Raw genomic sequence first — 57,512 nt, 5'->3', positions numbered from 1 at the left:
TGCCCGTCGCCGACCCGGCCTCGCAGCCCCAATGGACGTCGACGACCCTGCCGTACAAGGCGATTGTGGCCGCCGACACCGGGCGGTTCCCCGTCTACGACCACACCGAGGTGACCGAGATTCCGGCGGGCGCGACCGCTCCTGTCGTACGGCCGGACGGGCCCACCACGGGCTCCACGGCCCGTTCCGGGGGCGGCGGGAACTATCTCTCCAACGAGATCGCCTACCGCGCCACCCTGCTACGGGACCGGCTCGGGCTGCACAACTCACTGCCGGGCGGCCATATCCACACGCCGGTACTGCAGTTCGGGGCGGGGAACACGGACCCGGCGACCGGGACGATCACCGATCCGGAGTTCGTACGCAACCGGGTGGACATCATCGCGCAGGTGAGGGCGATGGTGACGGTGGCTATGGACGCGGAAGCCGGTTCATAGGGTCGTAGAAGACGACTCGCCCTCGCCCTCCGCGTCGTCCCCCTCGGTCTCCTCCCCCAACAGCTCCCGCGCCATCATCGTCGCCCCCGCCACCGCCCCCGGCATCAGGAACACCGCGACGAACGGGACCAGGAAGGAGAGGCCGAGGGGGGTGCCGAAGCCCCAGATCAGGGTCTTGCGGGAGCGGAGGAGGGTGAGGCGGGCGCGGAGGTCGACGCCCCGGCGCTGGAGGGCGACCGCCGTCAGCTCCTCCGTGAGGAAGAAGCCCGTGACGAAGAACCCGATCACCGGTATCACCGTCTGGCCGATGAACGGGACGAAGCCCAGGGCGAAGAGCAGGATCCCCCACAGCACCGCGCGGACCAGGATGCGGAGGCTGTCGCGGGCCGAGATCCACAGTTCGCGCCAGAGCGGGAGGCCCGATTCGGGGGCCGTGCCGTCCGGGGAGACGTCCCGGTCGACCTTCTCGGAGAGGGTCTCGTAGAACGGCTGGCCTATGAGGAGCGTGACGGCCGTGAAGGTCAACACCGAGAGCAGCAGGGCCAGTACGAACAGCACCGCCGTGAGGAAGCCGCGGAACAGGCCCTGCCACGGGCTCGACCAGTCGTCCGCGAAGGGCGTCGCCCAGGAGACGAAGTCCTGGCCCCAGAGCGCCAGCGCGACCAGCGCCGCCACGTACAGGACCAGCGTGATCAGACCGGGGATCAGCCCGAAACCGTAGTGCCTCCCGTGCCGCGCCATCCAGCGCTGGCCCTTCAGGAGATAGCCGAACCCCGCGCCAAGATCATGCATGGGGCGAACTTTACGGTGCGCCTCACGCTCGGTCGACACCGCTACGCACCCGCGTTCGACACCGCCACCACAACCCCCCGCTCCGCCGCCGGCGACACCGCCGCCGTCACCCGTACCGCCGTCGCCCGGGCCACCCGCCCCGCGCGGGAGGTCGCCGAGAGGAGGGCCGGCTGGAGACGTTCCAGGGCGGAGACGAGGAGTTCCTCGCCCGCGACCAGCACAGGTCCAGCCACCTTCGTGGTCGCCGCCGCGGCCTCCGTCAAGTCGGCCAGGGGCGGGAGCGCGGCCCGGACCACGTTCACGCCCGCGGTCGCCGCCCGTTGCGCGAGGGCCACCTGGAACGGCAGCAGCGGAGCCAGCGCCGCCGTCAACGCCTCGGCCACGCGCCGGAGTTCGGGGGACGATTCGGCCAGGGTGTCGGCCAGCGCGCGGATCAGCGGGGTGAGGGCCAGCAGGACGCCCGCGGCCACGCCCGCCGCCGCGGGCAACAACGGGGACGCCGCCTCGACCAGGTCACCGAGTGCCGTGGCGAACTCCTCGACCGCCGGTTCCACCGCGTCCAGGATCGGCAGCAGGCTGTCGCCGATCACCGTCAGCAGCGCCTGCGCCGGTGCGCTCACCGGGTGCACGGCCAGCGGGGCGCCGGTCGTGCCGAGCCGGGTCAGGGTGTCGACGATGCGGTAGAACGCCTCCTGGGCCTGCGGCGACGCGCTCGCCTCGGCCAGTTCGGCGGTGGTCTCGCGCAGCACCCGTAGCGCCTCCGCGCCCGAACCGTCCCGTGGATCAAGGGTGTTGATCGCGATCCTGGTGATGTTCCCCGCCGTGTCCAGGAGTTGGCCGGTGATGTCGGTGGTGCTGCGGGCCATGCGCAGCACCTCGTCCCTGCTGGGGAGCGAAGGAATCGTTGCCATGGGAACTCCTCGCCGTGCGCACCCGCTGCTCGGTACCTGTGCTCAGCATGCCCCTTCCCCGGCCCCCCGAATGCGCCATCCGGGGCATCGACGACACCAACAACTTCCTGTTCACCGTTGAGTCGAACAGGTGCGGCTCGCCGTACCGATCTCTGGAACCAAAGAGGAGGTACGCGTGCGCACCATTGCCCGAGCCGTCCCCCCGAGACCCGTTCTGATCACCGCCGTCGCCCTGACCACCGCCGCCGGTTCGCTCCTGCTCCAGCCCCGCCCGGCGGACGCCACGCCCCGGCCCGTCCCCCGCCGGGGTTCCGCGCCCGACCCCACCATTCGCGAGGGCTCCGGCCCCGACCGGTCCGCCGCCCGCGCGCCCGTCACCGCCGCCCGCCGCGCCCTCACCGCCACCGTCCCGCGCACCGACCCCCGCCTCGGCTACCCCCGCCGCCAACTCCTCTCCCCCGACCCGACGAACCCCGCCGACAAGTCACTGAAGCTCGGCCTCACCCCGTACCACGCCCTCGCCCCGCGCCTGAACTCCCTCCAGCAACTGGGCGATCGGGTGAGTGTCGAGGTCGCGGGCGTCTCGTCCGCCGGCCACCGGCTCTACCTCGTCACGGTCACCGCCCCGGAGACCACCACCCAGGCCACCGCCCAGGAACGGATGCGCGACCTCATCGAGAACGCACCCGCCACCGCCGCCAACTCCCCCGAGATCAAGGCCGGTTACAAGACCCCGGTCCTCATCGACAACAACATCCACGGCGACGAACGCGAGGGCACGGACGCCTCCCTCGACCTCATCCAGCAGCTAGCCACCGCCAACGACACCAACACAAAAGACCTGTTGGCGCACAGCCGCCTCTACTTCAACATCACCGCGAACCCCGACGGCCGTATCGCCGGCACCCGCGCAAACGCCAACGGCTTCGATCTGAACCGGGACTTGATCACCGCCTCACAGCCCGAGGCCCGCGCGATCCGCGCGCTCACGATCGACAAACAGCCCGCCGTCCTGCTCGACCTGCACGGCTACGTCAACGGCACCCTCATCGAGCCGACCACTCCCCCGCACGGCGAGAACTACGAGTACGACCTCTTCCTCAAGAACACCTACGCCAACGCCCTGGGCATGGAGACCGCCGTCAACGCCCTCGGCTACACACCGGCGAAGGACGGCGTCGAGCCCGCCCAAATCCCCTTCCGCGACCAGGCGGAGGGCTGGGACGACTGGCCCCCGGTCTTCACCCCGCAGTACGCCGCCTTCCAGGGCGCGGTCGCCGCCCACACGGTCGAGATCCCGCTCCAGGTCGACAACTCGGCCTACGACACCCTCCCCACCGCCGAGCTGCACCGCCGCGCCGCGATCAACGTGGCCGTCGCGGGCGCGGCCATGCGCGCCACCCTCAACTTCGCCCGTTCCCATCGCAGTTCACTCATCGCCGACCAGATCGAGATGTTCCGGCGGGGCGCGACAGGCGCCGAACAAGTACCCGTATCCCCGCTGACCGTCCCGGGCGTCCCGGGCATCGGCCCCGAGGACGTCTACACAACCAACTTCCCCCGCGCCTACACCATTGCGCCCGACACCGCGGGCACGCGCCTCGTCGAGCACCTCATCGCCAACGACGTCCGCGTGCTACGCGCGGCGACCGGCCCGTACGTAGTCGACATGCACCAGCCCAAACGGGGCCTGGCGAACGCCCTGTTGGCCGACGGCCGGGACATCAGCGACAAGGTGACGGCGATGTACGACATCTCGGCCTGGAGCCTGGGCCGCCTATGGGGCGCCACGGTCAAGCCCGTCCCCACCCTCCCCACCACACCCCTCACCACCATCGCCGCCCCCTCCCCCGTGGCGCACGTCGCCCCGCACGGCGACCTCCGCCTCCCCCTCACCGACCCGGCCGAGTTCGCGGCCCTCAACTCGCTCCTCAGACAAGGGATTCCGGTACGACGGTCGGCGGACGGCAGCGCGATCGTGCCGGAGCCGAAGACAGCGACAGCACGAGCGAAGGTGACCGAGGCCGCGACGGCCTACGACGTGGCATTCGAGACCACAACCCTCCCCGGTGTCACGGCACTCCACCCCGTCCGCGTAGCCGCAGCCGTCACTCCAGGTGAACTGTTCGCGCTGCGGGAGATGGGCTTCGACGTCACACCGGTGTCGACGGACATCCTGAACGAGGGATTCGACTGGTCGAAGGCCGATGTGCTGTTCGTGTCAACGGAGTTGGAGGACGGCGACCTGACCCCGACCGCCCGCACCGCCCTCCGCACCTTCCTCTCCTCCGGGCACGGACTCGTCGGCCGGGGCGTCACCGGCACCGCGCTCGCCTCCACGACCGGACTACTGACGGCAACGCCCGTCTCTGGCACCGAGGAGGCCAACGGCGTTGTACGGGTGGTGAATTCGGGACCGGTCACCACCGGCGCCCCGCCCTACGGCTTCGTCTACGCGCCGGTGTGGTTCACCGGACTCGGCGCCGGAGTCCACGTAGAGCAGTCGTACGCGACCGGAAATCCACTCCTCGCCGGGCACTGGCGGACACAGGCCGACGGCTCCGGCGGTCCCGCGGACGCGGCGGGGCGGCCCTCGGTCGTCAGTGACACGCGAGCTGTCCTGTTCGGCACGGAGCCGCTCTTCCGGGATCATCCGAAGGGGGAACTCCCGCAGGTCGGACGGGCGTTGTTCACCATGGCACACACGAGCGACGGCACACGCGCATTGGCACACGCGAGCAGCGGATCAGTCGAGGAGAGCAGATGACCCAGGAGATCCACGGCACCGTAGCCGACGGCTTCGAAACGGTGCGGGAGGAGTTCGCCGCGTTCGTTGCGACCGAACGCGCCGATTATGAGGGCCAGTTGTGTGCATACGTACACGGTCGGCGGGTCGTCGACCTGTGGGCGGGGCCACCTGGTACCGACGGCGACTCGCTCTATGGCGTGTTCTCGTCCACGAAGGGCGCCGCGCACCTCGTGGTGGCGCTCCTCGTGCAGGACGGCACGCTGGAGCTGGACCGCAAAGTGACGTACTACTGGCCGGAGTTCGCGTCCGAGGGCAAAGGTGCGCTGACACTGCGCGAGCTGCTCGCGCACCGGGCGGGCCTGGTCGGCACGGACACCGGGTTCACGCTCGACGAGCTGGCCGACGACCGGGCGGTGGCCGAACGCCTCGCCGACCAGCGGCCGTTCTGGCGCCCGGGCACGGTCTTCGGCTATCACGCCCTGGTGATCGGCGCGTTGACCGGCGAGATCGTACGGCGGGCCACGGGCCGTTCGCTCCGGGACGTGCACGAGGAGAGAGTGCGGGCGCCGTACGGGCTGGACTTCTTCCTGGGCCTGCCGACGGCGCACGAGCCCCGATTCCGCACCGTCCAGCCCCAGTTGCTGACCCCGGAGCAGGAGGCCGCCCGCGCAGCCGAGCCGTCCAGCCCGCACAGTCTCGCCGCGATCGCGTTCAACGAGCACGCGGCGCAGCCGACCGTCCTCGAGTCCCTGCCGAACGAGCGGGTGATCCGGGCCAAGGGTCCCGCGTCGGTCGGCGGGGTGGCGTCGGCGCGCGGTCTCGCCGGGCTGTACGCGGCGGCGATCAGCGAAGTCGACGACCGGGCCGCCCTGTTGAAGCCGGACACGGCGGCCGAGTTCGGCCAGCTGCACTCCGTCGGCTACGACGTGGTGACCGGCACGCACCGCGCATACGGCCTCGGCTTCCAGGCCACCGCGGACGCCGCCTACCCGTTCCTGGGCGCCGGCACCATCGGCCACAGCGGCGCGGCCGGCTCCCAGGCCTTCGCCGACCCCCGCAGCGGCTTGGCCTACGGCTACACCAGGCGCCGTTTCGCCTTCCCCGGCGGAGCGGCCCCGGAAAACGTACGTGGACGGCCGAGAGGGAGCCGTAGGGGCGCGCCGGTGTCGAGAGCCCCAGCGCGCGGAGGCGCGCAGCGCCGAGCACGGTGGGGCTCTCGACACCGCCACGCGCCGGTAGGCGCATATCGAGCACGGCAGCGCCCCGTAGGCGACCGAACCAAAGGAGGTGCGCGCGGGGTGGAAAGCACAGGCCCACCCACGCGACACCAGCCAACACCGGCCCAGTCAGGGACCTGAGCCCCTAAAGAACACCAGCCCCGTCAGAGACCTCGGCCTCTAAAAAGACACCGCCCCGTCAGAGCTTGACGATCATCTTCCCGGTGTTCTCCCCACGCAGCTGCCCGAGGAACGCCTCCAGGTTGTTCTCGATGCCCTCGACAACCGTCTCGCGGTACTTCAGCTCACCGGAGGCCACCCACGCGCCGACCTCCTGGACGAACTGCGGCTGCAGGTCGTAGTGGTCGCCGACGAGGAAGCCCTCGATGCGGCCGCGGGTCTGGATGAGGCGGCTGAGGTTCTGCGGACCGGGGGCGGGCTCGGTGTTGTTGTAGACCGAGATCATGCCGCAAATGGCAATACGCCCACGCTCGTTGAGGGAACCGATCGCCGCCTCCAGGTGCTCGCCGCCGACGTTGTCGAAGTACACGTCGACACCGTCCGGAGCGGCCTCGCGGAGCTGCTGGCTCACCGGGCCGTTCTTGTAGTTGAAGGCCGCGTCGAACCCGTACTCCTCCACGAGGAGCTTGACCTTCTCGTCGGACCCAGCGGAACCGATGACCCGGGAGGCGCCCTTGAGCTTGGCGATCTGGCCGACCTGGCTGCCCACGGCACCCGCGGCGCCGGAGACGAAGACCGAGTCGCCCTCCTTGAAGGACGCGGTGCGCAGCAGACCGGCGTAGGCGGTGAGGCCGGTCATGCCGAGGACGCCGAGGTAGGTGGAGAGCGGGGCGAGGTCGGGGTCGACCTTGACGGCGCCCTTGGCGTCGATGGTCGCGTACTCGCGCCAGCCGCCGAAGTGCAGCACGTGGTCGCCGACCGCGAAGCCCTCGGCGTTCGACTCGACGATCTCGCCGACCGCCCCGCCCTGCATGACCTTGCCGAGCTCGAAGGGGGCGGTGTACGACTTGCGGGCGCTCATGCGGCCGCGCATGTACGGGTCGACCGACAGGTACTTGTTCCGCACCAGCACCTGGCCCTCGGCCGGGGCCCGGGTCTCGGTCTCCACCAGGGCGAAGTCCTCGGGCTTCGGCCAGCCGACCGGGCGGCTGAGGAGGTGCCATTCGCGGTTGATCATCACAAGCGCCTTTCGTAGTGCAGGGGGCCGTGCGGGGTGACTCGCATACTGCCGAATACTTCAGTACCTGAAACAACCATGCGCCTGAATATTTCATGATGTCAAGTAACGGGGTACTCTGAGCCCATGGCCACACCCGAAAAGACGCGTCGCTCCGACCCCGTGACCATGGAGGTCGTCGAGCTGATCGGCGATGTCGTGGCGCGGTTCTACGCGGACTACGAGGAGGCGGCGGGCGACCACGCGCTGACCGGAGCCCAGGCCAGGCTGCTCAGCCTGCTCTCCCTGGAGCCCCTGCCCATGCGCAAACTCGCCCTCAAGCTGAAGTGCGAGCCGTCGAACGTCACGGGGATCGTGGACCGGCTGGAGACGCGCGGCCTGGTGGAGCGCCGCCCCGACCCCGCCGACCGCCGAGTGAAGCTGGCGGCGGCCACGGACGAGGGGCGCCGGGTGGCCCGTAGCCTGCGGGAGTCCCTACGGTTCGCCCGCGAGCCGCTGGCCGGGCTGTCGGACGAGGAGCGACTGGCGTTGCGGGGGTTGCTGCGGCGGATGCTGGAGGTCTGAGCCGGGCCGCCCACGGGCATCCGAACCGGACCGCCCACGGGCATCTGAACCGCGCCGCCCACGGACGTCTGAGCCGAGCGGCTCAGGAACACCACCACAGGATCTGCTTGCAGGTCTCCGAGGGCGACGGCGTCGGGCTCGGGTCGGAGGACGACGGTTCCGAGGACGGGGTGGTCGCCGGGTCCGTCGTGGACGTGGACGCGGGGGACGTGGCACCGCCGCCGGTGTCCGTCGTCGGCGTCAGCGACGCCTTGGGGTCCTTCGTCTCCTTCGCGGACTCCGAAGGAGACGCGGACGGTGACGCCGACGCGTCCGGGGACGCCGTACCCGCGCTGGTTCCGACGGTCTTCGTGACGTCCAGGGGCTCCGCCGTCTGGCTGGCCTCCGCGTCCGAACCGCCCTCCGCCGACGCGCCCGGCGCTGCGGACCTCGAGGTCGAGAACGGCGCGTCCGTGCCGAGCTCTGCCAGACTCAGGCCGCCCGCCGCCAGTACGAAACCGGCCGTTATCAGCAGCACCCGGCGCCGCCGCCTCCGGTGCGCCGCGGCCTTGCGATCGCGACGGCTCGCACCTGCCGCGTCCGGGCTCTCGACGTCGTCGTCCTCGGCCGCGACGAGAGCGGTGTCGACCCGCCCCCGCCCCCGGCTCTTCCGCCGCGCGGCACGCCCCTGAGGCTCGCCGTGCGAGTGGCCGTCCGCGTGGTCGTCCTCGTGCGCGGCGGCGGGCACATCCGCCACATCCGCGCCCGCGTCCGCACCCTCGTGCGGGACGTCGTCCGTCTGCGGGCGTACGTCAACTCCGCGCGCGTGGGCGCCAGTTGGTTCGACCGGGGTTTCGACTGGTGCGCCGCACCCCGGGCACGCGAGGGCGCCGTTCAGGTGCCGGCCGCAGGGGTGGCAGTAGTCCATGACGCCGGAAGACTAAGTTCCTCACAGGTAACGTTCATAGGCGCGCCTGTGAAAGTTGTGTAGGGACGCGGCGGGAAACGACAAGAACCGTCACGAACCGACGCCGCCGAGCGGTACGCCGATCGCGTCTCTTGCCGAAACCGTTACGCGTTCGACCCATTGACACCCCCGCCCCGCCGTCCTTACTGTCTGCCCAGCATTTCGAACGTGAGCCGAAATTTCGAACAGCACTGAAGAGCACAGGGGGCAACTGCCGTGCGCATCACGGGAATCAGCACGCACGTGGTCGGGACGCCATGGCGCAATCTGACGTACGTCCAAGTGCACACCGACGAGGGCGTCACCGGCGTCGGCGAGACCCGGATGCTGGGCCACACCGACGCGCTGATCGGTTACCTGCGCGAGGCCGAGGCAAACCACATTCTCGGTTCCGACCCGTTCGCCGTGGAAGACCTCGTACGCCGGATGAAGTACGGCGACTACGGGCGTGCGGGTGAAATCGTCATGTCCGGCATCGCCGTCATCGAGATGGCCTGCTGGGACATCAAGGGCAAGGCCCTCGGCGTGCCGGTGTGGCAGCTGCTCGGCGGCAAGGTCACCGACAAGGTGAAGGCGTACGCGAACGGCTGGTACACCACCGAGCGGACCCCGGAGGCCTACCACAAGGCCGCCCAGGGGGTCATGGAGCGCGGCTACAAGGCCCTGAAGATCGACCCCTTCGGCACCGGGCACTTCGAACTCGACCACGAGCAGACCCTCTACGCGGTCTCCCTCATCGAGGCCGTGCGCGATGCCATCGGTCCGGACGCCGAGCTGATGCTGGAGATGCACGGCCGGTTCTCGCCCTCGACCGCCGTACGGCTCGCGCACGAACTCGCGCCGTTCAAGCCCGCGTGGCTGGAGGAGCCGGTCCCGCCGGAGAACCTGAAGGCGCTGGAGAAGGTCGCCGCGAAGGTGGACATCCCCATCGCGACGGGTGAGCGCATCCACGACCGGATCGAGTTCCGCGAGCTGTTCGAGAGCCAGGCCGTCGACATCATCCAGCCCGACGTCGGTCACCTCGGCGGTATCTGGGAGACGCGCAAGCTCGCCGCAACCGCCGAGGCGCACTACGTCCTCGTCGCCGCGCACAACGTGGGCGGCCCGGTGCTGACCGCCGCCTCGCTCCAAGTCGGCTTCTCCTCCCCGAACTTCAAGATCCTGGAGCACTTCAACGACTTCGCGGACGCCGACATCAAGAAGGTCGTCAAGGGCGCCCCGCAGGTGATCGACGGCTACTTCCACCTCTCGGACGCGCCCGGTCTCGGCGTCGAGCTGGACACCGACGCGGCGGCCGAATTCCCGCAGCAGCAGGCGCGGTTCGACCTCTGGGCGGATGGCTGGGAGCAGCGCAAGCCGAAGGGTTCGAAGTGAGCACCGCGGTCGTCATCGAGGCACCGGGCGAGCACCGGCTGGCCTCGCACGAGCCGCGGCGGCCGGACGCGGGCGAGGCGCTGGTGCGCGTCCACGCGGTCGGCATCTGCGGCAGCGACCGCGAGGTGTACCAGGGCAACAGGCCCGAGGGCTACGTCCGTTACCCCCTCACCCCGGGCCACGAGTGGTCCGGCACGGTGGAGGCCGTGGGCGCCGGGGTGCCCGCAACTCTGGTGGGCCGCAAGGTGGTTGGCGAGGGCTTCCGCAACTGCCAGGTCTGCGACCGCTGTCACGCGGGCGAGACGACACTGTGCACGGCGGGCTACGAGGAGACGGGCTTCACCCAGCCCGGCGCGATGGCCGCCACCCTCACGCTCCCCGCCCGCCTCCTCCATGTCCTCCCGGACGAGGCCGACTTGACGGCGGCGGCGCTGCTTGAGCCCGCTGCCTGCATCGCGGCCGCCGCGCTGAAGGCGAACGCCCGCCCGGGCGAGCGGGTCGCGGTGGTCGGTACCGGCACGCTCGGGATGTTCGCGGTGCAGTTCCTGAAGGCGGGCTCACCGGCCGAGTTGCTCGTGGTGGGCACCCGGCCCGACCGCGCCAAGCTGTCGAAGGACTTCGGCGCGAGCCGATTCCTCACCAGGGACCAGGAGTTGCCCGACGACTTCGATGTCGTGATCGAGACCGCCGGGTCCGCGTCCGCCGCGCGCACCGCCGCCTCCCTGCTCCGGCGCGGCGGACGCCTGGTCCTCACCGGTATCCCCGCCCCGGGCGCCGAGGGCCTGGACCCCACCGATCTCGTCGTACGGCAGCTGGAGGTGCACACCGTCTTCGGGGCACCGCCGGACGCCTGGGCGCACACGGTCCGGGTCTTCGGGGCGGGCCTGCTCGATCCGCTCCCCCTGGTCACCCATGAGCTGCCGCTCGCCGAGTTCCCGCAGGCCATCGAGCTGGTGGGGTCCGGCGATCCCAAGGTCGGCAAGGTGCTGCTGCGGCCGTAGGACACCCCAGTCGTACGTCGGCACGGGGTGACCTGACCACCCCGTGCCGGCGTACCACCAGAGCCTTTCGTACCCCGAGCCGCGAACCTCGTCCGAAATACCGAACGCGAAGGACAGCAAGTGACCGACACCGCCACGGCAGCCCGCCGGCCCGGGGAGCAGGCGCTCTCCGCGCTCGGCCTGGGCGCGCCCGCCCTCGACCCCGCCGACGCCTCCACCCACACCTTCCCGGACGGCGGTCGCTGGCGCACCGAGATCCCCTCGTGCGAGGGGCCCGAGGCGCTGGCGGTCATCCTCAAGGAGTCCTCGCGCCTGGACGTGCCGATCCACCGGATCAGCCAGGGCAGCGGCGTGTGGATGCTGACCGACGCCGAGATCACCGAGATGGTCGAGGCGACCGGTGAACGCGACATCGAGCTCTGCCTGTTCACCGGGCCGCGCGGGACGTGGGACATCGGGGGCTCGGTCCGTTCCGACTCGCGGGGCGGGGGTCTGCGTGCGCGGGGTCATGACGCAGTCGCCGGGTGTGTCGAAGACGCCGTGCGGGCAACGGAGTTGGGCGTCAAGTGTCTGCTTGTCGCCGACGAGGGTGTGCTGTGGACGTTGCACCGGGCGCGGGTGGCGGGGATCATCCCCGCCGACACCACGCTCAAGGTGTCGGCGCTGATCGGGCCGGTCAACCCGGCGGCGTACGCGGTGTACGAGAAGCTGGGCGCGGACTCGCTCAATGTCCCGAGTGACCTGACGCTGGATCACCTGACGGAGATCCGGCGGGTGTCGGCGGCCCCCATGGACATGTACATCGAGGCGCCGGACGACCTCGGTGGGTACATCCGGATGTACGAGGTCGCGGAACTGATCCGCCGAGGCGCCCCCCTGTACCTGAAGTTCGGCCTCTCCAAGGCCCCCGGCATCTACCCGTGGGGCACCCACATGCGGGACGTCACCCTCGACACGGCGCGCGAGCGCGTCCGCCGGGGCCGTCTCGCCCTGGACCTCCTCGCCCGCCACGGCGCGGACGGCGACATGGCTCCCCTTGGCACGAGGTTGCCGGGTTCCCTCAACCGTTTCCCCACAGAGAGTGCCACCGACTGATCAACGGGGGCTGCGGCCCGGTGGGGGCTGGTCGCGCAGTTCCCCGCGCCCCTAAAAACCCGGGCCGGCATCAAAGGGGCGCGGGGCTGTATCGATGTGCGGCTCCGCCGCGGGGCGCGACCAGCCACAACAGACCTGCACCTCTCAAACACAGGCCCGCTTCCACAGGGGCGCGAGGAACTGCGCGACCAGCCCCCACCGAACCCGCACCTCTTCAACACAGGCCCGCTTCCGAAGGGGCGCGGGGAACTGCGCGACCAGCCCCCACCGGACCCGCACCGCACAACTCAACAGGCACCACCCCGCATCCTGAACCACCCCCCACGCTCGCTGCACCTCTCAACGACGAGAAGAATGAGGCCAGTTCACATGCGCATCCGCAGAAGTCGCGCCCTCCCCCTCATAGCCGGCGCAGCCACCCTCGCGCTGACCCTGTCCGCCTGCGGCCAGAGCGGCTCGGGCGGCAGCAAGGAGAAGGAGAGCAGCGCCAAGGGCGGCACGATCGGCATCGCGATGCCGACGAAGTCCTCCGCGCGCTGGATCTCCGACGGCAACAACATGGTCGCGGACCTCAAGACCAAGGGCTACAAGACCAAGCTGGTCTACGGCGAGGACGACCCGGACACCCAGGTCTCGCAGATCGAGAACATGATCACCCAGGGCGTCAAGGGCCTGATCATCGCGGCGATCGACAACAAGTCCCTGAACAACGTGCTCCAGGAAGCCGCGTCCGCGAAGATCCCGGTCATCGCCTACGACCGCCTCATCCTCGGCACCAAGAACGTCGACTACTACGCCTCGTTCGACAACGAGAAGGTCGGCACCCTCCAAGGCACGTACATCGCCGAGAAGTTGGGGCTGACCAGCGGCAAGAAGGGCCCGTTCAACATCGAGCTGTTCGCCGGCTCGAACGACGACAACAACACCAAGTACTTCTTCGACGGCGCGATGAAGGTGCTCCAGCCGTACATCGACAAGAAGGAACTGGTCGTCAAGTCCGGGCAGACCGCGCTGAACAAGGTCACCACCCTGCGCTGGGACGGCACCACCGCCCAGAACCGCATGGAGGACATCCTCACCGGTTCCTACAAGACCGGCCGGGTCGACGCGGTGCTCTCGCCCTACGACGGCATCTCCATCGGCATCCTGTCCGCGCTGAAGTCGGACGGCTACGGCACCTCCGCCAAGCCGCTGCCGGTGATCACCGGTCAGGACGCCGAGCTGGCCTCGGTGAAGTCGATCATCGCCGGTGAGCAGACGCAGACCGTCTACAAGGACACCCGCCAGCTCGCCAAGGTCGCGGACACCATGATCGACGACGTCCTCAACAACAAGACGCCGAAGACCAACGACACCAAGACCTACGACAACGGCACCAAGGTCGTCCCCGCCTACCTGCTGCAGCCGGTGAGCGTCGACAAGACGAACTACGAGGACGTGCTGGTCAAGGGCGGGTACTACACGGACGCTCAACTCAAGTAATTCCGCGGCCCGTTACCCGACCCCACACGTGATTGGTAGGCACGACCATGGCGGGACCCGTCCTGGAAATGCGCTCGATCGTCAAGACCTTTCCCGGTGTCAAGGCACTGTCGGACGTCACATTGACGGTCCGTCAGGGCGAGGTCCACGCCATCTGCGGTGAGAACGGCGCCGGGAAGTCCACCTTGATGAAGGTGCTCTCCGGCGTCCATCCGCACGGCAGTTACGAGGGCGACATCCTCTTCGAAGGAGAGGAGTGCCGCTTCCGCGACATCCGGGCCAGCGAGCAGCGCGGCATCGTGATCATCCACCAGGAACTGGCACTGGTGCCGTTCCTCTCCATCGCGGAGAACATCTTCCTCGGCAACGAGCACGCCTCGCGCGGGCTCATCAACTGGAACGAGACCCTGCGGCACGGCACCGAACTGCTGCGCCGGGTGGGCCTGAGCGACCACCCGGAGACCCGCGTCGCCGACATCGGCGTGGGCAAGCAGCAGCTCGTCGAGATCGCGAAGGCGCTGTCGAAGAAGGTGAAACTGCTCATCCTGGATGAGCCGACGGCGGCCCTGAACGACGAGGACAGCGGCAAACTCCTCGATCTCATCCTGGAGTTGAAGAAGCAGGGCATCACCTGCATCATCATTTCGCACAAGCTGAACGAGATCCGCAAGGTCGCCGACTCGGTGACGATCCTGCGCGACGGCCGCTCCATCGAGACCCTCGACGTGAAGGCGCCGGAGACGACCGAGGAGCGGATCATCTCCGGCATGGTCGGCCGCGACCTCGACCACCGCTTCCCCGAGCGCACTCCGTACGAGGGCAAGCCCGAGGCGGCACCCGCACTGGAGATCCGCGGCTGGACGGTGTTCCACCCGATCGACCAGCAGCGCAAGGTAGTTGACGATGTGTCAATAAATGTGCGCAGAGGCGAGATCGTCGGCATCGCCGGACTCATGGGCGCCGGCCGCACCGAACTCGCGATGAGCGTCTTCGGCCGCTCCTACGGCCGCTACTCCGGCGGCACGGTCCTCAAGGACGGCCAGGAGATCCGTACCAAGTCCGTCGCGGAGGCGGTCAAGCACGGCATCGCGTACGTCACCGAGGACCGCAAGCACTACGGCCTCAACCTCATCGACACGATCAACCGGAACATCTCGCTGGCCGCCCTGAACAAGGTCTCCCAGCGCGGGGTCGTCGACGAGCAGGAGGAGCGGCAGGTCGCCGAGCGGTTCCGCAAGTCGATGAACATCAAGGCGCCGACGGTGTTCGAGCCGGTGGGCAAGCTGTCCGGCGGCAACCAGCAGAAGGTCGTCCTCAGCAAGTGGATCTTCGCGGGTCCCGAGGTGCTGATCCTGGACGAGCCCACGCGCGGTATCGACGTGGGCGCCAAGTACGAGATCTACACGGTCATCGACCAACTCGCCGCCGAGGGCAAGGCGGTGGTCTTCATCTCCTCCGAACTGCCGGAGCTGCTCGGCATGTGCGACCGCATCTACACGATGGCGGCGGGCCGGCTGACCGGTGAGGTGCCCCGGGCCGAGGCCACGCAGGAAGTGCTGATGCGCCAGATGACGAAGGACAAAGAGGTAACGCGATGAGCACGGACGTGACCGCCAAGAGCCCGGCCCCCGCGCCGCCGGGCGGGAGCGGATCGGCCGCGGGCGGCGGCCTGTTGCACCTGATGCTGGACGGCCTGCGGCGCAACATGCGCCAGTACGGCATGCTGATCGCCCTCGGTCTGATCGTGATCCTCTTCGAGGTGTGGACCGGCGGGGACCTGCTGCTGCCGCGCAACGTCTCCAACCTGGTGCTGCAGAACAGCTACATCCTGATCCTCGCGATCGGCATGATGATGGTCATCATCGCCGGGCACATCGACCTGTCGGTCGGTTCGCTGACGGCGTTCGTGGGTGCCTTCGCGGCGGTCCTGATGGTCAATCACCAGGTGCCGTGGCCCGTCGCGTTGGTGCTGTGCCTGCTGATGGGCGCCGTCGCGGGCTCCGTACAGGGGCTGTTGATCGCCTACGCGGGCATACCGTCCTTCATCGTCACCCTCGCCGGGATGCTGCTCTTCCGCGGCCTCACGGAGATCCTGCTCCAGGGCCAGACCCTGGGCCCGTTCCCCAACGGCCTGCAGAAGATCGGCAACGGCTTCCTGCCCGCGGTCGGCCCGAACACCAACTACCACAACATCACCCTGCTGTTGGGCCTGGCGATGGTCGCCGCGGTGGTGTGGCAGGAGGTCCGCGACCGGCGCCGGCAGCTGGAGTTCTCGCTCGACGTGCCGCCGGTGAAGCTGTTCCTGCTCAAGCTGGTCGCGATCGTCGCCGCGATCGTCTGGCTCACCATGCTGCTCGCCAGCTACAACGGCGCGCCGGTCATCCTGATCATCCTCGGTGTCCTGGTGGTCGGTTACGGCTACGTGATGCGCAACACCGTCTTCGGCCGCCACATCTACGCGATCGGCGGCAATCTGCCGGCCGCGAAGCTGTCCGGCGTCAAGGACAAGCGCGTCAGCTTCCAGGTGTTCCTGAACATGGGCGTGCTCGCGGCCCTGGCGGGTCTGGTGGTCACCTCCCGCCTCAACGCGGCCTCGCCGAAGGCGGGCGACGGCTTCGAACTCGAGGCCATCGCCTCCTCGTTCATCGGTGGCGCGTCCATGAGCGGCGGTGTGGGTACCGTCCTCGGCGCGATCATCGGTGGGCTCGTCCTCGGCGTGCTGAACAACGGCATGAACCTCCTCAGCGTCGGCACCGACTGGCAACAGGTCATCAAGGGCCTCGCCCTGCTGGCCGCGGTCGGCTTCGATGTGTGGAACAAGCGCAAGTCCGGATCGTAACTTCAGCCCGGGCCCCGTCAGTTGCCTGTCTCACGCACAGCACGACGGGGCCCCTTCCATGTGCAGGAGCCGCTCAATGGAACTGAACAGACGCACGGTCATTGCAGGCGCCGCGGCAGCCGGTATCGCCGCGAGCGCGCTCGGTACGGGTACGGCGGAGGCTGCCTCGGGAGGCAAGAAGCCCGTGAAGGAACTCTTCGGGACCCTCGCCGACGGGACGAAGGTCTACCGCTGGTCGCTGGCCAACGGCGGCACCCGCCTGAAGGTCCTCTCCTACGGCGGCATCATCCAGTCGCTCGAACTCCCGGACCGGCACGGCAAGTACGCCAACGTGTCGCTCGGCTACGACAACCTCGCCGCGTACGTCGCCGGCACCACGTTCTTCGGCGCGACCATCGGCCGGTACGGAAACCGCATCGCCAAGGGCCAGTTCACCCTCGACGGCAAGGCGTACCAGCTCTCCGTCAACGACGGCGTGAACAGCCTGCACGGCGGTGCCAAGGGCTTCAACACGAAGGTCTGGGACATCGAGCCCTTCACCAAGGGTTCCGACGTCGGCCTCTACCTCCACTACACCAGCGTGGACGGCGAGATGGGCTACCCCGGCACCCTCAAGACGAAGGTGACCTTCACCCTCACCAGGCACGGCGACTGGCGTATCGACTACGAGGCCACCACCGACAAGCCGACGGTCGTCAACCTCACCAACCACACGTACTTCAACCTCGCGGGCGAGGGCAGCGGCGGCATCTACGACCACGAACTCTCCATCGCCGCAAGCCGGTTCACACCCACGGACTCGGGTCTGATCCCCACGGGCGAACTGGCGCCGATCGCGGGTACGCCCTTCGACTTCCGCAAGGCGAAGCCGATCGGGCGGGACATCCGCGCCGGGCACCCGCAGCAGGTCACGGCCAAGGGCTTCGACCACAACTGGGTGCTGGACAAGGGAGTCACGGCGAAGCCGGAGCACATCGCGACGCTGCGGGACCCGGCGTCCGGGCGGACGTTGAAGATCTCCACGGATCAGCCGGGGCTGCAGTTCTACTCGGGCAACTTCCTCGACGGCACGCTGATCGGCACGTCGGGGCGGACCTACCGGCAGGGTGACGGACTGGCCCTGGAGACCCAGCACTTCCCGGACTCCCCGAACGAGCCGTCGTGGCCGACGACGGTGCTGCGGCCTGGTCAGACGTATCGCACGACGACGATCCACTCGTTCAGCAGCTGAAGTCCCACCACTGACTGCTGGTTCGGACCCGGGGTTCCCGAACACACACCATTTTCACATCCGTTGAACAGCGCCACTCGCGTATCCGTATCCATGGGTGGCCCGTGCTCCCCCGCGCGGGCCACCCAAGACGACGGGCCCGGTCGTCCCCGCCGGGCCCGCCTTCATACGGAGGTTCCATTGGCCGACTCCAACGTCACCTCGCTGTTCCGCAGTACGGCGGCACACAGCCCGTCGATGGCGGCGTTGGCGCGTGAGAGCGACGGCACCGGTCCCGTGGACTTCTGCATCCCGTGCAACCCGTACTTCCCCACCCCCGCCATGTTCGACGAGATGGCGGCCCGGCTGCGCGAGATCATCACGTACTACCCGAGCAGCGCCGACACCATTACGGCCGAGCTCTGCAACCTGCTCCAACTCCCGCCGCAGTGCGTGGCGATGGGCAACGGTTCCACCGAACTGATCACCTGGATCGACCACTTGATGGTCCGGGAGTCCCTCGCCATCCCCGTCCCCACCTTCGGCCGCTGGACCGACCAACCCATGGAGACCGGCAAGCGGGTCGACATGTTCCCGCTCCAGGAGTCCAGCGGCTTCGCCCTCGACCTCGCGCAGTACGCGGAGTTCATCCGCAAGCGCAACACCAAGGTCGCCGTCATCTGCAACCCGAACAACCCCGACGGCGGCTTCATCCACAAGCAGGCGCTGGTCCAATTCATGGACGCCATGGCGGACTTGGACCTGATCGTCATCGACGAGTCGTTCCTGGAGTTCGCCGACGCCGAGGTCGAACCCAGCGTCGTACAAGAGGCGATGATCCGCCCCAACGTGGTCGTCCTGCGCAGCCTCGGCAAGAACTTCGGCCTGCACGGCATACGGTTCGGCTACCTCGTGGCGAACCCCGCGCTGGCCGGCCGTATCCGCACGATGCTGCCCAAGTGGAACCTCAACGCCTTTGCCGAGCATGTGGTGTTCATCCTCAAGGAGCACGGCGCCGAGTACGCGCAGAGCCTCCAGCAGGTGCGCCGCGACCGGCTCGACATGGCGAGCCATCTCTCCGCGCTGCCCGGCCTGACGGTCTATCCGTCGCAGGGCAACTTCCTCTTCGTACGCCTCCCCGTCGGCGCCGAGGGAACGGTGGTCCGGGACCGGATGCTGACCGAGCACCGCATCCTGGTCCGCGAGTGCGGCAACAAGATCGGTTCGTCCAGCCGCTTCCTGCGGCTCGTGGTGCGCCCCCAGACGGACGTGCGTCGCCTGGTGTCCGGCATGGAACAGGTGCTCTACGGGACCAGGAGGGGAGCCGCCGTACCCGAGCTGGGTACAGGGACCAACTACAGCTCGGGTACGGCGGCCGTGGATCGCCTGGTCGGGGCGACGAACGGCGCCGGGATGCAGAATCTCGCCGCGCAGGCCCTCGGTACGGGGACGTCGGGGGTCGGCATGCCGATGCCGGTGCCGATGCCGGTGCCCGCGGCGGCTCAGATGCCGATGCAGCCTCAGCCGGTGCCCATGCAGGTGCCTCAGCCGCAGCCTGTGCCGCAGCCCCAACAGCCGCAGCCCCAGCCGCAGTTCGAGCCGATGGTGGCCGCCGCGCAGGTTCAGCAGATGCCGATGCAGCAGGCTCCGCCGCCACAGATGCCCCAACAGCCCTACGGCGTCCCCGCCCCGGCACCCATGCCCCCGCAGGGGCCGACCCCCACCGGCGTCCCCGCCCGCAACGGCCTCACGGCCGCCCAGGTACGCGGCGCCACCAGCCCCAACGGCATGCAGAACCTGGCACCCGCACCCGCGACCGGGTGGCCCAACGCGCAGAGCTGGCCCAACGCGGCGGGGATGGGACAGGCGGGTTAGGGGACGCTGCCGTAAGGGACGCTGCCGCCCTTGAGGCGGTGGCTACGGGAGATCTCGCCGGTCTGTCATCGCTGATCGGCGAGTTCCGCGTCCAGGTTCGCGAGAAATCTGCGCAGCAGGCCCTGCAGGACCACGATCTCGTCCGGGCTGAACCCGTCGAGCGCCCGGCTGTTGGTGTCCAGGAGCGCCGCATGGGCCTGGGGCAGTTTCGCCTGTCCCTCGGCGGTCAGTGAGATCAGGCTGACGCGTCGGTCGTCCGGGTCGGGTGCGCGTTCGACCAGTCCGTCCCGCTCCATACGGGCCAGCAGCTGCGCCATGGACGGCTGCTCGATCCGGGCCAGCCGGGCCAGCTCCTTCTGGGACAGCGGGCCCCCCTGCCCGAGGGCGGCCAGCACCGGCACCTGCCCGAAGGCCAGCCCGAGCGGCCGTAGGCGCCGGTCGTTGATCCTCGCGAGCACGCGGGCAGCGGTGTTGACCAGGGTGGTGGGCGGCGAACTCGGGGTCGGAAGCATCACGTGCACAGCGTATAGGAACCTATGTATAGTCGATACATAGGTTCCTATATAACTGACCGTGCCCCACGAAGGGATGGATGACCTTGATCATCAAGGATGTGACCGTCATCGACGGCACCGGCGGCGTTCCGCGAGCCGGAATGGACGTCCTGATCGCGGACGGACGGTTCGCGGACATCCGCCCGTCGAGCACCGACACCTCCTCGACGCCGGCCGGAGAACCCGAACTCGACGGCCGTGGCGGTTACTTGATGCCTGGCCTGTGGGAGAGCCACACGCACCTGAGGGACTACGGCGCGGCCCTCCCCGAACCCGAGCGGTTCGCCCACCTGCGGGACGTACTCGCCGGGTATCTCGCCGAGGGCGTCACCACGGTGTGCGATCTCGGAGGGATGCCGGAACTGAGTCCCAGGCTGCGCGACGCGAGCAAAGCGGACCCCGCCGTGGCGTCACTCTTCACCTCCGAAGCGGTCTTCACCGGTATCGACGGCTGGCCGGTGACCGGCCTCGTGGGTCACCGGTCCGGGATCATGGAAGTAGGCAGCGCCGACGACGCCGGCCGGTACCTTCAGGGCGTGTCGCTCGATGAGGTCGACTACGTCAAGTGCATGTTCGACGGCAAGCCCGGAGGCGGCCAACGGCTTCCCAGGGCCGCACTTGAGCTGATCATCGCCGCCGCGCACGAGGCGGGCAAGAAGGTGCTGGTGCACATCGCGACGGGCGCGGACCTGCGGGAGGCGGTCCTGGCGGGCGCCGACTGCATCGAACACTCCCCTCTTCCACGGGATCCCGGCGACCTGAGCGAAGCCGCCGAGCTGGCCGACCTCATGGCTGACGCGGGCACGCTCTACTGCCCGACCGTCGCCACCTGGGAACAACTGGCCTACGGGGCGTACCCCGACTATCTGGACCGGCTCATCACCGACGGCATTCTCACGCCGGACGGCGCCGAGGAGATCAGGGCGCGTCCCACCTACGGCCAGCCGTTCCCCAAGCATCCCGCGGAGGAGTGCCGGGTCCGGTTCGAGTACGCGATGCGTACGCTGCCGATCTTCCACGAAGCGAACGTCAGGCTCGTCGCCGGCAGTGACATCGCAAGGGTCATGCCCACGCCCGCCCGCGCGCTGCTGCGCGAACTGCAGTTGTTCGCCCAGGCCGGAGTGCCGAACTCCGCGGTCATCACCTCAGCCACCAGCCGGGCGGCGGAGAAGGTCGGCAAGCAGGACGCGACGGGAACGGTCGCTGTGGGCAGCGTCGCCGACGCGGTCCTGCTGGACTCCGACCCTGTCGCGGACATTTCCCATCTGATCGACCAGCGACACGTTCGCGCCGTTTTCAGCTCCGGCCACCTCGTCCGTCAGAAGAAGCAACTTCCGTGAGCTTTCAGGGAGTTGCCCGCACAGCACTGACAAGTGACGCCCCCAGCGGCAGGGCGTGACTCGTCCGCACCTCGAAGCCCGCCTTCTCCAGCAGGCGCCGGTAATGGTCCTCGTCGCGTTCCTGGCCGCCCACGTTGCACAGCATGTGGACGTCCCAGGCGACCGCCGTCGGTGTCGGCAACAGGCGCTCCACCACCAGGAGTTGGGCACCCGGGCGCATCGCCTCCGCGCACCTGCCGAGGATCGTCAGGCAGCGGTCGTCGTCCCAGTCGTGGAGGACTCGGGAGAGGAGGTAGACGTCTCCTCCCTCCGGTACGGAGCGGGTGAAGTCGCCGGCTACGAAGGAGCAGCGTTCGGGGAGGTGGGGGCGGGCCGCGTCCAGGGCGCCCGGGCGTTCGTACAGGACACCCTCCAGATGGGGGTGGGCGCGGAGCAACCGGCCCAGCAGCGCGCCGTTTCCGCCGCCCACGTCCACCACCCGTCGCGCCTTCGAGAAGTCGATCAGGGTGGGGACCGGGGTGAACATCTCCGCGCTGGAGGCCATCGCGCGGTGGAACAGGCTTCCCAGTTCGGGGTGTTGGGCGAAGTAGGGGAAGTGGTGCCGGCCGTTGCGGTGGGCGAAGGCTTCCTCGCCGGTGCGTACGGAGTGGGTCAGGCCGGCGAAGGAGTCGTAGAACGGGCCGGCGTAGAGCTGGGCCAGCGGGGCCAGGGAGAACTCCGTTGCCGTGCGCAGGGGTTGGCCTGCCGCTGTGAGGTGGTAGGTGTCGTCCGCCGCCGTCAGCAGGCCCAGGGTGGTCAGGTAGCGGAGCAGGCGGCGCAGCGCGTCCGGGTGCGTCGAGGTGAGTTCCGCCAGCCGCGCCGCCGACATGCCGGGGTGGTCCGCCAGGTGGTCCGCGATGTTCAACTCGGCCATTGTGGCCACCGCTTGGGTCGCCCAGGCTCCGGTCATGACGGTGAGCAGGGCCGTCGTCGGGTCGGGGAGGGGCAAGTGGCGGCCGGGGAGGCGGAGTTCGAAGCGGTGGTGGGTGGTGGTGCGGTGGTAGAGGACGGTGACGTTCTCGTGGCCGTTGTAGCCGCCGCCGTCGGGGACCGCGCCGCCCCGCTCCTGGAGGAGGAGTCGTAGGCCTGCGGGGACCACCGGGCCGGGGGCCGTGACCGCGAAGGCGTGGTGGGACTCGTGTTCCGCCTCGCGTTCGTCGGCGGCCACTGCCTCCAGTGCGGACTCCGGGGCTACCGGGAGCGCGAAGATCTCCACGCTGCGGGTGCCGACCGCCACGTGCACGATGCCTACCGGGATGTCGGCGAGTTCCGGGCCGTAGCGGCGGGTCAGGCGGTCGCGGACCACGACGCTCGGGGTGACCGGGCCCGGTTCGTGGCCCAGGCGGCGGAGTTCCTCGCAGAGGCCGTCCAGGGAGTCGGGGAAGACCAGGACCGCTGTGTGGTCGAAGACCAAGTGGCGTGCCACGTCCGCCCGTTCGGCGGGGGTGAGGGCCGGGAGGAGTTCGGCCAGGACCTGGTCCGTGTCGTGGGTCTCGACGTAGGCCGCCGCGCGCTCGATGCGGGCTGCGTCGGCCGCGGCGAGGCGTGCCTGTACGACGGGGAGGTTCATGAAGGGGTTCCCGGTGAATCGTGGGGACGGAGACGGGAGTTGGAAGGCGGGAGACGGCTCAGATGCCGGTGTAGTTCTCGGCGAAGAAGTCCTGGTGCGTGCGGGAGGTGCGCAGGCTGTCCAGGCGGGCGTACTGGAGCGCGCGGCCGTAGCGGGCGTGGGCCTCGACGGTGTGCTCGGCGTCCTCGGCGGACGGGCCGTGCAGCAGGCCGCTCATCCAGTGCGAGAACTCGTGGGCCCGCCAGACGCGCGGCAGGCAGTCGGCGGCGTAGCGGGCGAGGTCGGTCTCGTCGGCGTGCTTCAGGGCCAACGTCAGTGCCTGGGCGAGGCGTTCGGCCTGGAGTACGGCGAGGTTGGCGCCCTTGGCGGCGGAGGGACTGATGAGGCCGGCCGCGTCGCCCGCCAGCCAGAGGCGGCCTTCGCCGAGGGTGTCGAAGACGTCGGAGCGCAGGTCGACGACCGCCTTCTCCAGGACCGGGCCGTCCTTGAGCTGGCCGAACTCGTCGACACGGAACCGGGTTTCCAGTTCGGCCCAGATCCGGTCCTCGCTCCAGTCGGCCGGATCGGTTCTGCGCGGGCACTGGAGGTAGTAGCGGGTGACGGTCGCCGTGCGGGCCATGTGGCCGGCGAATCCCCGTTCGTGCAGGGCGTATCCGACGGCTTCCATGCTGGGCCCGGCCTCGACCAGGACCGCGAGCCAGCTCACGCCGTGGTCCCAGCGGGCGGTGCGTGTCCCGTGGGCGGTCATGGTGGCGCGGGCGACTCCCCGGTGTCCGTCGCACCCGGCGACGTAGCGGCCGGTGACGTCCGTGCCGTCGGAGGTCCGCACCCGGCCGTCCTCGGAGATCTCCTCGACCTCCGTGTCGAAGCGGATCTCGCCGCCGCGTCGGAGGTATTCGGCGAGGAGGTCCCGTACCAACTCCTGCTGCGGGTAGACCGTGTGGACCTCGCCGCGCCCCAACTCGCCGTAGTCGAGGGTGAATTCACCGCGCTCACTGCGGAAGAGACACGTCCGGTGGGTGTGCCCCTTGGCCAACAGCCCGTCCGCCAGGCCGTGTCGGGTGAGGACGCGGACGGAGTGGGCGGCCAGGAATCCCGCTCTGGCCCGCCCCTCCACCGCCTCGCGGCCACGCCGTTCCAGGATCACGCAGTCGATGCCGCGGTCCAGCAGCAGGTTCCCCAGGACGAGCCCCGCCGGGCCCGCCCCGACGATCACCACCCCGGTCCGTGCCCCGGAGTCGAATCGTTTCCCCACATCCACCCCTGATCTTGCTTTTTCGGCCAAGGGGTTTCATATCAGCCAGATCAGGGTGATGAGGAATCGAAAGCGGCTTCTTAGCCCATAAGGGCCAACTGGGCATATGTCAGTGGTCGTTGTCCAAGTGCAGCTTGAGCAGATCCACGCCGTAGTCGCCCCCGTTGGGGGTGCGGATGATGGTGTGGATGTGCTGCTGGGTGGGGGTGCCGTTGGGCCCGCCCATACCGCCACCCGGGCTCGCGTTGCTGCTCTTCGTGCCGTAGGCGAGCGGCGACTGGGCGTCGTACTCGATGAGGACGACCGGGCTGTGCACGCGGTAGTAGAAGGCGGAGGAGTCCTTCGTCTCGCCCATCCAGTAGAAGTAGGTCGAGTCGAGGTGGTCCTCGACCTCCGACATCTTCACTTCGGCGTGGCCGTCGTTCATGTTGCCGACGTAGACGCGCACGAGGTCGAGGAGGTTCTGCTTCTGGGCGCTGCTGAACTCCTTTGCCACCAGCCCCTGGTAGGCGAGCTTGGCGTTGTCCTGTCCGGCGCCCGCCTTCATGTCGTCGCCGGACTTCTTGGTGCTGGAGATCACCTTGGCGCGCTGGGCGGCGGTGAGGGAGCGGAGGAGGGTGAGGCCCGCCTTGGTCTCCGTCTTGAAGAGGGTGATCTTCTCGCCCTTGTAGGTGGCGGAGGTCGGTTCGGACCCCATGAAGGTCGGGGTCATCACGACCTGGTCGCCGAGCACGAAGTAGTTGATGGCCACGTGGTGGCCCTCGTACTGGAAGCCCCACGGCTTGGTCGTGGACGGCGTGCCCATGAAGGTGAAGAAGTACGCGCCCTCGGTGAGCGTGTCCCGGTTGCCGCCGCTGTAGTCGCCGAGGAAGGCGTTCAGCTTCATGATGTTGCGGGTCTGGGTGAGCCCGTCGGCGGAGAGGGCGGCGCCGAGCAGCGCGTAACCGAGGTTGCGCTGGGTGGCGGTGATGTCGCCCATGCGGACGCCCTTGCGCTGGTACCCGTCGACGTTGCTCCAGGCCAGCCACTCGTCGTTGTCGACGTCGAACGTGCAGGACTTGCGTTCCTTGGCGCTGAGCCCGTCGAGAAACGCCTGCGCGGCCTTGACGATCCCGTCCGTCGACACGTCGGTGGCGTGGATCGAGTAGAGCCCGTCGGTGATCGTGCCGTTGGTCGAAACGCCTTTGAAATCGGCGTACTTGACCTCACTCTGCCCGGGACCCATCCCGCTGCCGCCCCCTCCCCCGGGCCCGCCGGAAGGCATCGCGCCGGTGGGCATACCGCCGCCCGGGCCGCCCGAGGGGGCGCCGTTCGGGGCGCCGGAGGACGAGGACGCGGTGGCCGTGTCGGAGGCGTCCGACGAGCAGCCGGTCATGGTCGCGACGGCGGCGACTCCGCCGGCGAGCAGCGCGCTGTTCATGAACCAGCGGCGGCTGCGGTCGGCTTCGGGGGTGCGGGGGCGGTGTCCGTGCATACCGGCCAACCTCCCGCACCAACCTGAACCGAACCTGAAGCCCCGTCCAGCGCCCTGACCAGTGCCAACCACCTGGGCAGGTCGATTTCCACCCTTACGGTCTTGCCCGGCGGCGGCACCCGTTCCACCACCTCCCACCGGTCCGCGAGCGCCTCGACGAGCACGAGCCCGCGCCCGTTCTCGTCGAGGAGATCTGGCTGTTCTACGGCCCCGGGTGCGGGCGGACGCGGTCCGGTACGGGTGTCGGTGACCTCGATGCGGACGCTTCCCGTGACGAGGGAGAGCCGGAGTTCGAAGTCCCGCCCCGGTACGCGGCCGTGGGTGACGGCGTTGGCGGCGAGTTCGGCGACGATCACGGCGGCGGTGTCGGAGGCGTCGCTGCCGTGCGGGATGCCCCAGGCGTGGAGTTGGTGCAGGGCGAGGTGCCGGGCGAGGCGGGCGCCGCGAGGGGTGGGGCTGAGGCGCTGGGCGAACGTACGTACGGTGACGGGGGGTTGGGTGGTCATGGGCCCAATGTGGCGTTCGGGGAGGGTAGTTCACCAGCACCTCGGCCCGTACGCTGCGGCAGCGTACGGGGTCACACGCTGGACAGTACGCGCTACGTTCCGTAACCATGTCCGCGGGAGGTGGGTGACCATGGTCGAGGGCAGCAGCGAGCCCGAAGTGTCCGACAGCCTGCGAACGTTCGGGGCGATGTTGCAGGCCTTACGGGAGCATGCGGGGCTGAGCCGGGAGGCGTTCGGCAGGCAGATCGGGTACTCCAAACACACCGTGGAGTCGGTGGAGTTGGGGAGGCGGATGCCGGACACGCAGTTCGTGGACCGGTCAGAACCGGTGTTGGGCAACACCGGGGCGGTACGGCGAGGTGCGGAACACCTGGAGCGGCGGCCTGGGTTGGCGGCTTGGTTCCGGCAGTGGGCGCTGAAAGAGAAGACGGCGATCACGCTGTACACGTACGAATGCCGGACGATTCCCGGGTTGTTGCAGACCGAGGAGTTCGCACGAACGCTGTTCCTCGGACAGCTGCCTCCACTGGACGACGCGCAGATCGAGGCTCAGTGGGTAGAGCGGGCGAAGAGGCAGGAGTTGCTGACGGAGCGGCCGAACACAGCGTTCAGCTTCATCCTGGAGGAGGGGCTGTTCTTGCGGCGTACCGGCGGGCTTGAGGTCACCCGGAAGCTCATCGACCACGTGCTCAAGGTCGCCCGGTTCAGGAACGTCGAGATCCAGATCATGCCGCAACTACGAGAGAGCCATGCCGGGTTGGACGGTCCCATGCAGTTGCTGGAGACCCCCAACAACACATGGTTCGCCTATTGCGAGGGGCAGCGGGGCGGTCTGCTGATCTCCGAGTCCAAAGAAGTAAGCGTGCTCCAACAGCGGTATGCCAGGATGCGTTCACAGGCTCTCACCTCGGAGGAGTCCATGAGCCTGTTGGAACGGATACGAGGAGCGCTATGAGCACGTCCGAACTGGCCTGGTTCAAGAGCAGCTACAGCAGCGGCGGCGATGGCGACTGCGTAGAAGTCGCCCTCTCCTGGCACAAGTCGAGCTACAGCAGCAGCGGTGACGGCGACTGCGTCGAGATCGCCTCCTGCCCTTCCACCATCCACATCCGCGACTCGAAGAACACCCAGGGCCCGCAACTCGCCCTCTCCCCCACCACCTGGACCAAGTTCATCGTCACCCTGTGATCGGGGGCTCCGCCATGAGCACCACTGAACTGGCCTGGTTCAAGAGCAGCTACAGCAGCGGCTCCGGTGACAACTGCGTCGAGATGGCCACCGGCCCCACCACCATCCACATCCGCGACTCCAAGCACACCCAGGGCCCCCAACTCGCCCTCACCCCCGCCACCTGGACGGAATTCCTCGTCACCCTGTGATCGGGGACTCCGCGATGCAACCGCCGGCGGTCGCCAGCCCACCGGCGCTCTGTTCCTCAAGCACCTTGCCCTTGTAAGTGATCCGGCACTCGACCTCCGCGCCCTCGATGTCCGCGGCGACCGGCATGACCGCCGCGGGCATGATGCCGCGCAGGGTGACCGTCTTGGTCCAGGGCAACTTGGGGTTGGTCACCGTCTCGACCTTGGGGTCCATCGCCTTGCCACCTCCGCCGTGGAAGCCGATCGAGTCGACGTTCTTGCCCGTGACCTCGTAGGTGACGACGTACGTCTCGTTCACGGCCTTGTCGACCTGGTCGACCGCCTCGGAACACGAACTCAGGCCCAGCGCAAGGCCGGTGACAGCGGCGGCGCAGACGGCAGTGCGGGTGGCGCGGATGGCGCGGGTCATGAGGATCCCCCCGGATCATGATCGTGAAGGTCGGTCGAACCCGCAGCCAATAGCAAAGAGAAAGTAAAGTCAAACGCGAGCGGCACGTAAGATCCCCGCATCACATGGTCCGGGGGGAGATCACATGTCGCACGTTTCCACGCCGCTCGCCAGAACGCTGGGCGGGGCGGCGCTGTTGTCGGCGGCCACAGCCTGGGCGGCGACCTCACTGCCGCCAACTGACGCCCCGCGTCTGCACGTTCTCATGCCGCTTGCCCTGGCCGCGCTGTTCAGCCTGGGATGGGTGCTGGCCAGTCGGTCGGCGCCTCTCGTGGAGCCGTTGCAGGTGACCGCGCCACCGCGGGAGACGATCCCCGGCAAGCTGGGAACGGTGCGCCGTGACTGGGGATTCTTCCTCGCCGCCTTCCTCGTCGTCTGGGCACCGTGCGCGGGGGCGAGTTCCGCTGCGGGGAAGGGCGTTGACCCGTCCCTGTTCAACCTGTACGTCGCGGTCTCGTGGCTTTTCGGTGCGGTGTTCTCCTTGTTCGTCCTCGCCCTGCTCAAGAGCCAGCTCGGCCCGGCGCAGCGCGTGCTCAGGGAAGATGCTGCCGCCGGCGGCGTCCACGCGATTCGCGTCCGGTTCCGCACGCCGGTGAAGGAGTCCTACCGGTACCCGACCCGAAACGGCAGCGGCCAGACCGCGACAACCAGCGCCTACTACGTCGAGTTGGCGCGGGAGAACGAGACCGACAGCCGACGACCCATCCGACTCCAGGCCATGCCCGGACACAACCTTCGCATCACCGTCGGCGACAAGCACCTGGCCCAGGCCGCCGCCCAACTCGCAGGCCACAGCGGTTGGTTGTGCTGGCCCACCCGGTGGCGGAACATCGCGCGCACGAGCGAGGAGCGCACGGTCTCCGCCGCCTTCGTCTCGGACTCCGGCCACGTGGTCTGGGGCGTGACACCGCAGGACGACTACGCGGGATACCTGCGCGACGGTGCCGCGCCGCTGTGCCGGACCGACACCGCGCTCGCCGTCGAACCGCTTCCCCGCCCGTCCCGGTACTTCCCGAAGGTGCACGCCTCCCACCTGCGCGTCGCGGCGGTCGGCGCCCTCCTCGCCGTACCGTTCCTGCTGGGTGCCGTCCCGCACTGGGCCGGCATGCTGCTGGGCGTGGCCTCGGGGGCCGTAGGGCTCTTCGCGGGGATGACGATGGACGGCGTGGGCGTGGACCAGGAACCGTGGACCGTACGCGAGACGTCGCACCCGTCCCTCCGGTGACCGCGTGTTCGACCCACCGCCGGGAACACGACGACCGCTGATGCCATGATGCCGCCATGGCACAGTCACCCCAGGAACCCCAGGACTCCTCGGTCACCGAGGACGGAATGACCGCGGTCCAGGCCGTCGACCGGATCGAGGCCGCCGCGCATCCGCGTCCGCACGACCGCCGCCTGCATGCCCGCGGGGCCGTGTACGACGCACGGTTCGTGCCCACCGGGCGGATCGCGCAGTGGACGACCGCCGCCTGTCTCACCGCCGAAGCCGACGCAGTGATCCGGTTCTCGAACGGCTCCGGCAACTTCGCCGCCGACGACCGGGCACGGGGCGTACGCGGGATGGCGGTCAAGTTCCTTGAGGGGGACGGCAGTAGCGATGACGCCGAGGCCGTGATGGACCTCGTCGCCGCCAACTTCCGGGTCTTCCCCAGCCACAATCCCGAGGGGTTCATCGAACTCGTCGAGGCGTTGGGCATGGCGGGCACGGAGGGCGGGTTCGCCGACCGGGCCAAGGGAAAGCTCGCCGCCGCCGGGAAGTTCGCGACCGTGCTGGCCCAACACCCGGAAAGCCGGGGCGCGTTGAAGTCCTTCGCCGGGCAGCAGGCACCCGCCAGTTTCGCCACCACGCGCTACGACGGGCTGCACGCCTTCGTCCTCGTCGACGAGTCGGGCGTACGGCGCCCCTTCCGCTACCGGCTCGTGCCCCAACTCGGCGAGGTCGAGATCGATCCCGCGTACGCCGCGACCCTCGCCCCCGACTTCCTCATCGGCGACCTCGACTCCCGCCTCGAATCCGGGCCCGTCACCTTCACCGTGGTGTACCAGCTCGCCGAGCCGAACGACCCGACCCACGACCCCTCCCAGGCATGGCCGGAACACCGCCCCCTGATCCCGGCCGGCCACCTCCACGTGACGGCCCGCTCGCCCCGCGAGGACCACTGGCAGCACCAGGTCTTCGACCCGACCCGCCTCGCCCCCGGCGTCGAAGCCTCCGACGACAAGATGCTGGCGTTCCGCCGCCACGCGTACTCCGTCTCGGCGGAACGCCGGCTCGCTCCCTAGCCAGCCCGGGGAACACCCGTCAGCCCGTGGCGCGCCCGTCGAGATACGGCCGTAGCGGCTGCCGTGCCGCGACCTCGGCGAGGCGTGGCAGCGGGCGGCCCGGCGGCGCCAGGCGCGCGGCCAGCCAGCCCCACAGGGCGAGGTTGACCTGGGGTGACCGTTCGGGGGCGCAGTGGCTGGCGTTCTTGATCACCCACACGGTCGTCTCCGGCCGCCCGGCGAGTCCTACGGTGTCGCCGAGCGGGACGTAGACGTCGTCGGCCCCGTTGACCGCCAGCAGCGGCGAGCCACCGGCACCGGCCTTGTCGAGGAGACCCTGCTCGCGCAGGGAGAAACTGGCGAGCAGGTCGGCGATCCCGGCCTCGTCGGGGAGGGCATCCAAGTGCAGCGCGTTGCCGACGATCCCCGGCATGCCGTGCGGCAGGTTGAGCAGGTCGATGGGTTCGTCGGTCAGGCCGGTCGGGCCGCCCAGGTCGACCGCCGCGTCCACGTGGCCGGCGAGGGCCAGCTTGGCCGCCCAGTGCGCGCCGAAGCTGACGCCGTAGAAACCGACGGGTTGGCCGTAGGCGCGCCGGAGTTGGGCGATGAGGCCGACGAGGACGCGGTCGGCGTCGGGGGCGAGCGGGACCGTGGATTCGCCGGTGCCGGGCATGTCCACGGCGGCGACGAGGAGGCCGGTGGCGCGGGCGGTGGCCACGGCCAGGCGGTGCAGGTCCATCTTCCAGGTGTCGACGCCGCCGCAGAGGACGATCACGCCCGGGCGGGCCACCCGCCGTCGTTGGAAGAAGTGCACGGGGACGGGCTCGGGCACGTTCAGCACAGCGCGCTGGAAACGGACCGGGAAGCCGGGCGCGGCTTCGAGGTACGCGGCGAGTTGGTGCTCTTGCGCGGCCCGCCGTTCGTCGGTCGCCAGGCACGGGAAACGGGCCGCGCCCCAGCACAGCGAGGCGAGCAGCGGGTCGCCGGAGGCATGGGCGCGCTCGGCCTCGGCCGACCACACCGGGACCCAACTCCCCACCCCCGTCCCCCACATGTCGGTGATCCGGGCCCGGGCGCGGTCGACGACCGGGCGCGGGATCCCGAGCGCCACGAACTGCCGGGTGCGCTCGTCGAACAGGTCGTCCGGTTCCACGGGGAAGGTGAACATGCCTTCTACAATGCGAGTAATCCTCAGCTTCTGACAACTCGCATTGGACCCCGGATCCACCCATGTCCACACCGCGCAAACGCCCACGTCAGCAGCGGTCCCAGGAGACCTACGACGCGATCCTGGAAGCGGCTGCTCAGCTTTTCGAGGCCCTCGGTTACACCGGCGCGACCACCAACAAGATCGCGGACCGGGCCGGGGTGTCGATCGGCTCGCTCTACCAGTACTTCCCGAACAAGGACGCGCTGCTCTACGCGTTGGGCGAGCGCCACGTGCACGCGCTGGCCTCGGCCATGAACGCGGCGATGGCGGACCTGCGCGCGGCGGCGCCCCCAGCCGAAGAGACGATCCGCACCCTGTACTCGACCCTGGCCCAACTCCACGACACAGACCCGCACTTGCACCGGCTCCTCTACGACCAGGCCCCGCGCCCGGCCGCCGCGGCGGCCCAACTCCGCGCATTCCAGACCGAGATGGCCACGGAGGTGGAACACCACCTCCGCCGCCTCGACTTGGGCGCCCCCGACCCCACCCTGACCGCCCTGCTCCTGGTCCAGGCGGCCGAGGCCCAGATACACGGCGCGATCCTCGACCCACCGGCAGGCCGCACCCCGGCCGAGTGCGTGGAGGCGGCGATCGTCATGTGCCTGGCGGCGCTGGGCATCCGGCCGACGACGTAGAACGGCGCTACGGCCGTGTCAGGGCGGCGGCGAGTTCCCCCACGGCCGCGAGGTCGTGACAGTCACCCGTGGCACCGCCCCCGCACCACCACACCAGACGCCCGCTTTCGCCTTCGCCCCACCCCTCCCAGTCGGCCCCCGTCCCCTCGGGGCGAACGTGCGTACCGGTCCCGTGGGACGGACACACCGGCCACGCCCGCCGGAGCCGGTCGGCCACCGTCTCCTGGGCCGCGTCCGCCACAAGGCCGAGGGCGTCGTCGTCGGGGGCGTCGTCGTCCGGTTCCTGGAGACCCTCGTGGTGCCAACTGCCGTCGGACACGGCGACGTAGACCTGCTCCTCCCAGACCATCAGCGCGAGGGGCGGCTGGTCGGGGAGGGTTGCCGCGAAATCGCGGTTGACGATGGCGAGGGCGGCCTGAAGTCGCGGGTAGCGGCTGGGTTCCGCGCGCTGGGGGTCGAAGGGCTTCACCGGGTGATCTTCCCCCACCCCGGCCTCCCACCGGGCATCGCGCCGGCAGCCGTCGTGACCCACCTGTCCCGCAATGAACTTGACGGACCGTCACTTTGCCGTTCGCACAGTCGGCCGACAGGTTCCGCTTCTACGGTGCCGTGTCCATGACAGACTCATCCTCACACGGCACAGCCGGAGTCACCCCCACCCCGATCGGGCGTCGTACCGTCCTGATCGCCACCGGCACCACGGCCGCCGTACTGGCCGTCGGCGCCGCCGCTCCCCACACCCCCGCCACAGCCACCACCGCAGACTCAACTCCCGTGGCCCCGGCGGCAGTCTGCACTCTCACCAAGGAGATGACCGAAGGCCCCTACTACCTCGACGGCGCCCTCGTCCGCGCCGACGTCACCGAAGGCAAGGCCGGTATTCCGCTCAAACTCGCCCTCACCGTCGTGAACGACAGCACCTGCGCGGTCATCCCCAGCGCGCTCGTGGAGATCTGGCACTGCGACGCGCTCGGCGAGTACTCCGGCTACGTCGGCAACAACGGCCACAGCGAGCCGGACGACCGCACCTTCCTGCGCGGCGGTGTCCTCACCAACTCCGCCGGGCTCGCCAACATCACGACGATCTACCCGGGTTGGTACCGCGGGCGCTGCGTGCACATCCACGTGAAGGTGCACACCGGCGTCACGCTCACCGCGGACGGCTCGTTCACCGGCGGCCAGGAACTCCACACGGGCCAGCTCTTCATCGACGAGACCATCACCGCGGCCGTCGCCAAGATCTCCCCGTACTCGACCAACACGGTCACCCGCACCACCCTCGCGCAGGACTCTATCTACGACGACGGAGGCGCCGCGTCCGGCCTCATGACCCTTACGGCGCTGGGCAGTTCGACCTCGTCCGGTTACACGGGCACGCTCACACTCGGCGTCCAGCAGAGCTGAGCCCGCCCGGCCGAAGGGGTGGCCCGCGGTGCGACACGGGCCACCCCTTCCTCATGTCATCTCACAGCACCGCACGTCAGGAGCTCGGGCAGTGCTCCCACGCCATGTGGTAGATCGTGCTGATGTCGCCGTCCGTCGAGTCCATCGTCATGAAGCTGACCGCGCCGGGCGCCGAGGTGCCGGCGCTGACCCGCAGCTCCGTGTTGATGTTGAAGTTGCGCTGAACTCCGCAGGGCGCCCAGACCAGTTGGGCCACGTCCGTGCTGTCGTTCGCCTGCCAGTTGTCGTCGTAGGGACCGTTGAACGGGTGGTTCTTGCTCGTGGTGTTCGACGAGCCCTGGAAGTAGTACGAGGCCTTCTGCGCACCGCTCGCGCCGCGCTGGAGCGAGGCGAAGCCCCGGTAGTCTGCGCTCGCGATGGCGTAGGTGAAGCCCTGCGGGACGTGGACGACCAGGTTGAGCTGGCAGTTCTTGCGGAACGCCGTGGGGTCGGAGTTGCCGCCGACCTGGGCGAGGTAGGCGCTGTAGGTCACCGTGAAGGCGGTGTTGTCCTCGGAGACGGCGACCGCCGTCGTGCCCTGCGGGCAGCCCGAGCCGTTCACCGTGGCGACGTTGATGACGATCTTGTCCGGGGGCGGGTCGTCGAACACGGGTGAGGACGCGTGCTGCATGGGCAGCGCGGTGGTGAGAAGAGCGGCGACGGCGCCGCTCAGGAGGAGCCCACCAGGCATGGTTTCTCCTTGGGGTTGGGGGGTGGCTGCGCCCCAAGTCTTTGAAGAACCAATGAAGTTCCTGTGAAGACCGACGGCGCGCTCGCATCGTAGGGAGCCCCACAGGAGGTGGTCAGGGCGAACTCAGGCCATTCACAGACGCGTCTTTCACATTCTCTCCACAGTGTGTGAACTCTGTTGAAATAAGCGGCCGTTGGCCGTTCCGTCCCCAGGCCCTTCACAGCGGCACATCAAGGAATCCTTCAGGTACGGCCGTAACTTCCTTGCCATGACGCCGGTGTCGACGCGGAGATGGCCAGGAGGCTGATGACCAGGAAGCACTGATCGGGGATCGCCGATCACACCCCGAGCGGCTGCCGCTCTTCGGCGGACTCGGACTCGGTCCGCGTCTCCAGCGCCCTCTCCCGGCGATGGGCGCGGACCGAGTACGCCAGGGCGGCAGCCCACATCCCGTACAGCACGACGTACACCGGAGTGCTCACCGCACCCGACGCGCCGATCCAGTCACTTCTCAGCAGCGTACGGACGTTGGTCACGACGATGATCCCGCCGACCGCCGAGCCCAGCACCCGCGGCGGAACCAGCCGCACCAGCCAGGCGGCGACCGGCGCGGCCACGACTCCCCCGAGCAGGAAGGCGACCACCCACGTCCACTTGAGCCCCTGGGACCCGAGCGAGAACAGGAAGCCGAGACTCGCGGCCACCGCCACCAGGAACTCGCTCGTGTCGATCGACCCGATCACCTTGCGCGGCTCCATCCGCCCGCTCGCCAGCAGCGCGGGTGTACCGACGGGCCCCCAGCCACCCCCGCCGGTCGCGTCCAGGAACCCGGCGACCAGGCCCAGCGGCGCCAGGAACCGCTTCCGCAACGGCTTGCCGAGCTGCCCCTTCGGCAGCCCCTTGAAGGTGAACCGGGACATGACGTACACGCCGAGCCCGAACAGGATCAGCGACATCACCGGCTCGGCGACCTCGGTGGAGAGCTTCGACAGCACGGTGGCCCCGAGGAACGACCCGATCGCGCCCGGGACACCGATCCGCACCACGACCTTCCAGTCCACGTTCCCGAACCGCCAGTGCGAGGCGCCGGACATCAGCGTCGTACCGATCTCGGACAGGTGGACGGTGGCGGACGCGGCGGCCGGATTCGTCCCCATGGCCAGCAGCAGCGTCGTGGAAGTGACCCCGTAGGCCATACCGAGGCTGCCGTCCACGAGCTGGGCCCCGAGGCCCGCGAGGGCGAGCAGTATCAGCGTGCGCATGGGAGGCGACGCTAGGCGGCCAATCTGAACGGATCCTGAGACACGGATGAGGACGGCTCACAAGGACGGGCCCCTACGCCTGCAGCAGCGGTTCCACGACCTTCGCGAGCTGCGTCCGCGTCACCGCGCCCATCCGGGTCGCAGCCACCTTCCCGGCGCGGTCGACGACAATCGTGAACGGCATCACCTGGGTGTTCACCAGCCCGCGCGGCAACCGCAGGGCCTGCTTCCCCGAGGGATCGTGCAGGGACGGGTAGGCCAGGTGGAAGCTCTTCTGGAAGGCGCGACCGGCGGCGCGGCTGTTGTCGTTGTCGAGCCCCAGGACGCGCAGTCCGCGGTCGCCCCACGTCTCCTGGATCAGCTTCAGCTGGGGCGCCTCCGCCCGGCAGGGCCCGCACCAGGACGCCCAGGCGTTGATCAGGACGACCTTGCCCCGGTAGTCCGACAGCCGGATCGCGTCCCCGTCCAACGAGGTCCCCGTCAGATCCGCCAAGGCGGGACGCCTCCCCTCCTCGAAGGTCCGGGTGAGCGGATCCCCGGAGCCGGCGTGGCCGGTCGCCTCCGGGGACGAGCAGCCCGCGAGGATCACGCAGGCAGCGGCAACAGCCGCGTACGCACGTCGAGTTGTCATCATCATCGTCATCGCGGTCATTCTCCTCACCGCGCTTCGACGACAGGACTAGGGGCTATAGGACTACAGGGCTACGGGGCTACGGGTTCTCCCAGGCCGCGGGCTCCGCCGCCAGCGCCCGTACCGGTTCCGGCAGCGCGTCCGCCGCGATGTCCGCGAGGGTGACGCCCTCCAGGATCTTGCGGACGTTGGCGCGCAGGGCGATCCACAAGGGGAGGAGGGGTTCGGCGGTGCCGGTGTAGGCGAGGCCGGTGGGGCGTTCGCCGCGTACGGACACGATCGGGCCGTCCACCGCGCGGATGACGTCGGCGACGGTGATCGCGCCGGCCGCGCGGGCCAGCCGGTAGCCGCCGCCCCCGCCGCGCCGGCTGTCGACGATCCCGGCGCGCCGGAGGTCGCCGAGAATTCCCTCCAGGAATTTGTGCGGGATGTCCTGCGCGGTGGCGATGGTCTCGGCCTTCACCGGACCGTCCGCCGCAGGGCCGTCGTCACCCCGTACGGCGAGCTCCAGTACCGCCCGTACCGCGTAATCCGCCCGTGCCGAGATCCTCATGCGTCCATTGTGGTCCGTTCTGGCGTAGAGAATGGCCCCGCACGACGGCCTCCTGGGACGACCACGGAAAATGGCTTCGCACGTGCCGCCGACGGACCGGACCCGGGAGGAGCTTCCAGTGGAGCTGAGCAGGCGTACCTTCAGCACCCTCGCGGGCACGGCCGCGCTCGGATTCGCGCTGGGGGGTGGCAGCGGCGGCAGCGGTGACGCGTACGCCGCGCATGTCGTGCCGACCGGCCCGGCCCCCGCACCACCGGCCGCGGACGGGCAGCCCCACACGATCGGGTACGACCGCTACTCCCTGATCGTCGACGGGAAGCGCCTGGTCCTGTGGTCGGGCGAGATGCACCCCTTCCGGCTGCCGAGCCCGTCCCTGTGGCGCGACGTCCTGCAGAAGATGCGCGCCTTCGGCTACAACGCGGTCAGCATCTACGTCTCCTGGAACTACCACTCCCCCGCCCAGGGCAGCTACGACTTCACGGGCGTCCGGGACCTCGACCTGTTCCTGCGCATGGCCGCCGAGACCGGCCTCTACGTCATCCTGCGCCCGGGCCCGTACATCAACGCCGAGATCGACGCGGGCGGCTTCCCCGGCTGGCTCGTCGCCACGAAGGGCATCGCCCGCACCGCCGACCCGACGTACCTCTCGCACGTCGACGAGTGGCTCACCCAGGTCAACTCCATCGTCTCCAAGCACCTGTTCACCCAGGGCACGGGCACGGTCCTGCTCTACCAGATCGAGAACGAGTACGACGGTCAGCTCACCCACGCGTCCGGCGGCGCGTACATGTCCCACCTGTACAAGAAGGTGCGCGCCGACGGCATCGACGTCCCCCTGTTCCACAACGACAAGGGACGCAACGGCTATTGGACCCCGGGATCGTTCGACACCGGTGGGGACAAGGGCGGTTGGCTGTACGGCTTCGACGGGTATCCCTCGCCGTCCCAACTGCCTCCGGACTGGGGGCACTACGGGATCGGAGGGGCGAAGGGCGGGGCCACCGCCAGCCCCAAGACCCCTGGTTTCGTCCCGGAGTTCGGGGGCGGCTGGTTCGACCCGTGGGGCGGGTCCTGGTTCGACGGCAAGGGGTACGCGGAGTCGCGCCGGACGCGTGACGCGGCGTACGAGCGGCGCTTCTACCTCACCAACCTCGCCAACGGACTCACCCTGCACAGCGTCTACATGACCTTCGGCGGCACCTCGTGGGGCTGGCTGCCCGCGCCGGTCGTCTACACCTCGTACGACTACGGCGCCGCCTTCGACGAGGGCCGCAATCCGACCGCGAAGCTCGTGCCGATGCACCAACTCGGCCATCTGCTGCGGACGGTGCCCGACTTCGCCAAGCTGGACAAGGCGGCGGACGTCAAGGCGGACGGCCTGAAGGTCTACCACCTCACCAACGCCGACACCGGCGCGCACGTCTACGTCCTGCGCAACGACGGTACGGCGACGGTCACTTCGACCCTGCCGACCGCCACCGACGACATCGAGGTCACCGTCCCGGCCCAGGACGCCCGCCTCCTCGTCACCCAACTCGCCCTCGGCGGCCGTAAGTTGAGGTACTCGACGGTCACACCGATAATGTCCCTCACCACCGGCCGACAGGACATCGCCGTGTTCGCCGGGACGCGCGGCGAGATGGCCCACGTCGTCGTCGAGTGCCCCGAGGAGCCGGTGGTGACCCGGCTCGACGCGCAGGCCGCCTGGGTCTGGGACCGCGGCCTCCTGCACGTCACCGTCCCGCTCGGCATCGGCGGCCTGACCCGGGTCCTCGTCCAGGCCGGCGGCGTCGACAACTCCCTCCTGCTGGTCTTCGCCGACGAGGCCGGCTCCGTACGCCTGTGGCCGTACGAGACCGGTTCGGGCACCGCGCTGGTCTACGGCCCGGCGCTGCTGCGCGAGGCCACGGTCAGCGGGACGACCGCCCACCTCACCGGCGACACCATCGGCGAGACCGGCCTGGAGGTGTGGGGCCCGCGCGGCATCACCGACGTCACCTGGAACGGGCGGGCCGTGCCCGCGACCGTCACCAACGCGGGCAGCCTGCGCTCGAACCCGGACGCGCTGCTGCCCGGGGTGCCCGCCGTACCGCTCCCCGCACTCGACGGCTGGCGGCGGAAGGTGGAGAACCAGGAGGCCGCGGTCGCCTTCGACGACTCCAAGTGGACTGCGGCGGACCGGACTTCGACGTTCAGCACGACGGCGATCCCCGCCGGGCAGCCTCTGCTCTTCGCGGACGACTACGGCTTCCACTACGGGGACGTCTGGTACCGGGGCCGGTTCACCACGACCTCGACCGACGCCCTGGAGTCGGTGACCCTCGCCTACAGCACCGGCACGCAGGGGCTGCTGATGGCGTGGCTCGACGGCGAACCGCTCGGCACGCACCGGATGCCGGTGCCGACGAACACCAGTGTGCGGCAGGGCAGTTGGGCGGCCAAGGCGACCTTCGCGATCCCCGAGAAGCAGCGCACGGCCGGTTCGCACGTCCTGTCCGTGCTGGTGCGGCGGATGCAGCACGACCAGGACGGCAAGGCCCTCGACACCCACAAGGTCGCGCGCGGGCTGACGGCGGCGACCTTCAAGGGCGCCTCCCCGAAGGTGAGTTGGCGACTCCAGGGTGAGACGACACCCGATCCGGTGCGCGGGCCGCAGAACAACGGCGGGCTGTACGGCGAGCGGGAGGGCTGGCACCTGCCGGGGTACGCGGACACCGGGTGGGAGGCGGTGACACTCCCCCGCGCCGACAAGCGGCAGGGCGTGGCCTGGTACCGGACCAGCTTCAAGCTCGCCGTGGACACCGGCATCGACGCCTCGATCGGCCTCGTCCTCGACGACGACCCGACGCGCGCCTACCGCGTCCAGATCTTCCTCAACGGCTGGAACATGGGCCAGTACATCAACGACGTGGGCCCGCAGCACACCTTCGCCCTGCCGAACGGCATCCTCAGCACCCGGGGCACCAACACCCTCGCCCTGGCCGTCCTGTCCGACGGCACGACACCGGCGGGCCCGAAGGACGTACGGCTGACGCTGTTGGGGAGTGCGGCCGGAGGAGTACCGGTTGCGCCGGTGGCCTCGCCCGGCCGCTGACACCCCTTGGGTTCAGCTGATCCGGATCATGTTCCAGGACAGCGGCTCCAGTACGGCGGTCAGGGTGCCGTCCTGGAGGGTGGTGCCCTCGACCGCGTGCGGGGCCACGCGCTCCGGGTCGGTCAGGGTGTTGCGGGCGTCCGGGTCGGTGTCCGCGAGGGCGCTGTGCTCGACGACCGACGTCAAGTCCATCCCGTTCAGGCCGACTTCGAGCGGGAGCGACTCGGTGCGGCTGCGGTTGACGGCGAACACCGTGACCGAGCCGTCCTCGCCGCGCACGGCGGTGGCGTGCAGCAGGTCGGCCTCGCCGTACTGCTTCGTCTCGTGCTTCGGGGAGTCGACGCGGACGTCGAGGACCTGGCCACGGCCGTACTTCGAGGCCTGCGCGAAGGGGAAGAACGTCGTCTGGCGCCAGGCCGGGCCGTCCGGTTCGGTCATGATCGGCGCGATGACGTTGACGAGCTGGGCGAGGCACGCGACGGTGACGCGGTCGGCGTGCCGGAGCAGGGCGATCATGAGCGAGCCGAAGACCACCGCGTCCATGACGCTGTAGTTGTCCTCCAGCAGCCGCGGCGCCTCCGGCCAGTCGGCGGGGTCGGCGTTCTTCGCCTGCTCCTCCCAGTCCGACGTGTACCAGACGTTCCACTCGTCGAAGGAGAGGTTGATCTTCTTCTTCGACTTGAGGCGGGCGCCCACGTGGTCGGCGGTGGCGACCACGTTCTCGATGAAGGACTCCATGTCGACGGCGGAGGCGATGAAGGAGTCGAGGTCGCCGTCGGTCGGCTGGTAGTAGGCGTGCAGCGAGATGTAGTCGACCAGGTCGTACGTCTCCTGGAGGACCGTCGACTCCCACTCGGCGAAGGTCGGCATGGCCTGGGAGGAGGAACCGCAGGCGACGAGTTCGACACCGGCGTCGATCTGGCGCATCGCGCGGGCCGTCTCGGCGGCGATCCTGCCGTACTCCTCGGCGGTCTTGTGGCCCGTCTGCCAGGGGCCGTCCATCTCGTTGCCGAGACACCAGACCCTGATGCCGAAGGGGTCCTTGTCGCCGTGGGCGATCCGCTGCTCGGAGAGGGTCGTGCCGGCGGGGTGGTTGGCGTACTCCTGGAGTTCCAGGGCCTCGGCCACGCCCCGGGTGCCGAGGTTGATCGCCATCATCGGTTCTGCCTGGGGGCCGAGCTTCTTGAGGAAGGCGATGTACTCGGAGAGGCCGAAGCGGTTGGACTCCGTCGAGCGCCAGGCCAGGTCGAGGCGGCGGGGACGGTCCCCTGCGGGGCCCACCGAGTCCTCCCACTTGTAGCCGGAGACGAAGTTGCCGCCGGGGTAGCGGATGGTGGTGACGCCCAGTTCTCGGACCAGGTCGAGTACGTCCTGGCGGATGCCGGCGTCGTCCGCGGTGGGGTGGGTCGGTTCGAAGATGCCGGTGTAGACGCAGCGGCCGAGGTGTTCTACGAACGAGCCGAAGAGGCGGGGGTTTACTTCGCCGACTGTGAAGGCGGGGTCGAGGGTGAAGCGGGCGGTACGCATGTGCGCCTCTCGGGAGGGGTGGCTTGTGATTCGTTGGCGAGTGCGGGTTCGCTGTGGCTGGTCGCGCAGTTCCCCGCGCCCCTAGGTTCGTTCGAAATATCGCATATTGCTCGTAGCCTCGAACAGGACCGTAAAATCTCACCGTCTCCGCGTCAATGGGTTGGCCACTCTGCACTGTGCATTCTCGGGGGCGATTTCTGGACACAGCGGTCGTTCCCGGTCCCACAACGGCCACCGGATGACATGACGTTGGCAGTTGTGGGCGCGTAACCTCGGACCGGCTTGTGCAGCGGACGGTGGGAGGGGGGAGCGTACGACGTGGTGACGACCTTCCTCGGCGAGCTGTACACGTCCTTCGTGTGGGTCCCCACGGTGGTGCTCGGTGCCGCCCTCGCGCTGAAGCTGCCGGCGATCATCCGGATGTGGCGGGACCCGCTGCTGCGGGCGGTCGGCGGGCTGCTGCTGTTCGCCTGCGCGCTGTTCGTGTCCGTGACGCCGTCGGTCATCGGCTGGATCAACCGGGTCACCGGTGTCCCCAACTTCGCGGCGCCGTGGGCGTATTCGCTGCTCACCGCGTTCAGCGGGGCCGGGTTACTGCTCATCGTGGCCTGGCGCAACGGGCTGTCCGACCGCTCGAACACGACCCGGCGCGCCAGACGCTGGATCATCTCCGTCTACTCGGGCGTGATCGTGGCGCTGTGGGTGCTGTTCGCCCTCGCCGACGTGCCGGTGGAGCGGGTGCGGGACCTGGACACGTACTACGCCGGCACGCCCTTCATGCGCGAGGAGATCCTGCTCTATCTGCTCGCGCACACCGTGGCCGTGGTGATCACCGTGCGGCTCATCTGGAACTGGGTCCGCGCGGACGGCCTGCACGGCTGGCTGCGCTGGGGGCTGACGTTCCTGGGCGCCGGTTACGCGCTGAGCCTGGTCTTCGATCTCGCCAAACTCACCGCGGTGACGGCCCGTTGGACCGGGCACGACCTCGACGCCCTCAGCACGGACGTGGCTCCGTGCGCGGCCTGTCTCGCGGCCGTCCTGATCGCCGTCGGTTTCATCCTGCCGCACACCGGCCAGTTCCTGCACGGCCGCCTGCGCGTACGCCTCGCCCACCACCGACTCCGGCCGCTCTACGTCCTGATGCGCTCCGTCGACGGCGACGGCGTCCCCTTCCTGCTGTTCGCCGCGCCCGAACTGCGCCTGATCCGGCGGGAGACGTACATCCGCGACGTCCTCCTGCCCCTCGCCCGCCATCTCGACGAGGACCTCCGCGCCCGCGCCCACCTCGCCGCCCTCCGCCTCGGCTGGACCCCGGCCCGCGCGAAGGCCCTCGCGGCGGCGGTGGCGATCCTGGACGCCATCGACTCCGGCCAGGACAACCCCGGCGGCCATCCCGACACCGCCGACCTGCTCCAGGAGATCGGGCCCGTCTCCTGCGCGCTGCGGCACCGTGACGCGATCGACGCGGTGCGGGGTGCCGTTCAGGCCAATTCCGCGGCTCAGGCCAACTCCGGGACCGTACCGGCAAGTTCGGCGGAACCCGGCCGCCGTACTCCCCCCGCCCATCCCGCGGAAGCGCCCCGCTTCCTGCTGCCGCGGCGACGGTGAGGTGGCTGAGTCGGCGTATGTCCTGGCATATTGCAGCGGTGCGCACGAAGAAGGAGATGCGCCGGTTCGCCGGTGCCCTCATCGATCCCATGCGCGTCCCGGTCCCGGCCGACCCCGAGGCCCTGTTCGACGCGCTGGTCGACTCCGTCACGCGCTGGCGGGGGCGTGAGATCGTCGTCCGCCGCGAGGTGTTCCCGCCGCACACCGCCAGCGGGCTGTGGCTGGAGGGCGACACCTACGACGTCATCGTCATCGACAAGCGGGCCGCCGCCTGGCACCAGATCGTCATCTTCTGCCACGAGGTGTGGCACATGCACCAGCGCACCGCGCAGCCCACACCCCCGCCCACCGCCGACGGCAGCCCGCGCCCCGTCGCCGCCCGTACCGACTTCAGCCTCGCCGACGAACAAGAGGCGGACAGGTTCGGCATGTTGATGAGCGGACGGCTGCGACCCTGGCTCCAGGCGGCGGCCACGGCGAACCCCGCGCACGACCCCGCCGCGGCCGACGACGGCACGCAGGGTGTCGCCGGGCGGATCGGCGCCGCCCTCAACTACCGCGGGACCAGAAAATGAGCAGCCTGATCGACTACCTCAGCTGCGGCCTGCTGTGGCTGGGCGTGCTGGTGAAGACCCCGGACCTGATACGGCACTGGCGCGACCCCTATCTCCGGGTCATCTGCGTGTTCCTCGGCCTGGCCGGGGCCTGCTTGCCCCAACGTCCACCGCACCGCCCGCCGTTGGATTGTGGCGTACGCCATCATCCTCGTCGGCATCGCGGTGACGTTCGCGCTGGGCCGCACCCCCGTGGAGCGTCGCACCGACCTGGACACCTACTACGCGACCACGCCGTTCATCGCCGAGATGATCGTGCTGTACCTGGCCGGGCATCTCGCCGCCGTCAGTGTCACCGCGGTGTCGGCGCTGCGCTGGGCGCGGCAGGTGCACGGCTGGCTCCGCGCGGGCCTGATCACGCTGGGCGTGGGCTCGCTGTGCGGCGCCGGGTACAGCGTGACCAAGTTCGCGGCGGTCATCGCCCGTTGGAGCGGCCGGGACTGGACCCAGCTCGGCACGACGGTCTCGCCGGTCGCCGCCGGACTGGGCGCGGTCCTCACCGTCGTAGGCGTCCTGATCCCGCTGACCGGCCCCCGGCTGACCCAGTGGCGGCAGGCCCGGCGGACGTACGCCGGTCTCGAACCGCTGGAGCACGAGCTGGCCGAACTCCTCACCCGCCGCGCGCTACGGCTGCCCCGGCCGCGCTGGTCCTCCCCCGCGACCCGGCTGGTGTGGCGGCAGACGAGCATCCACAACGCGCTCGGCCACCTGGACGCGTTCTTCGACCAGGCCCTGTACGAACGGACGTTGGAGACAGCGGCACGCACGACGAGCGACCCGGAGCAGGCCGAGGCGACGGCATGGGCGGCGGTCGTGGCGGCGGCCGTGGCCGAGGAACGAAGGCACGACGCAGAGGAACAGGATGCCGACCCGCACCTCGCGCCCGCCGACGACCCGGACCGGCTCCCCGACCGCGCCCCCGGCACCGCCCTCCTCGTGCCCATCGCGGACGCGCTCACCCGGTCGCCGCTCGTCGCCGCCGCCCGGGTCCGCACCGGCACGACGGAAGGGAGCACCCGGGCATGAGCCTCATGGTGTATCTCGCCGCCGCCGTCTTCGGCCTGTCCTGCACCGTCCTGCTGCGCCGCCCCTGGCGGATCCCGCGCGACCCGCTGACCCTGTCCACCTGCGCGGCGATCGTCCTCGGCTCGCTGGCCCTGGTCTGCTCGGCACCGCTGACCCTGGGCACGGTCAACCGCCTCACCGGCGTCCCCAACTTCGGTGCCCCGCTGACCTACGGCATGCTCTCCGCGTACAGCTGCTCCCTGCTGGTCCTGCTGATCCACTGGCGGGGCGGTTCCCCCGCCCGGATCCGCCGCATGGTCCTGCGCAGCATGGCCGCCTACGGCGCGCTGATCGTGACCATCGTCGTGCTGTTCACGCTGGCCGACCCGAGCACCGAGCGGCTCACCGACCTCGACACGTACTACGCCGAGACGCCGTACATGCGCGAGATGATCGTGCTCTACCTGCTCGGGCACAGCGCGGCCACCCTGGCGCTGTGCACCGTGTGCGTCACCTGGGCCCGCGAGGTGACCGGCCTGCTCAGGACCGGCCTGCAGCTGATCCTCCTCGGCACCCTGCTGGACGTGGTGGGCTTCCAGCTCGTCAAGTACACGGCGCTGGTGGCCCGTTGGACCGGCCACGACCTCGACTTCCTCTCCACCGGCGTAGCCCCGCCGATGGCTTCCCTGGCCGCCCTGACCTGTTCGGCCGGCTTCGCCCTCCCGCGCCTGCTGCCCATGGCCCGAGCCCACTGGCGCGACCTCAACGACCTGCGCGGCCTGGGCCCGTTGTGGTCGGAGGTCCGCTTCGCGTCCATCGCCCCCAAGCCCCCCAGCGCCCTGCGCCAGCTCCCCCGCATGCGCCTGCACTGGCGCGAAGTCTCCATACACGACGGCCTGTTGGCCCTCACCCCCTACTTCGACGACCACCTCCGCGAACGCACCCGCCACGCCGCCCTCCACGAGGGCCACTCCCCCCACGAGGCCCGCGTAACGGCCGAAGCAGCCATGGTCGCCGACGCGGCCCGCCGAGCCGCCGCCCAGGAACAGCCCTTCAACACCCCGAGCACCTACCGCCTCTACGCCACAGAAGTCTCCGACACAGTCGGCTTGGTAGAACTGGCAAGGGCCCTGGCCCAATCACGTCTCATGGCAACCCCGGCGGAACCCAAAACGCTGGAGACCCTGGAGAGTTCAGGCGACTGAAGGCTCTTTTGCTTTTAGGGGCGCGGGGGCTGTATCAAACTGCGGCTCCGCCGCGCGGGCGCGACCAACCCTCACGGGAGGCCTTTGTCTTTAGGGGCGCGGGGCTGTATCAATCTGCGGCTCCGCCGCGCAGGCACGACCAACCCTCACGGGAGGCCTTTGTCTTTAGGGGCGCGGGGAACTGCGCGACCAGCCCCCACCGGCCCGCGGACAAAACTCAACCTCACCCGGCAAAAGCAGGCTGCACCATTCCCTTCCCGGCCCCCGGCACAACCAACAGCGAACCAGCCACCGGATGCGGCGACTTGAGCCCCACCCGAGCAGTCGTAACGTACAAGTCAGTCAAATCCGCCCCCCCGAACGCACACGCGGTGACCAGCGACGCCGGCAAAGAAACAACCCGCTCCAACTCCCCGTCCGGCGTATACCTCCGCACCGCACCCCCACCCCACAAGGCCACCCACACACACCCATCCGCATCCACGGTGAGCCCATCAGGAAACCCCGCGCCGACCTCAACCTCCGCGAACCGCCGCCGCTTCGACACCCGCCCGTCCGCGTACTCGAACACATCGATCCGCCGAGTAGGAGAGTCGACGTAGTACATCAACCGCCCATCGGGACTCCACCCAGTCCCATTGCTCACGGCCACGTCATCAAGAATCAGCTGCACAGAGCCGTCCCCGGCAACCCGGGACAACGTCCCCCCACACGCCGCCTCGTCGTACCGCATCGTCCCCACCCACAACGCCCCATCAGGCGCCACGGCCGCGTCATTGGCCCGCCGCCCGGCAACAGGCTCCCGATGCAACCACCGGAACTCCCCACCGGGATCAACAAGCCCAACCCCGTCCCGCAGATTGAGAACGAGCCCCCCACCAACCCGGGGCTTCGCGGCCCCCACATGCTGCTCGGTCACCCGCACAGTACGCACGCCCGACGACGGGTCGTACGTATGCACCCGGGACCCAAGAATGTCGATCCAGATCAACCGCCCCGCAGCCGCATCCCACGTCGGCCCCTCACCGAGCGTCGCCTCGGCCCGCACAGCCACCTCGTACGTCATCCCACGCTCCGATGCCCAAGCCGCTCCGACAGTTCAGCCGCACCCTTCGCGGCAAGCTGCTCCAGCTCGACCCGCCGCTCATCGCTCCACCGGATCATGGGAACGGAAATGGAAAGGGCGGCGACAACCTGCCCCGTACGGTCCCGAACCGGCGCCGCGACACACGACACATCCGGATTCGACTCACGGCTCTCGACGGCGACCCCCCGCTCACGGATCTCGGCGAGAGCCTCCCTCAACGCCCCCGGCTCGACAATGCTGTTGGGCGTCATCGCGACCAACGACACATCGGCGGGGATACGCGCGCTCAACTCCGGCTCGGGCAGCGACGCGAGCAGCATCTTGCCCACGGACGTGCAGTGCGCGGGCAGCCGACGCCCCGCCGCCGACACCATCCGCACCGCGTGCGTGGAGTCGACCTTGGCGATGTAGATGACGTCGGTGCCCTCGAGGATCGCGACGTGCACGGTCTCGTCGCAGGTCTCGGCGACGGACCGGGCGACCTGCTGCCCCTCGGCGGCGAGGTCGAGCTGCTCGGCGTATCGGCTCCCGAGCTGGTACGGACGGACTCCGAGCCGGTAACGTCCCGGCTGTCCGGGCACGGGCACGATGTACGACCGCGCGGCGAGGGTGGTGACCAGTTCGTGCACGGTCGTGCGCGGCAGCTGCAGCTTGCGCACGATGTCGGGGGCGGAGAGCGTCCCGTCCCCGTCGAGGAAGAGCTCGAGAATATCGAGAGCCCGGGTCACGGCAGGTACGAGTCGTCCCACAACCGGCCCCCTTCTTAGATGTCTATGGGCGGATGCCTATGGGTGGCTGTTCGAGATTTCAACTGGCGATCGGCATGACGAACACAGGCTAGCCATAGAGGGTTGCACGGGCAATGGTCGCGTGACCATGTGACTACCGAGCGGCCCTGGGATCGCCCAGTTCACCACGCAACCGCTGGGCGCGCAGCACGAGTTCGAGCTCGAACCGGCGGTCCGGGTGGTCGATCTCGTCCCCCCACAGTTCGCGGATCTGCCGAAGGCGATACCGCACGGTCTGCGGATGCACCCCGAGCCGCGCGGCCACCTCCGGCGCCCCGCCCCGCGTCTCCAGCCACGCCAGCAGGGTCTCCGCGAGCCGCCGCCGATGCGTCGGCCCGGAGTGCGCGAGCGGCGCGAGACACCGCAGCGCGAGATCGTCGATCAGCTCCTCCGGCTGAAGCAGCACCAGCGCCTCGGTGTGCTCGGTGCAGTACAGAACGTCCCCGCCCGGCAACAGCCCCCGCTCCATCAGCCCTACGGCCGCCTCGGCCCACCGCGCCGACTTCACCGCGTCGGCCAAGGGCACCGGTGGCCCGATCGCCCCGGCCCAGCCGGTCAGCGCCCGGTGCAGCAGCTCGGGCCGCCCGGCGGCATCCGGCTCGGGCACGACCATGCGCGGCTGCTCGTACTCCATGTCGAGCAGCACCTCCTGCCCTACGGCGGGGGCGACGGCCTCGCGGGCCGGGCGCAGCAGAACGCCCACGGCGACCTTCTCCGGCAGCGGCCAGCCGATACGCGCGGCACGTTCGCCGAGGGCCTCGGTCGGGTCGCCCCGGTGATGCTCGGCGAGAAGAAGCTCCATGAGCCGCCGCTGCAGCCGCAGCCGCTCCCCCGCCTGCCGGGCGGCGGCCTCGGCGTACCCCCGCACGGACTGGTCGACGAGCCCGTCCAGATACTCGTACCCCGCGTCGACGAGCGCGTACATCGCGGGCGGCGGGATCTCGACCCGCTGCCCGATCTCGGCCAACCTCCGCCAGGCGAGCCGGACTCCCATCCGGTAGATCGCCTGGAGCGAGTCGAGGCTGCGGCCGTGCAGGCCCTCACCGCGCCCGAACTCCTGGAAGACGCCCGGCGGTACGGTCGGACGCCCCTCAGCGGTCTCCAGGTGCTGGACGAAGACCTCGATGGCCCGCCGGATGCCGACCAGGGCCATCGGCTCACCCGAGTCGTCGAGAACCAGGGGCAGTTGGGGATGCTCGCGCCGGATCTCCCGCAGGATCTCCTCGGCGAGCGCGGGCGCCTCGGCCATGGCGATCGCCGCGAACTCCCGTACCTGGAGTCGCGGTACGTCATGCCACGCGGAGCGCGCGATCACGGTCGCCGGTGGTGCGGACACGGGGTCAACTCCCCTGGTCCGCTTGCTCGTACGTGACCAGAGGCGTGTTCGGCTGGGCCGGTCTGGCGTCCAGCAGGGCGACGACACCGAGCGCGGCGCCCACGGCGAGGGCGGCGGCCAGGACCATGGTGAGTGCGGCGGCGAGCAGTCTGGGCATCGCGGGGTCAGCCTCTCTGTCCTGAGGTCCGTGCGCCCTGCCCCTGCCCGTCGGCCCAGTGTCGGCAGACATTGACACTCCGTCAAGGGGCGCCTACGGTTCCCGGCCCAAGAGCGGCCCGAACTCCGTCACCAACCTTCACTGGAGTGTCCGGATGCGCCGTACGACCTCTCCAATTTCCTTGATCCTGCTGGGACTTGGCACGTTTCTGCTGGTCCTGGCGCCGCTGCTGGCGTGGTACGTCGAGCCGCGGGCGGCCGTGACCCCGATCGACATCGACACCACCGCCGTGTACCGGGGCACCGGAAGCTACTTCGACACCGGCGAGCTGCGGACCGTGGACGACCAGCGGATCACCGTCACCCAGCAGGTGCGCGGCGATGTCGCGGACAGCGAGAAGAGCGGGGACGCGGTCTGGGACGTCACGACGACCGTCGACACCGACAAGTCGCTGCCGGCCGCCGATCCGCACGACGCGCTGGAGTTCTTCCCCAACCGCTGGGTCACGGACCGTAAGACCAACAAGCCCGTGCACTGCTGCCACGAGAACCCGTACTTCGAGGGCGACGCCTTTCTGAAGTTCCCGTTCGACGTGCGGAAACAGCCGTACCAGTGGTGGGACAACTCCCTTGGCGCGACGGTGACTCTGCGTTACTCGGGGACCAAGAAGGTGCAGGGCTACTCGGGTTACGTCTTCAAGGGCACGGTCCCGCCCACGAAGATCGGCACCCGCCTGGTCCCAGGCAGCCTCGTCGACCAGCCCAAGTCCCCCCAGATCCTGGCCGAGGAGTGGTACTCCAACCACGGCATCGAGCTGATCGTCGACCAGCGCACGGGCCGGGTGATCTACGCCCGGACCGGCCCCCGCCGCACCCTGCGCGCCCCCAGTCACGCCTACGACGCGGTCCTCCTCCTGGACGCCGACAAGCTCGCGTTCACCACGGCCACGCAGCAGGAACAGGTGAAACTGGCGAAGCGCGAGAGCGGCCAACTGCGCCTGGTGGGGCAGTCGTTGCCGATCGGTGCCGCTGTGGCCGGATTCGTCCTCGCCGTGGCGGGCGGCGTTTTGGTGCTACGCGGCCGCCGACGCCCCGAATCACCCGCTTCGGCCGAGTATCCACCCACGATGTGACGTGACGTCAGTTCTAATAACCCCGGAAATTGTCATGCGGGTGAGTAGCCGTCAGGAACGCCGGGGCGAAAACTGTCCAACCCACCCCGGCACAGCCCACCCACAGAACTCCGCACCGCGCCCCGCCCCTTGCCGCACCGACCCCGGGGAGTTCCGCCAGAGTTCCGCGCCATGATCCGCCCGAGTTCCACCCCCTGATCCGCCAACGTTCCGCACCCTGAGACGAGTTGGAGCACCCATGCCCCAGCACGTGCCCTATCCGCTGCGCGCCCCGTTTCCCCCGGTCACGCAGCAGCCCACGGCGCCGGTGCCGCAACCGCGCCGGATCGTCTTCCTCGCCCACCGGGACCTCGACAATCCCCAGGCCGGTGGTTCCGAACTCCTCGTGGACAGACTCGCCGACGGCCTGACCCGACTCGGCCACCAGGTCACCCTGTTGTGCGGCGGCCCGGCCGCCTACCGCGACTATCGCGTGGTGTCGGCGGGCGGTGCGTACGGTCATTTCCTGCGCGCCCGTTCCGCCTTCGCCCAACAGATCGGTGACTGCGACCTGTTGGTCGAGGTGTGCAACGGGATGCCGTACTTCGCGCCGGTGTGGCATCGCGGGCCGACGCTGTGTCTGGTCAACCATGTCCACACGGATCTGTGGAAGATGCGGTTCGGCGGGCCGATGGCACCGGCGGCGCGGATCGGGCGAAGACTTGAACACTGGGCGCTGACCGGGGCGCAGCATCGTGGGCTGTTGGTCGCGGTGTCTCCCTCGACGGCGGACGCGTTGCGCGGGATCGGGGTCGAGCGGGATCGGATCCGGGTTGTCCACAACGGAGTTGAGGAACCTGCGCCTCGTTCCGCGCGTTCCGTCGAGCCGCTGTTCGTGGCGGTGGGGCGGCTTGTCGAGTACAAGCGGATCGATCTGTTGCTGCGGTTGTGGGAGCGGGTGCGGCCCGTTGTCGGCGGGCGGTTGCTGATCGTCGGGGACGGGCCTGAGCGGGAGCGGCTTGAGCGGCTCGCCGGGCCCGGTGTGGAGTTCACCGGGCATGTCTCTGAGGCTCGTAAGCATGAACTGCTGTGTGCGGCCTGGTTGTTGCTGCATCCCTCCGCGCTGGAGGGGTGGGGGTTGGTAGTGACTGAGGCTGCGGCTCGGGAGACTCCGGCGATCGCGTTTGACGTGCCTGGGCTTCGTGACTCTGTCGTGGACGGGGAGACGGGGGTCTTGGCCCGGGGGGAGTCCTCGTTTGCTGCGGCCTGGTGCACGTTGGCTCTGTCCGGGCTTCGGCGTGAGGTCATGGGTAAGGCGGCGTGTGATCGTGCGGCGCGTTATCGGTGGGATCGGACGGTTAGACAGTTTCGTTTGGTGGCCGGTGAGGCGGTGAAGGGCTGGGGGTCGTGAGTTGGCTGCGGGGCGGTGGGGGCTGGTCGCGCCCCGCGGCGGAGCCGCATATCGATACAGCCCCGCGCCCCTTAAGGGGCGCTGTACCTCACCGGCAATTCAAGGACCCGTCTCTTCGCCGCTCCCTCACCCTCTTTCGGGCCTTTCTGCGTGAGCAGGACGAGCCGGAAGCCTGCTACTCCCTCCTCGCCCGTGATGCTGCCGATCAAGTCGAGGCCTATGACGGGCCCGTTGCCGGCCGCACAGTCGTAGACGTCGGCGGGGGCAGTGGGTACTTCACCGAGGAGTTTCGGCGGCGTGGTGCTCATGCCTACCTTTTCGAGCCGGACGTACGGGAGTTGGGGGAGAAGGCGCCCGACGGGACCGTCATCGCGGACGGGTATTTGTTGCCCCTGTCCGATGGGGTCGCGGACGTGACGTTCTCCTCCAACGTCCTTGAGCATGTGGCCGATCCGGAGACGTTTCTCAGTGAGCTGGCTCGGGTGACGCGGCCCGGTGGGCTGATCTATGTGTCGTTCACCAACTGGCTGTCCCCGTGGGGCGGTCACGAGTGGGCGCCGTGGCACTACTTCGGTGCCGAGCGGGCCCGCGCCCGCTACCGGCGCCGTACCGGAAAATCGGCCAAGCACACCCTCGGCGAGAACCTGTTCGCCGTGCACATCGGCGCCACCCTGCGGCAGGTGCGCGCCCGTGACGACGTCGTGGTCGTCGCGGCGCGTTCCCGCTACTGGCCCTTCCTCGACCGAGCCGTCGTAAAAGTGCCCGGCATAAGGGAGTTGGCCACCTGGAACCTCCTCCTCATCCTCCGGCGGTGTCCACCATGACGGCGACCACGGTCCAGGCCCCGCCCCCGGCGGCCGATCCCACCACCACGACCATCGCGGGTCCCCCGGAGGGGCCGAGGTCGTGGCGCTGGCTGCTGGGGTTCTGGGCCGTGGTGTTCGTGCTGTTCCTCGCCGTGCACCCGGGGCGGCAGACCTTCGACACCAAGCTCGGTGTCACCGTGGATCCCGGTCAATTCCTTTCTGATCTAGGGCAGTTGTGGCACGACCGGGGGTCGTTCGGCGGTATCCAGGACCAGTACGCGGGCTATCTCTGGCCGATGCTCCCGTTCTACTGGCTGGCCCATGCGGTGCAGTTGCCGGTGTGGCTGGCGGAGCGCCTGTGGTTGTCCCTGATCCTCTCGGTCGCCTTCTGGGGCGCCCTGCGGCTGGCCGAGCGGCTGCGTGTCGGCAGCCCGGCGTCCCGGCTGCTCGCCGCCGTGACGTACGCGTTGTGGCCGGTGTTCACGATCGTCGTGGGGTCGACCTCGGCCGCCGCGCTTCCGGGGGCCTTCCTCCCGTGGGTCCTGCTGCCGCTCACCAACGAGCGCTATACGGCCCGGATCGCGGGCCTGCGCTCGGCGTTGATCGTCCCGTTCATGGGTGGGGTCAACGCGGCGGCGACCCTCGCCTCGCTCCTCCCCGTCGGCCTGTATCTGCTCTCCCGGCCGCCCGGACCACGGCAGCGCAAGCTGATCGCGTGGTGGGTGCCGGGGGTGATCCTGGCGACGGCTTGGTGGTGGATCCCACTCCTCATGCTCGGCGTCTACGGCGAGAACTTCCTTCCCTACGTGGAGACTTCGCAGACCACGACCGACACCATGTCGGCGACGGAGGGCCTGCGCGGAGCCGGTGACTGGGTCGCCTATCTGCATCTCGGGGAGGCCTGGATACCGGCCGGCTGGACGGTCGCGTCCTCGGTGATCGTGATCGTCTGTTCGGCGCTCGCGGCCGGGCTGGGGCTGGCCGGGCTGGCCAGACGGGACATGCCGGAGCGGCGGTGGCTGGTGCTGACCGCCGTGACGGTCGCGCTGATCCTGTTCGCCGGGTACGGCGGCGCGTTCGGGGCGCCCTTCCACGGGCTGGTGCAGGACTGGCTGAACGGCCCGCTTGTCCCCTTCCGCAACATCTACAAGTTCCAGGCGGGCCTGGCCCTCGTACTCGTCCTGGGCCTGGCCCACCTGGTGGGCGTGGCCGCCGAGACACGCGGAGCCCGCCCGGTGCCGGGCCGCCGGCTCGTCCCGCTGATCGCGGTGATCCTCGTGCTCCCGGGCCTGGCGTGGCCGTATCTAAACGGGTCGATCCTGAACCCGGGTTCGTTCCAGCACCTCCCCAAGTACTGGCAGTCCACGGCCGATTGGCTGCACAAGTACTCCCCCGACTCCCGCGCCCTGGTCGTCCCGGCGACCGCGCACGGCATCTACACCTGGGGCTCCCCCATCGACGAACCCCTCGACGTCCTCGCCGACTCCCGCTGGGCGGAACGCGATTACGTCCCGATGGGCACCCCCGGCAACCGCCGGGCGATGGACGCGGTGGAACAGGCACTGGCGAGCGGGAGTGAAGTCCCGGGCCTGGCCGACTACTTGAGCCGCGCGGGCATCTACTACGTCGTCGTACGCAACGACCTGGACCCCGACCAGATCGGCTATGTCCCGACCACCACCGTCAAACGCACCCTGGAGCAGTCCGGCTACCAACGGGTGACGGGCCTCGGCCCCGTCATGACCGGCGGCCGGATCGCCAACGACACCCCGCTCCAGGTCGAGGGCCTCTACCCGCGCCAACGGGCGGTGGAGATCTACGAACCGACGAGCAAGGACGTGATCCGCCCGGGCCAGGCAGGCCTGACGCCGGTCTCCGACACAGCGGTGGTCTCCGGCGGCCCGGAGTCCCTCCTCCCCCTCGCGACCGAACTCAGGGGCAGGGCAACGGTGTTGACGGGCGACAACCACCCGGGCCTGGGATCGCCCGCGCTCCAGGTGGTCGGCGACGGACTGCGCCGCGCCGACACCCGGTTCGGCCTGGTGGACGCCAACACGTCGTACACATACACCCCCGACGAACGCAACGCGCCGGACGCGGTCCAGGACGCCGGCAAGAAACCGAAGCAGATCCTGCCGACGAAGGGCATCGCCCACCAGACGGTGGCAGAGCTGCGCGGCGCCCGTTCGGTGACGGCGTCCTCGAGCGGCAACTGGCTGTTCTCGCTCCCCCAGTTCGACCCGGTGAACGCCTTCGACGGCAACCCGGACACCGCGTGGGCGGAGGGCGCGGCGGGCTCACCGAACGGCCAATGGCTGCGCATCGGCTTCGCGGGCGGGTCGTACGACATGCCGGGTTCGTTCAAGGTCACCCCGCTCCCGCAGGAGAGCGTGCGGGCGGCGGCGACGGAGGTGAGGGTGGAAACGGCGAAGGGCTCGGCGACCAGCTACCTCCAGCCGAACGGCATGACGCAGACCATCAAGGCCCCCTCGGGCGCCACGAGTTGGATGAAGCTGACGATCGTCGACTCGGTCGCCCGCCACACCGGCCTGACCGGCGCGGGCTTCTCAGAGATCACCCTTCCCCACGTCCAGGTGACCCGGCTCCTCAAGCTCCCCACAGACGCCAATGCCTCCGACGCCTCCGCCGAGATCATCTCCCTGCACCGCACGGCCGACCCGACGGGCCTCTCCCCGACGGGCACGGAGGCGGGCCTGCACCGCACGTTCTCGACGTCGACGGCGGGAACGTACGAGATGAAGGCGAGCGCGGTGGCAACCCCGGGCGAGGAGTTGGACAAGCTCCTCTACGAGGTCGCCCCGCCCCAACAACACCGGATCACGGCAACAGCGGACTCCACAGCGGCACTTGGCACAGGCCTCTCCGCCCGCGACCTCACGGACGGCGACCTGACGACGGGCTGGATCGCGGGTGACCGGCCGACGATCCACCTCACCTGGACCGGCAAACAGCCAGTGGGCGAAGTGGTGTTGGCCCCGGCGGGCGGCCTGTCGACGCGCCCGACCGAGGTCGACATCACCTCACCGGACGGCTCGACGATCGCCGGCGTGGACGAGAACGGCGTAACCCGCTTCGACCCGATAACGACGGACAGCCTGACCATCACGATCACGAAAACGGCCCCCCTGACCCTCCACAACCCGATAGCGGACGACAACCTCCAACTACCGGTGGGCCTGACCGAGGCCTACATCCCGGCTCTTGACCAGTACCGCACCCCACAGCCGGACCCCTCCCGCCCCTTCACCCTGCCCTGTGGAAAGGGCCCGGTGGTGGCGGTGGACGGCGAGCTGTACGAGACGAGCGTGCAGGGAACCGTAGGAGACCTGACGGCCCGCCGGGAGGTTCAGGTGACGCTCTGTCAGCAGGGGCGGACCGACTCCGGGTTGAAGCTGACGTCGGGCACACACCGGGTGGAGGCAGGCGACGCGGGCCCCCTGACCCTCACGGACGTGACGCTGACCCGCGGAACGGTCACCGAACCCACCGCCGCCGCCCGCCAGTTGACGACCCAGGACTGGCTGGGCGACCGCCGCGAGGTGACCGTCGGCTCGGGCACGGCCTCGTACCTCACCACGTACGAGAACTACAACACCGGTTGGCAAGCCACCCTGAACGGCAAGAAGCTGACCCCGCTCCGCCTGGACGGCTGGCAACAGGGTTGGCGCGTCCCGGCAGGCGCGGGCGGCAAGATCAAGCTGACATACGAACCGGCGACAACATACGAGGCCGGCCTCATCGGCAGCGCAGCCGCAGTGGCCATCCTCCTGGCCCTGGTGATCTGGCGCCGCGACGAACCGAGTTCCGACGAACTGCAACCAGCCCCACCCCTGCCCGGGCTGTGGCTGGGCACGGTTGCGCTGACGCTGGTCGGGGTGGTGATCGCGGGTTGGTTCGCCCTCCTGGTCCCGGCACTGGCGTTGCTGGCCTACCGCCGCCACGCGCTGCTGGTCCCGATCGCGTTCGCCGCAATGGCAGGCGCGGGCATCGCGGCGGCGACGGGAGCGGACGAACCGGTAGGCGCAGGCGAGGGAGCCTTCAGCCACACGGCCCAACTCCTAGCCCTGATCGCCTTGTTCGCGGCACTGGCAAGCGTCCAGGAGTGGAGCGCCCCGACAGGGGCGCGGGGAACTGCGCGCTCAGCCCCCACCGACCCGCACCCAAGGGACGAACCGGAATGACCACACTCAACGAACCCCGCTCCCCCACCCGCATCCCCTTCCCCACAGTCGACGAAATCGCCCGCCACTGCCACCAATCCACCGAACCGGAAACCGTCCACATAGAGGTCCACCTCCCGGGCCCCATAAACCCGGAACGGCTCCGCACCGCATTCACAGAGGCCCTGCACCACCACCCCCGCATCCTCATGCGCGAGGCCCCCGGCCCCTGGTACCGCCGCCACTACGAATGGGAGCTGACCGACACCCCGGACCTGGAGGTGGTGACCTTCCCACCCCCCACCCAAGACGCCCTCAAACAGGCCCGCACCCGCTCCCTGGACCACACCCCACCCCTGACCGCATCCCCACCGATCCGCCTCGAAGCAGTAGCCCACCCCCACGGAACCGCCCTCATCCTCACGGTCAACCACACGGCACTAGACGGCCCCGCCTGCCTCCGCATCCTCGCCACCGCAGCGGAGCTGTACGGAGGCAAGGACAACACCCCGACCGCCCCACCAACCCGCCCTCCAGACACCCCAGAACCCCCCGAGAACACCCCGTCCACATGCTGTCTCTTATACACATCTGACGCTGCCGACGAAGGCTTAGGTGTAGATCTCGGTGGTCG

Annotated in this window: 49 protein-coding genes and 2 pseudogenes (1 of these 51 running past the window's edge); 30 read left to right on the top strand and 21 right to left on the bottom strand. The window is 69.5% G+C overall.

Annotation, left to right across the window (positions count from 1 at the left end; translation table 11 throughout):
• On the top strand, nt 1-437 hold the end of the coding sequence (locus tag OO69_RS45345) for a pyroglutamyl peptidase (protein WP_033286865.1). 820 nt of this gene lie to the left of the window's left edge; only the last 437 of its 1,257 coding nucleotides appear in the window; the start codon falls outside the window, past its left edge; it ends in the stop codon at nt 435-437.
• On the opposite strand, the gene OO69_RS45340 is transcribed toward OO69_RS45345, so the two are convergent.
• A complete protein-coding gene (locus OO69_RS45340) occupies nt 432-1,229 on the bottom strand; it encodes an EI24 domain-containing protein (protein ID WP_033286864.1) in 798 nt (265 codons plus the stop codon). The genes OO69_RS45345 and OO69_RS45340 overlap by 6 nt on opposite strands.
• A 41-nt stretch (nt 1,230-1,270) precedes the next feature.
• Nucleotides 1,271-2,140, bottom strand: coding sequence for a hypothetical protein (locus OO69_RS53660; RefSeq protein WP_033286863.1), 870 nt, complete (start codon nt 2,138-2,140; stop codon nt 1,271-1,273).
• 175 nt (nt 2,141-2,315) lie between these two features.
• On the opposite strand from OO69_RS53660, the gene OO69_RS45330 reads away from it, so the two are divergent.
• Both OO69_RS45330 and OO69_RS45325 read left to right on the top strand, forming a co-directional pair.
• A complete protein-coding gene (locus OO69_RS45330; protein WP_033286862.1) occupies nt 2,316-4,907 on the top strand; it encodes a M14 family zinc carboxypeptidase in 2,592 nt (863 codons plus the stop codon).
• Nucleotides 4,904-6,019: pseudogene (locus tag OO69_RS45325) on the top strand (serine hydrolase domain-containing protein); the annotation flags it as partial. The gene OO69_RS45330 and the pseudogene OO69_RS45325, both read left to right, overlap by 4 nt.
• Nucleotides 6,020-6,305: 286 nt before the next feature.
• Here the strand turns inward: OO69_RS45325 and OO69_RS45320 are convergent.
• Nucleotides 6,306-7,304, bottom strand: a complete 999-nt coding sequence (locus tag OO69_RS45320; protein ID WP_033286861.1) for an NADP-dependent oxidoreductase — start codon at nt 7,302-7,304, stop codon at nt 6,306-6,308.
• Between the two features lie 126 nt (nt 7,305-7,430).
• Here OO69_RS45320 and OO69_RS45315 point away from each other — a divergent pair, with 126 nt between their 5' ends.
• Complete coding sequence (locus tag OO69_RS45315) at nt 7,431-7,868, top strand: MarR family winged helix-turn-helix transcriptional regulator (RefSeq protein ID WP_033286860.1); 438 nt, start codon at nt 7,431-7,433, stop codon at nt 7,866-7,868.
• 82 nt (nt 7,869-7,950) lie between these two features.
• Here the strand turns inward: OO69_RS45315 and OO69_RS49655 are convergent, their stop codons facing one another.
• Entirely contained in the window at nt 7,951-8,775 is an 825-nt protein-coding gene (locus OO69_RS49655; RefSeq protein WP_051801752.1) for an SCO2400 family protein, read from the bottom strand.
• A gap of 255 nt (nt 8,776-9,030) precedes the next feature.
• Between OO69_RS49655 and OO69_RS45305 the strand changes: the two genes are divergently transcribed.
• The 8 genes from OO69_RS45305 to OO69_RS45270 all read left to right on the top strand — a co-directional run bounded on the left by OO69_RS45305 (nt 9,031) and on the right by OO69_RS45270 (nt 19,690).
• Complete coding sequence (locus OO69_RS45305) at nt 9,031-10,188, top strand: mandelate racemase/muconate lactonizing enzyme family protein (RefSeq protein ID WP_033286859.1); 1,158 nt, start codon at nt 9,031-9,033, stop codon at nt 10,186-10,188.
• Nucleotides 10,185-11,189, top strand: a complete 1,005-nt coding sequence (locus tag OO69_RS45300) for a zinc-dependent alcohol dehydrogenase (RefSeq protein ID WP_033286858.1) — start codon at nt 10,185-10,187, stop codon at nt 11,187-11,189. Before OO69_RS45305 ends, OO69_RS45300 begins: the two co-directional genes overlap by 4 nt.
• A 120-nt stretch (nt 11,190-11,309) precedes the next feature.
• Nucleotides 11,310-12,284, top strand: a complete 975-nt coding sequence (locus OO69_RS45295; protein WP_033286857.1) for a hypothetical protein — start codon at nt 11,310-11,312, stop codon at nt 12,282-12,284.
• 369 nt (nt 12,285-12,653) lie between these two features.
• Nucleotides 12,654-13,766, top strand: a complete 1,113-nt coding sequence (chvE, locus tag OO69_RS45290) for a multiple monosaccharide ABC transporter substrate-binding protein (RefSeq protein ID WP_033286856.1) — start codon at nt 12,654-12,656, stop codon at nt 13,764-13,766.
• 47 nt (nt 13,767-13,813) lie between these two features.
• Entirely contained in the window at nt 13,814-15,364 is a 1,551-nt protein-coding gene (gene mmsA, locus OO69_RS45285) for a multiple monosaccharide ABC transporter ATP-binding protein (protein ID WP_033286855.1), read from the top strand.
• Nucleotides 15,361-16,605 (top strand): multiple monosaccharide ABC transporter permease, encoded by a 1,245-nt coding sequence (gene mmsB, locus OO69_RS45280; RefSeq protein WP_033286854.1) that lies wholly within the window; start codon nt 15,361-15,363, stop codon nt 16,603-16,605. Before mmsA ends, mmsB begins: the two co-directional genes overlap by 4 nt.
• A gap of 76 nt (nt 16,606-16,681) precedes the next feature.
• The gene (locus tag OO69_RS45275) at nt 16,682-17,836 is read left to right on the top strand and encodes an aldose epimerase family protein (RefSeq protein WP_033286853.1); all 1,155 of its coding nucleotides are present in this window, start codon (nt 16,682-16,684) and stop codon (nt 17,834-17,836) included.
• Nucleotides 17,837-18,016: 180 nt separating this feature from the next.
• Nucleotides 18,017-19,690, top strand: coding sequence for a pyridoxal phosphate-dependent aminotransferase (locus tag OO69_RS45270; protein ID WP_033286852.1), 1,674 nt, complete (start codon nt 18,017-18,019; stop codon nt 19,688-19,690).
• 65 nt (nt 19,691-19,755) lie between these two features.
• Here OO69_RS45270 and OO69_RS45265 read toward each other — a convergent pair whose 3' ends face one another.
• A complete protein-coding gene (locus OO69_RS45265; protein WP_033286921.1) occupies nt 19,756-20,202 on the bottom strand; it encodes a MarR family winged helix-turn-helix transcriptional regulator in 447 nt (148 codons plus the stop codon).
• An 80-nt stretch (nt 20,203-20,282) separates the two neighbouring features.
• Here OO69_RS45265 and OO69_RS45260 point away from each other — a divergent pair, with 80 nt between their 5' ends.
• The gene (locus OO69_RS45260; RefSeq protein ID WP_033286851.1) at nt 20,283-21,584 is read left to right on the top strand and encodes an amidohydrolase family protein; all 1,302 of its coding nucleotides are present in this window, start codon (nt 20,283-20,285) and stop codon (nt 21,582-21,584) included.
• A 4-nt stretch (nt 21,585-21,588) separates the two neighbouring features.
• Here the strand turns inward: OO69_RS45260 and OO69_RS45255 are convergent, their stop codons facing one another.
• The 4 genes from OO69_RS45255 to OO69_RS45240 form a co-directional block, all read right to left on the bottom strand.
• A complete protein-coding gene (locus OO69_RS45255) occupies nt 21,589-23,193 on the bottom strand; it encodes a methyltransferase (protein WP_033286850.1) in 1,605 nt (534 codons plus the stop codon).
• Nucleotides 23,194-23,251: 58 nt separating this feature from the next.
• Nucleotides 23,252-24,448 carry a 4-hydroxybenzoate 3-monooxygenase gene (locus OO69_RS45250; protein WP_078652874.1) on the bottom strand — a complete coding sequence of 399 codons (1,197 nt, stop codon included), beginning with the start codon at nt 24,446-24,448 and terminating at the stop codon, nt 23,252-23,254.
• A 109-nt stretch (nt 24,449-24,557) separates the two neighbouring features.
• Complete coding sequence (locus tag OO69_RS45245; RefSeq protein WP_063744497.1) at nt 24,558-25,922, bottom strand: DUF3500 domain-containing protein; 1,365 nt, start codon at nt 25,920-25,922, stop codon at nt 24,558-24,560.
• Nucleotides 25,865-26,428, bottom strand: coding sequence for an ATP-binding protein (locus tag OO69_RS45240; RefSeq protein ID WP_033286848.1), 564 nt, complete (start codon nt 26,426-26,428; stop codon nt 25,865-25,867). The genes OO69_RS45245 and OO69_RS45240 overlap by 58 nt, the downstream gene beginning before the upstream one ends.
• Nucleotides 26,429-26,558: 130 nt before the next feature.
• Between OO69_RS45240 and OO69_RS45235 the strand changes: the two genes are divergently transcribed.
• From OO69_RS45235 to OO69_RS45225, 3 genes are read left to right on the top strand one after another with little or no spacing between them, the layout of a single operon-like run.
• Complete coding sequence (locus OO69_RS45235; RefSeq protein WP_033286847.1) at nt 26,559-27,383, top strand: helix-turn-helix domain-containing protein; 825 nt, start codon at nt 26,559-26,561, stop codon at nt 27,381-27,383.
• Nucleotides 27,380-27,616 carry a DUF397 domain-containing protein gene (locus OO69_RS45230; RefSeq protein WP_033286846.1) on the top strand — a complete coding sequence of 79 codons (237 nt, stop codon included), beginning with the start codon at nt 27,380-27,382 and terminating at the stop codon, nt 27,614-27,616. The genes OO69_RS45235 and OO69_RS45230 overlap by 4 nt, the downstream gene beginning before the upstream one ends.
• Nucleotides 27,617-27,630: 14 nt before the next feature.
• Complete coding sequence (locus tag OO69_RS45225; protein ID WP_063744498.1) at nt 27,631-27,807, top strand: DUF397 domain-containing protein; 177 nt, start codon at nt 27,631-27,633, stop codon at nt 27,805-27,807.
• Here OO69_RS45225 and OO69_RS45220 read toward each other — a convergent pair.
• Nucleotides 27,797-28,216, bottom strand: coding sequence for an MmpS family transport accessory protein (locus tag OO69_RS45220; protein ID WP_033286844.1), 420 nt, complete (start codon nt 28,214-28,216; stop codon nt 27,797-27,799). The two genes, OO69_RS45225 and OO69_RS45220, sit on opposite strands and share 11 nt — an antisense overlap.
• A 124-nt stretch (nt 28,217-28,340) precedes the next feature.
• Between OO69_RS45220 and OO69_RS45215 the strand changes: the two genes are divergently transcribed.
• Nucleotides 28,341-29,480, top strand: coding sequence for a hypothetical protein (locus tag OO69_RS45215; RefSeq protein WP_158713501.1), 1,140 nt, complete (start codon nt 28,341-28,343; stop codon nt 29,478-29,480).
• Nucleotides 29,481-29,536: 56 nt separating this feature from the next.
• Nucleotides 29,537-30,541, top strand: a complete 1,005-nt coding sequence (locus OO69_RS45210; RefSeq protein WP_234444701.1) for a catalase — start codon at nt 29,537-29,539, stop codon at nt 30,539-30,541.
• Between the two features lie 19 nt (nt 30,542-30,560).
• On the opposite strand, the gene OO69_RS45205 is transcribed toward OO69_RS45210, so the two are convergent.
• Nucleotides 30,561-31,688 (bottom strand): alpha/beta hydrolase, encoded by a 1,128-nt coding sequence (locus OO69_RS45205; RefSeq protein ID WP_051801750.1) that lies wholly within the window; start codon nt 31,686-31,688, stop codon nt 30,561-30,563.
• Nucleotides 31,689-31,750: 62 nt separating this feature from the next.
• On the opposite strand from OO69_RS45205, the gene OO69_RS52260 reads away from it, so the two are divergent.
• The gene (locus OO69_RS52260; RefSeq protein ID WP_033286842.1) at nt 31,751-32,368 is read left to right on the top strand and encodes a TetR/AcrR family transcriptional regulator; all 618 of its coding nucleotides are present in this window, start codon (nt 31,751-31,753) and stop codon (nt 32,366-32,368) included.
• A gap of 7 nt (nt 32,369-32,375) precedes the next feature.
• Here OO69_RS52260 and OO69_RS45195 read toward each other — a convergent pair whose 3' ends face one another.
• Nucleotides 32,376-32,855, bottom strand: a complete 480-nt coding sequence (locus tag OO69_RS45195; protein WP_051801748.1) for a hypothetical protein — start codon at nt 32,853-32,855, stop codon at nt 32,376-32,378.
• Nucleotides 32,856-32,983: 128 nt separating this feature from the next.
• Here OO69_RS45195 and OO69_RS45190 point away from each other — a divergent pair, with 128 nt between their 5' ends.
• Complete coding sequence (locus OO69_RS45190) at nt 32,984-33,772, top strand: intradiol ring-cleavage dioxygenase (RefSeq protein WP_033286917.1); 789 nt, start codon at nt 32,984-32,986, stop codon at nt 33,770-33,772.
• Between the two features lie 76 nt (nt 33,773-33,848).
• Here OO69_RS45190 and OO69_RS45185 read toward each other — a convergent pair whose 3' ends face one another.
• From OO69_RS45185 to OO69_RS45170, 4 genes are all read right to left on the bottom strand, one after another.
• Complete coding sequence (locus OO69_RS45185) at nt 33,849-34,502, bottom strand: DUF4360 domain-containing protein (RefSeq protein WP_033286840.1); 654 nt, start codon at nt 34,500-34,502, stop codon at nt 33,849-33,851.
• Between the two features lie 338 nt (nt 34,503-34,840).
• Nucleotides 34,841-35,764: a sulfite exporter TauE/SafE family protein gene (locus OO69_RS45180; RefSeq protein WP_033286839.1), complete on the bottom strand. Its 924-nt coding sequence runs from the start codon at nt 35,762-35,764 to the stop codon at nt 34,841-34,843.
• A gap of 73 nt (nt 35,765-35,837) precedes the next feature.
• Nucleotides 35,838-36,407, bottom strand: a complete 570-nt coding sequence (locus OO69_RS45175; protein WP_234444700.1) for a TlpA family protein disulfide reductase — start codon at nt 36,405-36,407, stop codon at nt 35,838-35,840.
• Between the two features lie 67 nt (nt 36,408-36,474).
• Nucleotides 36,475-36,948, bottom strand: a complete 474-nt coding sequence (locus tag OO69_RS45170; protein WP_033286837.1) for an RrF2 family transcriptional regulator — start codon at nt 36,946-36,948, stop codon at nt 36,475-36,477.
• A 118-nt stretch (nt 36,949-37,066) separates the two neighbouring features.
• On the opposite strand from OO69_RS45170, the gene OO69_RS45165 reads away from it, so the two are divergent.
• Nucleotides 37,067-40,042, top strand: a complete 2,976-nt coding sequence (locus tag OO69_RS45165; protein WP_033286836.1) for a glycoside hydrolase family 35 protein — start codon at nt 37,067-37,069, stop codon at nt 40,040-40,042.
• A gap of 12 nt (nt 40,043-40,054) precedes the next feature.
• Here the strand turns inward: OO69_RS45165 and OO69_RS45160 are convergent, their stop codons facing one another.
• Entirely contained in the window at nt 40,055-41,569 is a 1,515-nt protein-coding gene (locus tag OO69_RS45160) for an alpha-N-arabinofuranosidase (RefSeq protein ID WP_033286835.1), read from the bottom strand.
• A gap of 318 nt (nt 41,570-41,887) precedes the next feature.
• Between OO69_RS45160 and OO69_RS45155 the strand changes: the two genes are divergently transcribed.
• The 4 genes from OO69_RS45155 to OO69_RS45140 all read left to right on the top strand — a co-directional run bounded on the left by OO69_RS45155 (nt 41,888) and on the right by OO69_RS45140 (nt 46,001).
• The gene (locus tag OO69_RS45155) at nt 41,888-43,177 is read left to right on the top strand and encodes a DUF6545 domain-containing protein (RefSeq protein WP_234444699.1); all 1,290 of its coding nucleotides are present in this window, start codon (nt 41,888-41,890) and stop codon (nt 43,175-43,177) included.
• A 38-nt stretch (nt 43,178-43,215) separates the two neighbouring features.
• Complete coding sequence (locus tag OO69_RS45150) at nt 43,216-43,752, top strand: toxin (protein ID WP_078652872.1); 537 nt, start codon at nt 43,216-43,218, stop codon at nt 43,750-43,752.
• Nucleotides 43,753-43,923: 171 nt separating this feature from the next.
• Entirely contained in the window at nt 43,924-44,817 is an 894-nt protein-coding gene (locus OO69_RS49135) for a DUF6545 domain-containing protein (RefSeq protein ID WP_324604588.1), read from the top strand.
• Nucleotides 44,814-46,001, top strand: coding sequence for an MAB_1171c family putative transporter (locus OO69_RS45140; RefSeq protein WP_033286834.1), 1,188 nt, complete (start codon nt 44,814-44,816; stop codon nt 45,999-46,001). The genes OO69_RS49135 and OO69_RS45140 overlap by 4 nt, the downstream gene beginning before the upstream one ends.
• 223 nt (nt 46,002-46,224) lie before the next feature.
• On the opposite strand, the gene OO69_RS45135 is transcribed toward OO69_RS45140, so the two are convergent.
• From OO69_RS45135 to OO69_RS52750, 4 genes are all read right to left on the bottom strand, one after another.
• On the bottom strand, nt 46,225-47,067 hold the full coding sequence (locus tag OO69_RS45135; protein ID WP_033286833.1) for an SMP-30/gluconolactonase/LRE family protein: 843 nt from the start codon (nt 47,065-47,067) through the stop codon (nt 46,225-46,227).
• Nucleotides 47,064-47,837, bottom strand: a complete 774-nt coding sequence (locus tag OO69_RS45130; protein ID WP_033286832.1) for an IclR family transcriptional regulator — start codon at nt 47,835-47,837, stop codon at nt 47,064-47,066. Before OO69_RS45130 ends, OO69_RS45135 begins: the two co-directional genes overlap by 4 nt.
• Before the next feature lie 133 nt (nt 47,838-47,970).
• Nucleotides 47,971-49,212 carry a helix-turn-helix domain-containing protein gene (locus OO69_RS45125; RefSeq protein WP_033286831.1) on the bottom strand — a complete coding sequence of 414 codons (1,242 nt, stop codon included), beginning with the start codon at nt 49,210-49,212 and terminating at the stop codon, nt 47,971-47,973.
• Nucleotides 49,213-49,216: 4 nt separating this feature from the next.
• Complete coding sequence (locus OO69_RS52750; protein ID WP_199811161.1) at nt 49,217-49,369, bottom strand: hypothetical protein; 153 nt, start codon at nt 49,367-49,369, stop codon at nt 49,217-49,219.
• A gap of 154 nt (nt 49,370-49,523) precedes the next feature.
• On the opposite strand from OO69_RS52750, the gene OO69_RS45120 reads away from it, so the two are divergent.
• The 5 genes and pseudogenes from OO69_RS45120 to OO69_RS53345 form a co-directional block, all read left to right on the top strand.
• Nucleotides 49,524-50,501, top strand: a complete 978-nt coding sequence (locus OO69_RS45120; protein ID WP_033286830.1) for a DUF3068 domain-containing protein — start codon at nt 49,524-49,526, stop codon at nt 50,499-50,501.
• Nucleotides 50,502-50,739: 238 nt separating this feature from the next.
• Complete coding sequence (locus OO69_RS45115) at nt 50,740-51,891, top strand: glycosyltransferase family 4 protein (protein WP_033286829.1); 1,152 nt, start codon at nt 50,740-50,742, stop codon at nt 51,889-51,891.
• A gap of 50 nt (nt 51,892-51,941) precedes the next feature.
• Nucleotides 51,942-52,715, top strand: coding sequence for a class I SAM-dependent methyltransferase (locus OO69_RS45110; protein WP_051801761.1), 774 nt, complete (start codon nt 51,942-51,944; stop codon nt 52,713-52,715).
• Nucleotides 52,712-56,899, top strand: a complete 4,188-nt coding sequence (locus tag OO69_RS45105; RefSeq protein WP_033286828.1) for a DUF3367 domain-containing protein — start codon at nt 52,712-52,714, stop codon at nt 56,897-56,899. The genes OO69_RS45110 and OO69_RS45105 overlap by 4 nt, the downstream gene beginning before the upstream one ends.
• Nucleotides 56,896-57,512: pseudogene (locus tag OO69_RS53345) on the top strand (hypothetical protein); the annotation flags it as partial. The gene OO69_RS45105 and the pseudogene OO69_RS53345, both read left to right, overlap by 4 nt.

It is taken from the genome of Streptomyces sp. NRRL F-525 (assembly GCF_000716605.1).
GTDB lineage: Bacteria > Actinomycetota > Actinomycetes > Streptomycetales > Streptomycetaceae > Streptomyces.
The sequence above is the reverse complement of the archived record's forward strand: the minus strand, read 5'-3'. Positions and strand labels throughout refer to the sequence as shown.

Bases quoted from the DNA above. Each gene is read 5' to 3' on its own strand.
- OO69_RS45340 (WP_033286864.1), bottom strand. From the start codon at position 1,229: ATGCATGATCTTGGCGCGGGGTTCGGCTATCTCCTGAAGGGCCAGCGC.
- OO69_RS53660 (WP_033286863.1), bottom strand. From the start codon at position 2,140: ATGGCAACGATTCCTTCGCTCCCCAGCAGGGACGAGGTGCTGCGCATG.
- OO69_RS45320 (WP_033286861.1), bottom strand. From the start codon at position 7,304: ATGATCAACCGCGAATGGCACCTCCTCAGCCGCCCGGTCGGCTGGCCG.
- OO69_RS45315 (WP_033286860.1), top strand. From the start codon at position 7,431: ATGGCCACACCCGAAAAGACGCGTCGCTCCGACCCCGTGACCATGGAG.
- OO69_RS49655 (WP_051801752.1), bottom strand. From the start codon at position 8,775: ATGGACTACTGCCACCCCTGCGGCCGGCACCTGAACGGCGCCCTCGCG.
- chvE (WP_033286856.1), top strand. From the start codon at position 12,654: ATGCGCATCCGCAGAAGTCGCGCCCTCCCCCTCATAGCCGGCGCAGCC.
- mmsA (WP_033286855.1), top strand. From the start codon at position 13,814: ATGGCGGGACCCGTCCTGGAAATGCGCTCGATCGTCAAGACCTTTCCC.
- mmsB (WP_033286854.1), top strand. From the start codon at position 15,361: ATGAGCACGGACGTGACCGCCAAGAGCCCGGCCCCCGCGCCGCCGGGC.
- OO69_RS45275 (WP_033286853.1), top strand. From the start codon at position 16,682: ATGGAACTGAACAGACGCACGGTCATTGCAGGCGCCGCGGCAGCCGGT.
- OO69_RS45265 (WP_033286921.1), bottom strand. From the start codon at position 20,202: ATGCTTCCGACCCCGAGTTCGCCGCCCACCACCCTGGTCAACACCGCT.
- OO69_RS45260 (WP_033286851.1), top strand. From the start codon at position 20,283: ATGACCTTGATCATCAAGGATGTGACCGTCATCGACGGCACCGGCGGC.
- OO69_RS45255 (WP_033286850.1), bottom strand. From the start codon at position 23,193: ATGAACCTCCCCGTCGTACAGGCACGCCTCGCCGCGGCCGACGCAGCC.
- OO69_RS45245 (WP_063744497.1), bottom strand. From the start codon at position 25,922: ATGCACGGACACCGCCCCCGCACCCCCGAAGCCGACCGCAGCCGCCGC.
- OO69_RS45240 (WP_033286848.1), bottom strand. From the start codon at position 26,428: ATGACCACCCAACCCCCCGTCACCGTACGTACGTTCGCCCAGCGCCTC.
- OO69_RS45235 (WP_033286847.1), top strand. From the start codon at position 26,559: ATGGTCGAGGGCAGCAGCGAGCCCGAAGTGTCCGACAGCCTGCGAACG.
- OO69_RS45230 (WP_033286846.1), top strand. From the start codon at position 27,380: ATGAGCACGTCCGAACTGGCCTGGTTCAAGAGCAGCTACAGCAGCGGC.
- OO69_RS45225 (WP_063744498.1), top strand. From the start codon at position 27,631: ATGAGCACCACTGAACTGGCCTGGTTCAAGAGCAGCTACAGCAGCGGC.
- OO69_RS45220 (WP_033286844.1), bottom strand. From the start codon at position 28,216: ATGACCCGCGCCATCCGCGCCACCCGCACTGCCGTCTGCGCCGCCGCT.
- OO69_RS45215 (WP_158713501.1), top strand. From the start codon at position 28,341: ATGTCGCACGTTTCCACGCCGCTCGCCAGAACGCTGGGCGGGGCGGCG.
- OO69_RS45210 (WP_234444701.1), top strand. From the start codon at position 29,537: ATGGCACAGTCACCCCAGGAACCCCAGGACTCCTCGGTCACCGAGGAC.
- OO69_RS45205 (WP_051801750.1), bottom strand. From the start codon at position 31,688: ATGTTCACCTTCCCCGTGGAACCGGACGACCTGTTCGACGAGCGCACC.
- OO69_RS52260 (WP_033286842.1), top strand. From the start codon at position 31,751: ATGTCCACACCGCGCAAACGCCCACGTCAGCAGCGGTCCCAGGAGACC.
- OO69_RS45190 (WP_033286917.1), top strand. From the start codon at position 32,984: ATGACAGACTCATCCTCACACGGCACAGCCGGAGTCACCCCCACCCCG.
- OO69_RS45185 (WP_033286840.1), bottom strand. From the start codon at position 34,502: ATGCCTGGTGGGCTCCTCCTGAGCGGCGCCGTCGCCGCTCTTCTCACC.
- OO69_RS45180 (WP_033286839.1), bottom strand. From the start codon at position 35,764: ATGCGCACGCTGATACTGCTCGCCCTCGCGGGCCTCGGGGCCCAGCTC.
- OO69_RS45175 (WP_234444700.1), bottom strand. From the start codon at position 36,407: ATGACGATGATGATGACAACTCGACGTGCGTACGCGGCTGTTGCCGCT.
- OO69_RS45170 (WP_033286837.1), bottom strand. From the start codon at position 36,948: ATGAGGATCTCGGCACGGGCGGATTACGCGGTACGGGCGGTACTGGAG.
- OO69_RS45160 (WP_033286835.1), bottom strand. From the start codon at position 41,569: ATGCGTACCGCCCGCTTCACCCTCGACCCCGCCTTCACAGTCGGCGAA.
- OO69_RS45140 (WP_033286834.1), top strand. From the start codon at position 44,814: ATGAGCCTCATGGTGTATCTCGCCGCCGCCGTCTTCGGCCTGTCCTGC.
- OO69_RS45135 (WP_033286833.1), bottom strand. From the start codon at position 47,067: ATGACGTACGAGGTGGCTGTGCGGGCCGAGGCGACGCTCGGTGAGGGG.
- OO69_RS52750 (WP_199811161.1), bottom strand. From the start codon at position 49,369: ATGCCCAGACTGCTCGCCGCCGCACTCACCATGGTCCTGGCCGCCGCC.
- OO69_RS45120 (WP_033286830.1), top strand. From the start codon at position 49,524: ATGCGCCGTACGACCTCTCCAATTTCCTTGATCCTGCTGGGACTTGGC.
- OO69_RS45115 (WP_033286829.1), top strand. From the start codon at position 50,740: ATGCCCCAGCACGTGCCCTATCCGCTGCGCGCCCCGTTTCCCCCGGTC.
- OO69_RS45105 (WP_033286828.1), top strand. From the start codon at position 52,712: ATGACGGCGACCACGGTCCAGGCCCCGCCCCCGGCGGCCGATCCCACC.